Source organism: Ideonella sp. (genome assembly GCF_036277275.1).
Lineage (GTDB): Bacteria > Pseudomonadota > Gammaproteobacteria > Burkholderiales > Burkholderiaceae_C > Ideonella.
The window spans coordinates 1-49,259 of the sequence record NZ_DASUNH010000005.1 but is presented as its reverse complement, the minus strand read 5'-3'; the positions used below and the strand labels follow the sequence as shown (position 1 = coordinate 49,259).

43 protein-coding genes are annotated in these 49,259 nt (G+C 68.6%); 26 read left to right on the top strand and 17 right to left on the bottom strand.

The features are described from left to right. Window positions 1-219 precede the first annotated feature (219 nt). Window positions 220-1,911, top strand: a complete 1,692-nt coding sequence (locus VFY73_RS01265) for a hypothetical protein (protein WP_329716086.1) — start codon at window positions 220-222, stop codon at window positions 1,909-1,911. A gap of 10 nt (window positions 1,912-1,921) precedes the next feature. Here the strand turns inward: VFY73_RS01265 and VFY73_RS01260 are convergent, their stop codons facing one another. From VFY73_RS01260 to VFY73_RS01250, 3 genes are read right to left on the bottom strand one after another with little or no spacing between them, the layout of a single operon-like run. Then, window positions 1,922-2,662: an urease accessory protein UreF gene (locus tag VFY73_RS01260; RefSeq protein ID WP_329716085.1), complete on the bottom strand. Its 741-nt coding sequence runs from the start codon at window positions 2,660-2,662 to the stop codon at window positions 1,922-1,924. Next, window positions 2,622-3,227: an urease accessory protein UreE gene (gene ureE, locus VFY73_RS01255; protein WP_329716084.1), complete on the bottom strand. Its 606-nt coding sequence runs from the start codon at window positions 3,225-3,227 to the stop codon at window positions 2,622-2,624. The genes VFY73_RS01260 and ureE overlap by 41 nt, the downstream gene beginning before the upstream one ends. A 55-nt stretch (window positions 3,228-3,282) precedes the next feature. Further along, the gene (locus VFY73_RS01250) at window positions 3,283-3,720 is read right to left on the bottom strand and encodes a universal stress protein (protein ID WP_329716083.1); all 438 of its coding nucleotides are present in this window, start codon (window positions 3,718-3,720) and stop codon (window positions 3,283-3,285) included. 224 nt (window positions 3,721-3,944) lie between these two features. Here VFY73_RS01250 and VFY73_RS01245 point away from each other — a divergent pair, with 224 nt between their 5' ends. Both VFY73_RS01245 and VFY73_RS01240 read left to right on the top strand, forming a co-directional pair. Continuing rightward, window positions 3,945-5,312, top strand: coding sequence for a cytochrome ubiquinol oxidase subunit I (locus tag VFY73_RS01245; RefSeq protein ID WP_329716082.1), 1,368 nt, complete (start codon window positions 3,945-3,947; stop codon window positions 5,310-5,312). A 70-nt stretch (window positions 5,313-5,382) separates the two neighbouring features. Then, window positions 5,383-6,378, top strand: a complete 996-nt coding sequence (locus VFY73_RS01240; RefSeq protein ID WP_329716081.1) for a cytochrome d ubiquinol oxidase subunit II — start codon at window positions 5,383-5,385, stop codon at window positions 6,376-6,378. 8 nt (window positions 6,379-6,386) lie between these two features. Here the strand turns inward: VFY73_RS01240 and VFY73_RS01235 are convergent, their stop codons facing one another. The 4 genes from VFY73_RS01235 to VFY73_RS01220 form a co-directional block, all read right to left on the bottom strand. Continuing rightward, window positions 6,387-7,730, bottom strand: coding sequence for a hypothetical protein (locus tag VFY73_RS01235; protein ID WP_329716080.1), 1,344 nt, complete (start codon window positions 7,728-7,730; stop codon window positions 6,387-6,389). Between the two features lie 226 nt (window positions 7,731-7,956). Continuing rightward, a complete protein-coding gene (gene ureC / locus VFY73_RS01230; protein WP_329716079.1) occupies window positions 7,957-9,684 on the bottom strand; it encodes an urease subunit alpha in 1,728 nt (575 codons plus the stop codon). Further along, entirely contained in the window at window positions 9,684-9,989 is a 306-nt protein-coding gene (locus tag VFY73_RS01225; RefSeq protein WP_329716078.1) for an urease subunit beta, read from the bottom strand. Before VFY73_RS01225 ends, ureC begins: the two co-directional genes overlap by 1 nt. Window positions 9,990-10,002: 13 nt before the next feature. Next, on the bottom strand, window positions 10,003-10,305 hold the full coding sequence (locus VFY73_RS01220) for an urease subunit gamma (protein WP_329716077.1): 303 nt from the start codon (window positions 10,303-10,305) through the stop codon (window positions 10,003-10,005). 123 nt (window positions 10,306-10,428) lie between these two features. On the opposite strand from VFY73_RS01220, the gene VFY73_RS01215 reads away from it, so the two are divergent. Further along, complete coding sequence (locus VFY73_RS01215) at window positions 10,429-10,989, top strand: DUF2242 domain-containing protein (RefSeq protein ID WP_329716076.1); 561 nt, start codon at window positions 10,429-10,431, stop codon at window positions 10,987-10,989. Here the strand turns inward: VFY73_RS01215 and VFY73_RS01210 are convergent. Both VFY73_RS01210 and VFY73_RS01205 read right to left on the bottom strand, forming a co-directional pair. Next, complete coding sequence (locus tag VFY73_RS01210; RefSeq protein WP_329716075.1) at window positions 10,940-11,299, bottom strand: NIPSNAP family protein; 360 nt, start codon at window positions 11,297-11,299, stop codon at window positions 10,940-10,942. The genes VFY73_RS01215 and VFY73_RS01210 overlap by 50 nt on opposite strands. Window positions 11,300-11,318: 19 nt before the next feature. Then, window positions 11,319-12,212 (bottom strand): DMT family transporter, encoded by an 894-nt coding sequence (locus VFY73_RS01205; RefSeq protein ID WP_329716074.1) that lies wholly within the window; start codon window positions 12,210-12,212, stop codon window positions 11,319-11,321. A gap of 123 nt (window positions 12,213-12,335) precedes the next feature. Between VFY73_RS01205 and VFY73_RS01200 the strand changes: the two genes are divergently transcribed. After that, on the top strand, window positions 12,336-13,226 hold the full coding sequence (locus VFY73_RS01200) for a LysR family transcriptional regulator (protein WP_329716073.1): 891 nt from the start codon (window positions 12,336-12,338) through the stop codon (window positions 13,224-13,226). Between the two features lie 19 nt (window positions 13,227-13,245). Here the strand turns inward: VFY73_RS01200 and VFY73_RS01195 are convergent, their stop codons facing one another. Together VFY73_RS01195 and VFY73_RS01190 are read right to left on the bottom strand one after the other, a co-directional pair. Continuing rightward, a complete protein-coding gene (locus VFY73_RS01195) occupies window positions 13,246-14,967 on the bottom strand; it encodes a SagB/ThcOx family dehydrogenase (RefSeq protein ID WP_329716072.1) in 1,722 nt (573 codons plus the stop codon). A gap of 101 nt (window positions 14,968-15,068) precedes the next feature. Further along, on the bottom strand, window positions 15,069-15,488 hold the full coding sequence (locus VFY73_RS01190) for a response regulator (protein WP_329716071.1): 420 nt from the start codon (window positions 15,486-15,488) through the stop codon (window positions 15,069-15,071). A 372-nt stretch (window positions 15,489-15,860) separates the two neighbouring features. On the opposite strand from VFY73_RS01190, the gene hppD reads away from it, so the two are divergent. The 3 genes from hppD (at window position 15,861) to fahA (ending at window position 18,922) form a co-directional block, all read left to right on the top strand. Further along, window positions 15,861-16,913, top strand: coding sequence for a 4-hydroxyphenylpyruvate dioxygenase (hppD, locus tag VFY73_RS01185; RefSeq protein ID WP_329716088.1), 1,053 nt, complete (start codon window positions 15,861-15,863; stop codon window positions 16,911-16,913). 112 nt (window positions 16,914-17,025) lie between these two features. Continuing rightward, the gene (locus VFY73_RS01180; protein ID WP_329716070.1) at window positions 17,026-17,580 is read left to right on the top strand and encodes a VOC family protein; all 555 of its coding nucleotides are present in this window, start codon (window positions 17,026-17,028) and stop codon (window positions 17,578-17,580) included. A gap of 52 nt (window positions 17,581-17,632) precedes the next feature. Then, complete coding sequence (gene fahA / locus VFY73_RS01175) at window positions 17,633-18,922, top strand: fumarylacetoacetase (protein WP_329716069.1); 1,290 nt, start codon at window positions 17,633-17,635, stop codon at window positions 18,920-18,922. 120 nt (window positions 18,923-19,042) lie between these two features. On the opposite strand, the gene VFY73_RS01170 is transcribed toward fahA, so the two are convergent. Both VFY73_RS01170 and VFY73_RS01165 read right to left on the bottom strand, forming a co-directional pair. After that, window positions 19,043-19,534, bottom strand: coding sequence for a GNAT family N-acetyltransferase (locus VFY73_RS01170; RefSeq protein ID WP_329716068.1), 492 nt, complete (start codon window positions 19,532-19,534; stop codon window positions 19,043-19,045). Further along, window positions 19,531-20,061, bottom strand: coding sequence for a hypothetical protein (locus tag VFY73_RS01165; RefSeq protein WP_329716067.1), 531 nt, complete (start codon window positions 20,059-20,061; stop codon window positions 19,531-19,533). Before VFY73_RS01165 ends, VFY73_RS01170 begins: the two co-directional genes overlap by 4 nt. A 184-nt stretch (window positions 20,062-20,245) precedes the next feature. On the opposite strand from VFY73_RS01165, the gene VFY73_RS01160 reads away from it, so the two are divergent. From VFY73_RS01160 to VFY73_RS01130, 7 genes are all read left to right on the top strand, one after another. Then, a complete protein-coding gene (locus VFY73_RS01160) occupies window positions 20,246-21,184 on the top strand; it encodes a recombination-associated protein RdgC (protein ID WP_329716066.1) in 939 nt (312 codons plus the stop codon). Window positions 21,185-21,281: 97 nt separating this feature from the next. Continuing rightward, window positions 21,282-23,930, top strand: coding sequence for a PAS domain-containing protein (locus VFY73_RS01155; protein WP_329716065.1), 2,649 nt, complete (start codon window positions 21,282-21,284; stop codon window positions 23,928-23,930). Window positions 23,931-24,092: 162 nt separating this feature from the next. After that, complete coding sequence (locus VFY73_RS01150) at window positions 24,093-27,581, top strand: hybrid sensor histidine kinase/response regulator (protein ID WP_329716064.1); 3,489 nt, start codon at window positions 24,093-24,095, stop codon at window positions 27,579-27,581. Between the two features lie 121 nt (window positions 27,582-27,702). Continuing rightward, the gene (locus VFY73_RS01145) at window positions 27,703-28,608 is read left to right on the top strand and encodes a response regulator (protein WP_414654356.1); all 906 of its coding nucleotides are present in this window, start codon (window positions 27,703-27,705) and stop codon (window positions 28,606-28,608) included. Between the two features lie 191 nt (window positions 28,609-28,799). After that, window positions 28,800-30,242, top strand: a complete 1,443-nt coding sequence (locus VFY73_RS01140) for a peptide MFS transporter (RefSeq protein WP_329716063.1) — start codon at window positions 28,800-28,802, stop codon at window positions 30,240-30,242. Window positions 30,243-30,264: 22 nt separating this feature from the next. Next, window positions 30,265-31,203: a LysR family transcriptional regulator gene (locus VFY73_RS01135; RefSeq protein WP_329716062.1), complete on the top strand. Its 939-nt coding sequence runs from the start codon at window positions 30,265-30,267 to the stop codon at window positions 31,201-31,203. Window positions 31,204-31,305: 102 nt separating this feature from the next. Continuing rightward, window positions 31,306-32,745 (top strand): NAD-dependent succinate-semialdehyde dehydrogenase, encoded by a 1,440-nt coding sequence (locus VFY73_RS01130; RefSeq protein ID WP_329716061.1) that lies wholly within the window; start codon window positions 31,306-31,308, stop codon window positions 32,743-32,745. Between the two features lie 24 nt (window positions 32,746-32,769). On the opposite strand, the gene VFY73_RS01125 is transcribed toward VFY73_RS01130, so the two are convergent. Further along, window positions 32,770-33,741, bottom strand: a complete 972-nt coding sequence (locus VFY73_RS01125; RefSeq protein ID WP_329716060.1) for an NAD-dependent epimerase/dehydratase family protein — start codon at window positions 33,739-33,741, stop codon at window positions 32,770-32,772. Between the two features lie 135 nt (window positions 33,742-33,876). Between VFY73_RS01125 and VFY73_RS01120 the strand changes: the two genes are divergently transcribed. From VFY73_RS01120 to VFY73_RS01105, 4 genes are all read left to right on the top strand, one after another. Then, complete coding sequence (locus VFY73_RS01120) at window positions 33,877-34,278, top strand: hypothetical protein (protein WP_329716059.1); 402 nt, start codon at window positions 33,877-33,879, stop codon at window positions 34,276-34,278. A 43-nt stretch (window positions 34,279-34,321) separates the two neighbouring features. Next, entirely contained in the window at window positions 34,322-34,735 is a 414-nt protein-coding gene (locus tag VFY73_RS01115; protein WP_329716058.1) for a DUF2946 family protein, read from the top strand. A 93-nt stretch (window positions 34,736-34,828) separates the two neighbouring features. Then, a complete protein-coding gene (locus VFY73_RS01110; protein ID WP_329716057.1) occupies window positions 34,829-37,177 on the top strand; it encodes a TonB-dependent receptor in 2,349 nt (782 codons plus the stop codon). 19 nt (window positions 37,178-37,196) lie between these two features. Next, window positions 37,197-38,654 carry a PepSY domain-containing protein gene (locus VFY73_RS01105; protein WP_329716056.1) on the top strand — a complete coding sequence of 486 codons (1,458 nt, stop codon included), beginning with the start codon at window positions 37,197-37,199 and terminating at the stop codon, window positions 38,652-38,654. Here the strand turns inward: VFY73_RS01105 and VFY73_RS01100 are convergent. Continuing rightward, entirely contained in the window at window positions 38,551-39,486 is a 936-nt protein-coding gene (locus tag VFY73_RS01100) for a hypothetical protein (RefSeq protein WP_329716055.1), read from the bottom strand. The two genes, VFY73_RS01105 and VFY73_RS01100, sit on opposite strands and share 104 nt — an antisense overlap. A gap of 48 nt (window positions 39,487-39,534) precedes the next feature. Beyond that, window positions 39,535-40,446 (bottom strand): response regulator, encoded by a 912-nt coding sequence (locus tag VFY73_RS01095; RefSeq protein WP_329716054.1) that lies wholly within the window; start codon window positions 40,444-40,446, stop codon window positions 39,535-39,537. A 286-nt stretch (window positions 40,447-40,732) separates the two neighbouring features. Between VFY73_RS01095 and urtA the strand changes: the two genes are divergently transcribed. The 7 genes from urtA to VFY73_RS01060 all read left to right on the top strand — a co-directional run bounded on the left by urtA (window position 40,733) and on the right by VFY73_RS01060 (window position 47,426). Beyond that, window positions 40,733-42,031, top strand: a complete 1,299-nt coding sequence (gene urtA, locus VFY73_RS01090) for an urea ABC transporter substrate-binding protein (RefSeq protein ID WP_329716053.1) — start codon at window positions 40,733-40,735, stop codon at window positions 42,029-42,031. A gap of 10 nt (window positions 42,032-42,041) precedes the next feature. After that, window positions 42,042-43,628 (top strand): urea ABC transporter permease subunit UrtB, encoded by a 1,587-nt coding sequence (gene urtB / locus VFY73_RS01085; protein WP_329716052.1) that lies wholly within the window; start codon window positions 42,042-42,044, stop codon window positions 43,626-43,628. Further along, window positions 43,625-44,734, top strand: a complete 1,110-nt coding sequence (gene urtC, locus VFY73_RS01080; protein WP_329716051.1) for an urea ABC transporter permease subunit UrtC — start codon at window positions 43,625-43,627, stop codon at window positions 44,732-44,734. The genes urtB and urtC overlap by 4 nt, the downstream gene beginning before the upstream one ends. Next, window positions 44,731-45,612, top strand: a complete 882-nt coding sequence (urtD, locus tag VFY73_RS01075; RefSeq protein WP_329716050.1) for an urea ABC transporter ATP-binding protein UrtD — start codon at window positions 44,731-44,733, stop codon at window positions 45,610-45,612. Before urtC ends, urtD begins: the two co-directional genes overlap by 4 nt. Window positions 45,613-45,924: 312 nt before the next feature. Continuing rightward, window positions 45,925-46,617, top strand: coding sequence for an urea ABC transporter ATP-binding subunit UrtE (urtE, locus tag VFY73_RS01070; protein ID WP_329716049.1), 693 nt, complete (start codon window positions 45,925-45,927; stop codon window positions 46,615-46,617). A gap of 78 nt (window positions 46,618-46,695) precedes the next feature. After that, window positions 46,696-47,190 (top strand): MarR family winged helix-turn-helix transcriptional regulator, encoded by a 495-nt coding sequence (locus VFY73_RS01065; protein ID WP_329716048.1) that lies wholly within the window; start codon window positions 46,696-46,698, stop codon window positions 47,188-47,190. Next, a complete protein-coding gene (locus tag VFY73_RS01060; RefSeq protein ID WP_329716047.1) occupies window positions 47,187-47,426 on the top strand; it encodes a hypothetical protein in 240 nt (79 codons plus the stop codon). The genes VFY73_RS01065 and VFY73_RS01060 overlap by 4 nt, the downstream gene beginning before the upstream one ends. 54 nt (window positions 47,427-47,480) lie before the next feature. Here the strand turns inward: VFY73_RS01060 and VFY73_RS01055 are convergent, their stop codons facing one another. Further along, window positions 47,481-49,049 (bottom strand): S8 family serine peptidase, encoded by a 1,569-nt coding sequence (locus VFY73_RS01055; protein ID WP_329716046.1) that lies wholly within the window; start codon window positions 49,047-49,049, stop codon window positions 47,481-47,483. Window positions 49,050-49,259: the final 210 nt, after the last annotated feature.

Below are 49,259 nucleotides of genomic sequence, written 5' to 3'. Positions count from 1 at the left end.
GAATGGCGGCGGATTGCCGCGCCATCATGGCATGCACGTCGCGTGCCCGGAGACCAGGGCGGGTGTGCGGCGGCGGGCCACTCCCGGGTGAGGGAGGGGGCACCGGAGGCGGCCATGCCGTCCGCACGAGAAGCATCGTCCGGCGCCGGTGTTTCGCCCTTGTTGCTGCCGTGTGCCCTCTGTCTTGCTGTGCGCCACCAGCCCGGCGACACTCCGGCCATGCTTGATCAGAGCGCGCCAACGGCCACCGGGCCAGCGCCAGCCAAGCTTGCCGGGCCCGCTGTGCAGCATTTGCGGCAGGTGCTGCTGTGGCCGCTGCGCCTGATGCCCGACCGTGACGAAGGCGACGCCCGCGCCCCGTGGCAACGCCTGCGTGATCTCGGCGCCGCGTCGCCGTGGCGAGAACAGGTCGACGAATACACCGGCGACCCCGCGCAGTTCCACGAGCGCCACTACAACGAGTTCGTCACGTTCCTGCCCTACGTGCAGCGCTTCTTGTACGGCGAAGGCCGCGCGGCGCGCCTGCAACGTGATGCCGACGAACAGGGCGCGCCGATGCGGGTGTTCCGCCGGCGCGACGTGGCGCGGGCGCGTGTCTGGCCGCACGCCGGGGCCGACCCGATCGAGCTGCGGGTCGTGCACGTCGACCTGTACTTTTTCTTCGATGTCGACGTCGCGCTGTTGAACGTGGAGTTCGCAGCCGAGCAGCTGCCGCTGCGCGTGGCGCAAGAGCTGCTCTACCGCAATGGCCGCGCATACCCGCCGGGCTGGGATGCCGGCGGCCTGCCTCAGCATTGTCACTTCGGGGTCGAGTGGTTGTCGCCGGACGGGCGGGTGCTGGCGAAATCCGATGCGGCTGCGCGCGAGGTCTTCCTGGCCCATGTGGCCGAGCACCGTTCGCCGCGTATCTCGTCTCACTGGGCCTGGCTGCTCGAACCGCTGGTGCCCGACCATTCCGGCGCGACCGGTCAACTGCGCTACCGGCAGATCGAGTACTACCGCATGCCGACGATGGCCTACCTGGCGATCGACGATCCGCGGCTGCTGACAAGGTCGGACTTCGTCCGGCTGGGCCTGGTGACCGGCGCTGGCGGTGAGGGCGAGCTGCCGTACGCCGAATGCCACCTGGCTGACTTCGAAGCGCGGCACTGCTACGACCGGTTCTGGTCGTCCCACGGTGCGGCGCCGGATACGCGTTACCTGTGCAGCGGCCGTTCGCTGGTGGTGGTGGGACGGGCCGACGCGCCGTTCTTTTGTTGCGGCGAGCGCGGCGTGCTGGCGCAGTTCCGCCACCCGCACTTCATGATCTTCCTGATCGCGCATTTCCAGAAGGCTGCGCTGCTGATGTTCAGCGACCGGCTGGCCGAGGCGCTCAGGCGGCTGAACGTGCGTGACGCCAACAGCGTGAAGCGTTTCAAGCGCGAGATACGCAGCTGCTTCGAGAGCTTCTTGCGCTTCACGCACCGCTACTGGTTCCACGAGCTGGCCGAGCAGGCCCAGGCGCGGGCACTGTTCCAGCTGACCGCCAGCCACCTGGGGCTCGACACGCTCTATGCCGAGGTGAAGGAGCGCATCGCCGACATGAACGCGTACCTCGACGCCGACAGCCTGCGCCGCCAGGCCAACACGGTGGTGCGGTTGACGGTGGTGACGATGTTCGGCCTGATCGGCACGGTGACCACCGGCTTCCTCGGCATGAACCTGCTGGCCGAGGCCGATGCGCCGCTGTCGCGCCGCATGCTGCTTTTCGCGGCGGTGTTCGTGCTGATGACGGTGCTGACCTTCTACACGATCGCCAAGTCCAAGCGCCTGTCGGACTTTCTCGACGTGCTGTCCGACGAGCGGTTGTCAGTCTGGCAGAAAACCAAGGTCTTGTTCGCTGTCTGGAAGTCGGGTGATGGCGAGCGCTGACCTGCGCAGGCTATGAACGGAACAGGCGCGAGTACTGGGCCTCGTGCTGGGCCGACAGGATGGCCAGCATCGGCGTGAAGGCCTGGCGCTCGTCGTCCGGCGTGACGAGCGCGGTGTCGACGATCGGGCCAATGGCGTTGACGGCTTGGTCCAGCATGCGCTGGCCGGCGCTCTGGCCCAGCGGCACCGCCTTCAGCGCTGCCTGCACCATGTTCTCGGCCCAGCCGAAGGCGCAGGCCACCAGCGCCTCGCGGGCCGGCGCGCCGGTATGCAGTGTCGCGAGCGCGAAGGCCACCGGCCAGGTGGGGGCGGGCGTGAGCCGGCCGAGAAAGGCCACGCGCTCGTCGTCCGGGGTGCGCTGGCGCAGCCAGTCGCGCAGCGAGCGCCCCATCTGTTCGGTCTGCTGGCGGAACTCGCTGCTTTCGCGGGTGCAGCGCACCCAGTCGTTCAACGTGGCCACGCGCGGCAGGTCACCGGCGTTCCAGGCGCCCCAGGCCTGCGCCACCAGCGGCAGGTCGGCGCGGCCCAGGCCCAGTGCCAGCTGATCCAGCACCCAGCGGCAGGCGCTGGCCTCGTCATGGACGAGGCGGGCCTCGATGGCGGCCTCGAGGCCCTCGGAGTAGCTGAAGCCGCCGACCGGCAGGGCCGGCGAGGCCAGCCACATCAGCCGCATCAGCGTCGATGCGGCCAGCGGGCCGGCGGTGGGCGGCTCAGTGCCGGTGGCCGCCGCCATGCCCGTGGCCGTGGTCATGGCCGCAGTCCGGGCCGTGCTGGTGGCCATGGTCGTGGCTGTGATCGTGGGTCTTGGCAGGGGCGTGGCCATGCTCGTGCCCATGGTCGTGGGCATGTCCATGCCCGCCCGTCGCGGCATAGGCGCCGCTCTCGGGCTCGAAGGCGCCCTGGGTTTCGGTCACGATCAGGTGGCGCTGGCGCAGCATGTCGGCCAGCACATGGTCGGGCTCGAGCTTCAGGTGGTCGGGCTGCACCTCCAGCGTCACGTGCCGGTTGCCGAGGTGGTAGGCGGCGCGCAGCAGGTCGAGCGGGCTGCCGTGCTCGGCGCAGGCGCGCACTTCGAGCACGGGCTGCGTCGCGGCCTTGACGACGATCAGGCTGCCGTCTTCGGCCACCAGCACGTCGCCGCCGCGCACCACCTGGCCGCGCGGCAGGAACACGCCGAGCGCGCGTCCCTGGCTGTCGGTGGCGTCGAAACGGCTTTTCTGCCGCACGTCCCAGTCGAGCTCGACGCTGGCGGCGCGCTTGAGCAGCGCCGCAGCCAGGCCGCGACCTTGCGGCATCAGTTTGGTGACATTCAACATGCGGCTGTCTCGGGGATCTTGGGATGCCCCGATGGTAGCCGCCCGAGATCAGCGATCAGCGGTAGACGAGCACCGGCCGCTTCGAATTCGCGAGCACCGCCTGCATCTGGCTGCGCTTCCACAGCGTCGACCAGATGCTGCGGGCGCGGGTGGCCATCACGATCAGGTCGCAGTCCTCTTCCTCGGCGGCCTCGACGATGCCTTCCCACGGCGTGTCCGTCTCCTTGGTCAGCACGTCGCAGTCGATGTGCGCGTTCTCGGCCGCGGCGCGCAGGTCGTGCAGGCACTCTTCGGCCTGGATGCGCTGGCGGGCGAAGTGGCTGTCGCTGGCCTCGCTCTGGCGGCCGGCCATGCCGGCGTAGGGGTCGGGCCGGACCACGGTGACGGCAACCAGCTTGGCGCCTGATTCCTGGGCCAGCTCGATGGCCGCCTGGATGGCCTTGTTCGACAACGCCGATCGGTCGGTGGAGACCAGGATCTTCTTGAACGACATCGCACTCTCCTCGGGCCGGACCACCACGGCCCGTTCTCGACCTATCGACGGATCCGCGTCTGGATTGAGCGCCGCGGCCCGCGCGGCCGGCGCCAAGGTGTGATGCATATCTCACCGGCGCATCCTTGGGGTGGCGCCGGTCACCCGTCCCCAACCCCGGCAAGGGCGGGGGATGCGCCCGGCGCCCAAGCTGGGCACACTGCGGGGCACAGCCGAAGGACACCATGGACACGAGCACCTGGGACCCGTTGCTGCTGGCGCGCATCCAGTTCGCCGCCAACATCACCTTCCACATCCTGTTCCCGACCATCAGCATCGGCCTGGGCTGGTGGCTGCTGTTCTTCCGTGCGCGCTGGCTGTCCACACGCGACGAGCGCTGGCTGGTCGCCTGGCGCTACTGGACCAAGATCTTCGCGCTGACCTTCGCGCTCGGCGTGGTCAGCGGCATCACGATGAGCTTCCAGTTCGGCACCAACTGGCCGGGCTTCATGGAAAAGGTCGGCAACATAGCCGGGCCGTTGCTGGGCTACGAGGTGCTGACGGCGTTCTTCCTCGAAGCCACCTTTCTCGGCGTGATGCTGTTCGGCGCCGACCGGGTGTCCGAGCGCATGCACCTGATCGCGACCTTGTTGGTGGCCTTCGGCACCACCGTCAGCGCGTTCTGGATCCTGAGTCTGAACTCGTGGATGCAGACACCGGCCGGCCACGTCATCGTCGACGGCGAGTTTCATGTCGACAGCTGGCTGGGGGTGCTGTTCAACCCGTCGTTCCCGTACCGGCTGACGCACATGCTGCTGGCATCGGGGCTGACGACGAGCTTCCTGATCGCCGGCGCCACCGCGCTGCGCTACCTGCAGGGCACCGCGAGCCCGGCAGCGGCGCCGGTGATGCGGGCGGCGGTCATGGTGGCGGCGGTGCTGATCCCGCTGCAAATCGTCGTTGGCGACCAGCATGGCTTGAATACGCTGGAGCACCAGCCGCAGAAGGTCGCCGCGATGGAGGCGCTGTGGCACAGCGAGCGCGGTGCGCCGCTGGTGCTGTTCGCCTGGCCGGACGAGGCGACGCGCAGCAACCGCCTTTCGATCGAAGTGCCGCGCGGTGCGGCGTTGATCCTGACCCATCACGCCGACGGTGCCCTGCGCGGGCTCAACGAGTTCGAAGGCCAGCACCCGCCGGTGGCACCGGTGTTCTTCGCCTTTCGCATCATGGTCGGCATGGGGATCGCGATGCTCGCGGTCAGCTGGCTGAGCTGGTGGTGGCTGCGGCATCTGCAGTGGCAGCCGCAGCGCCTGCCGCGTGCGTGGTTGCAGGTGCTGCGCTTCATGAGCTTCTCGGGCTGGGTGGCGACGGTGGCCGGCTGGTACGTCACCGAGATCGGCCGCCAGCCGTTCGTCGTCTATGGCCTGGTGCGCACGGCAGATGTCGCGTCGTCGACACCGCCGGCCCACATCGCGCTGACGCTGGCCGGCTACCTGGTGCTGTACGCGGTGCTGATCGTGGCCTATGTGACGGTGCTGCGCTACATGAGCGAGAAACCGCCGGTCCCGCCTTCTGCGGCGGTCAAGAACGCACCGCAGGGAGAGCCGACATGAGCCTCGCCCGGCCGCCCATAGAAGCTCATTCCCTCTCGGAGGGACGGTCCGCAGGACCCAGGGAGTACCAATGAACGCTGCCGCATGGATGCCGGTGGTCTTTCTCGGCCTGATGGGCGTGGCGATGCTGGTCTACGTGATCCTCGACGGCTACGACCTCGGCGTCGGCATGCTGATGCAACGCGCCGACGGCGAGGAGCGCGACCTGATGATCGCGGCCATCGGCCCGTTCTGGGACGCCAACGAAACCTGGCTGGTGCTGGGCGTCGGCATCCTGTTGATCGCGTTTCCGAAGGCGCATGGCATGGTGCTGACGGCCCTGTACCTGCCGGTGGCGTTGATGCTGCTGGGCCTGACGCTGCGCGGCGTGGCGTTCGACTTCCGCGTGAAGGCGCGTGATGTGCACCAGCCGCTGTGGAACAAGGCCTTCATCGCCGGCTCCGCCCTGGCCTCGCTGGCGCAGGGCTGGATGCTGGGCCGCTACATCACCGGCTTCGCCGATGGTGTCTGGCCGCAGGTCTTCGCCGGCCTGATCGCGCTCGCGTTGCCGGCGGCCTATGTGCTGATGGGCGCGTGCTGGCTGATCATCAAGACCGAGGGGCCGCTGCAGCACAAGGCGGTGCAATGGGCGCGCGTCGCCTGGGCGCCGGTGGTCGTCGGCATGGGGCTGATCTCGATCGCGACGCCGCTGGTCAGCCAGACGGTGCGTGAGCGCTGGTTCCGCATGCCCGAGTTCATCGCGCTGTTGCCGATCCCGCTGGTCACGCTGGTGGCCCTGGTGGTCGCGCTGGCCTTTCTGCGGTCGCGGCACGCCACCGGCAAGCTCTGCTGGGTGCCCTTCGTGTCTTTGATCGGCGTGTTCCTGATGGGCGGCCTCGGCCTGGCTTTCAGCCTGTTCCCCTATGTGGTGATGGACAAGCTGACGGTCTGGCAAGCAGCCAGCGCACCGGAGTCGCTGGCCGTCATCCTCATCGGCTGCGCGATCACGGTGCCGGCGATCGGCGGCTACACGATCTATTCCTACCGTGTCTTCCGCGGCAAGGCCAAGGCCCTGAGCTACGGGTAGCGATGCGGCTACGGGATGCTCGTGCTCGGGATCTGCACCATGTAGGTGTCCACGTCGGTATCGGTGTCCAGGTCCCAGTTGGAGGTCCAGACGATCTTGGTCAGGTCGCGGTTGACGCTGGCCATCGGCTCGGTCCAGTAGCCGTTGGATTTCACGTGGGTGTGTGCGATGTTGTAGATCTTCGGGTTCGCGGCCATCTGCACCACGGAGATCTTTCGATGCAGCCACTGCTGGCTGTCGCCGTATTCCGCGTAGGTCGACATCACGAACCAGCCTGGCTTGCGGAACGACTTGGCCGAGATGTGCAGGGCCGTCGCGGTGCCGTCCAGATAGGTCGGGAACAGATTGACGCGGGCGCCGGTGCGCAGGTTGACCATGAACACCGCGCCGCGGTCGCTGCCATAGTCGACCGAGACGAACTGGTCTTCGCCGTTCGCGTCAAGGCCGATGTCCGAGTGCTCACCGATGCGCGCGATGGTCTTGCTGCTGGAGAAGTCGCGCTTGTAGGCGATCACGCCTGGCCCCCCATACCAGCTGGCGACGCAGTACCGGCCGGTCGGGCTCATGCTGACATGGTCGGGCCGGTCGCCATGGAGGTCCATCATGCCGGTGATCGTGTCGGTGTTCTTGTCCCAGGTGACCAGGCCCAGCCCCTCGAAGTTGGCGTCGTCCACCAGGAAGCACCAGAAGCGACCGTCGGCCGACGGTGATCCTTCGGAGCGGGTCCAGGCGCCTTGCGCAGCAGGCCAGCGGGCCTTCAGCCGCGAGGCCAGGTCACCCACCGTCACGGTCTGGTTGGTGGTCACGTCGAGCTTGTAGACCTTCATGCCCCGGCCGTTGGTGGGCAGGTAGAAGAGCTGGCTCGGGCTCTTGGCCGACCACTGTGGTTCGGCATCGCCCGCGGGGCCGTTCAGCACCTTGATGTGCTGGTAGGTCTTGGCGTCGTACAGATGCCAATGACCGTCGAGGGCGTACACGAGTTGTCTGGTGTTGTCGGTATTGAAGGCCTGTCGGCGCGAATAGTCGTTGCGCGTGAAGCCATTGATGCCATCGGCCCGGTGATCGGTCGAACGAACCGTGCAGGTGCCGAAGGCGGATTCACGCACTGCCGTGCCGCGTGCGGGCTTGGCAGAAGGCTGGAAGGGCTTGGTGACCTTGCCTTTGACCAAGGCGAAGTCATCGGCGTAGAACGAGGCGCAGGCACCGTCGGGCTCCTGGTTCGAGCCCGTGCCGAGCGCCTCGGCTTCGTTGGCGGCCGAGACGGTGCCCAGGGTGAGCAGCCAACCGGCCACGGCCCATTGAATGCCGATTCGAATGCGGATCCGGCAACCCAACTTGACAACAGCGTTCATGGAGATTCCTTTGCGTTGTTAAGCCGTGAACGAAGCCAGGCCTGCCATCGACGGTGCTGATCGGCGACGATGAAAACGTTTACACGGCGGCGGGTTTATAGAGGGGATGCTGAAGCCCCGGTGATCCCTAACCGCAGCGGATTCGTTTCGTGACGCAACGCCGGTGATGCGCTGCAACAAGCGCGCGATCGACGCGGCGAACGCCGCCCACGGCGACCAGGTCAGGTCAGAACAGGAAGTAGCGCTGCGCCATCGGCAGCACCTTGGCTGGCTCGCAGGTCAACAGCACCCCGTCGGCGCGCACCTCATAGGTCTGCGGGTCGATCTGCATCGCCGGCAGGTAGGCGTTGTGGACCATGTCGCGCTTGGTGACGCTGCGACAACCTTTGACGGCGGCCAGGTGCTTGTGCAGGCCGTACTGCCCGGCCACGCTACCGGCCAGCGCGGCCTGGCTGACGAAGGTGAGTGAGCCACGCGCCAGCGCGCCGCCGAAAGCGCCGAACATCGGCCGCATGTGCACCGGCTGCGGTGTCGGGATCGACGCGTTCGGGTCGCCCATCGCGGCCAGCGCGATGAAGCCGCCTTTCAGCACCAGGCTGGGCTTGACGCCGAAGAAGCCGGGCCGCCAGAAGACCAGGTCGGCCCATTTGCCGACCTCGATCGACCCGACCTCGTGCGCGATGCCGTTGGCCAGCGCCGGGTTGATCGTGTATTTGGCGATGTAGCGCTTGGCGCGGGTGTTGTCGTTGCGCTCCGAGTCCCCGGGCAACGGCCCGCGCTGCGCCTTCATCTTGTGCGCTGTCTGCCAGGTGCGGATGATCACTTCGCCGACACGGCCCATGGCCTGGCTGTCGGACGACATCATGCTGATCGCGCCCAGGTCGTGCAGCACGTCTTCGGCCGCGATCGTCTCGCGCCGGATGCGGCTTTCGGCGAAGGCCAGGTCTTCGGCGATGCCGGCATCGAGGTGATGGCACACCATCAGCATGTCCAGGTGTTCGTCGACCGTGTTGACGGTGTAGGGCATCGTCGGGTTGGTCGACGACGGCAGGAAGTTCGCTTCGCCGACGACCTTCAGGATGTCCGGCGCATGGCCGCCACCGGCGCCCTCGGTGTGGAAGGCACACAGCGTGCGGCCTTTCGTCGCGGCGACCGTGTCCTCGACGAAGCCCGATTCGTTCAACGTGTCGCTGTGGATCGAGACCTGGGTGTCGGTCTCTTCGGCCACGCCCAGGCAGCAGTCGATCGCCGATGGCGTGGTGCCCCAGTCCTCGTGCAGCTTCAGGCCGATCGCGCCAGCGTCGATTTGCTGGCGCAGCGCCTCCGGCCGGCTCGCATTGCCTTTGCCGAGAAAGCCCAGGTTCATCGGGAAGGCGTCGGCCGCCAGCAGCATGCGCTGGATGTTTTCCGGCCCCGGCGTGCAGGTGGTGGCAAAGGTACCGGTGGCCGGGCCGGTGCCGCCGCCGAGCATCGTCGTCACGCCGCTCGCCAAGGCCTCGTCGATCTGCTGCGGGCAGATGAAATGGATGTGGCTGTCGATGCCGCCGGCGGTGACGATCAGCCCTTCGCCGGCGATGATCTCGGTGCCCGGGCCGATGACGATGTCGACGCCCGGCTGCACGTCGGGGTTGCCGGCCTTGCCGATGGCCGCGATGCGCGAGCCTTTGAGGCCGATGTCGGCCTTGACGATGCCCCAGTGGTCGAGGATCAGCGCGTTGGTGACGACGCAGTCCATCGCCTCGTGCGGGCCGGGCCCGTTGGGCACCTGGCTCTGGCCCATGCCGTCGCGGATGGTCTTGCCGCCGCCGAATTTGACCTCTTCGCCGTAGCCGCCGGCCTTCAACGTCAGGTCCTGCTCGACCTCGATCACCAGCCCGGTGTCGGCCAGGCGGACACGGTCGCCGACCGTGGGGCCGTACATCTCGGCATAGGCGCGTCGCCCGATGGTCGCCATCACAAAGTCCCTTGCACGAGGCCACGAAAGCCGAAGATCACGCGGCCGCCGGCAAAGTCGACCAGGTCGACGGTGCGCTGCTGGCCCGGCTCGAAGCGCACGGCGGTGCCCGAGGCGATGTTCAGCCGCATGCCGTGGGCGGCGGCGCGGTCGAAACGCAGGCCGGCGTTGGTCTCGGCGAAGTGGTAGTGCGAGCCGACCTGGATCGGCCGGTCGCTGGCGTTCTCGACCACCAGCGTGGTGCATCGGCGGCCAGGGTTCAGCACCAGCTCACCGGGAGCGGTCAGCAGTTCGCCGGGGTTCATCGGGCGCACCTCGTCATGCCACGGGTTGGTGCACAGTCACCAATTTGGTGCCGTCGGGGAAGGTCGCCTCGACCTGGATCTCCGGGATCAGCTCGGCCACGCCGTCCAACACGTCATGCCGCGTCAGCACCGTCTTGCCTTCGCTCATCAGCTGGGCCACGGTCTTGCCGTCGCGCGCGCCTTCCATGATCGCGGCGCTGATCAGCGCCACCGCCTCGGGGTGATTCAGCTTCAGGCCGCGGGCGCGCCGACGCTCGGCCAGCAAGGCGGCGGTGAAGATCAACAGCTTGTCTTTTTCGCGCGGGGTCAGGTCCATCCGGGTCTCGGCTGCGGCGGTGCGGGCCCACCGGCGTGGCCAGTCCCGAGCAAGGCCGATGCCAACACCACGGAACCGTTGGTCACGGGCGCGGTCCACACAGCCCGGATAATCCAACACGTGATGCACCCACGAATCTCTTTGCCGCTGTTTCGCTGGGCCCTGGCGGCGGCCACGCTGGCGTTGGCTGGTGGATGCACCTCCACCGCGCCCAAGCTCAAGGTCTACCAGGACGAGGGTTTCGAATCGAGCGAGACCTTCTCGCGCCTGTTCGACGCACCGGTCGACCTGACCTGCGAGGCTGCGCGCCGTGCGCTGCTGAGCCAGGGCTACGTCGTTTCGGTGCTCAAGCCCGATGCGATCAACGGCACCAAGAGCTTCCAGCCCGAGGGCGACGTGCATGTGCAGATCGAGTTCCACGTCGTCTGCGCCGCTGATGGCAGCAACGGCAAGCTGGCGACCGCTTACGTCAGCGCGCTGCAGGACCGTTACGCACTGAAGAAGAGCCCGAACTCGGCGAGCCTGGGCGTCGCGGCGATCGGCTCGTTGTCGATCCCGTTCACCGCGAGTGACGACTCGCTGGTCAAGGTGGCCAGCGAGACGATCCCCGCCGGCCCGTTCTACGACCGCTTCTTCACGCTGATGCACCGCTACCTGCGCGAGCAGGCGGTGTCGACGGAGTAGGGGACTGGCCGAACACCGGGCGGAAGAAGCTCCGCTCGTAGCTGAGGATGCAGCGCGTCTGCTCGGCGTAGCCAAAGGCGGCCTGGCAATCGGCGTCTTCGAACGATGCCAATCGGTAGCGCTCGTACTCGGCCAGGCTGGGGAAGGTGAACAAGGCCAGTGCGACGTTGTTCGCCCCTTCCGACGGCATGAAGTAGCCGTGGTGCTGGCCGCCGAAGCGGGCCACCAGCGGGATCCAGAGCCGGCCGTAGTGCTCGAATTCCTTCAGCTTGAATGGGTCGATGACGTAGCGCAGGTAGATCGTGACCATGAGGTGAAGTGGTGGTGTGTCAGGCCGCGCGAACGCCGTGCGACCGGTGGTTGAACAGGTCCCAGCCGAGTCGGTGGGCGATGACGGCGACAACGATCAGCACCATGCCCAGCCATTGCCCGGTGGTGGGCACGGCCTGGTACCAGGCCAGGTCGACCAGCAACGCGACGGCAGGGTAGGTGAACGACAACGCCGCGATCGCCTGCGACGACAGGCGCTGGAAGGCCGCGTACATCAGTGTGTACATGAACGCCGTGTGCACGACGCCCAGCACGGCCACGGCGGCGAGGCCACGCGCGCCGAGCGGCGCGTTCAGCGGCAACGCCAGCGGCGCCAGCATCAGCACGCCGACGCCCATCTGCACGGCCGCGATCTGGGCCGAGGGCAGGTGCTTCAGGCGTTGCGTGGCGAGCGTGACGATGGCATAGAGCACCGCCGCGGTGCATGCCAGCGCGACGCCCTGCCAGGCGGGCGTGGCAGAGCCGCTGCCCCACTCGAGGCCGCTGCTGAGCACGACGCCCACCATGGCCAGCACCAGCCACGGCAGCCGGCCCGCGGCGATGCGCTCGCCCTGGAACAGCGCGGCCAATGCGACCAGCATGAACGGTTGGGTGTGGTAGACGACCGTGGCGACCGAGATGCTCGTGTATCGGTAGGCCGAGAACAGGCACAGCCAGTTCACCACCAGCGCGGCCCCGCCCAGCACCAGCCAGCCCAGGTCGCGCCGGTTCATCGGAAGCCAGCCGTGCGTCCAGGCCAGCCAGGTCAGCAGCCCGGCGCCGCCGATCAGGCAACGGAAGAACACCACCACCTCGGGCGGCTGGCCGCTCTCGACCACCAGCAGGCCGATCGTGCCGGACAGGGCCATCGCGACCAGCATGCGCCAGGTGCCGGAACGGGAGTCGGTGTTCATCGTGGTCAAGGCCCGGGAAACGGAGGGCACACGATGACACGCGGCTTCCTGGATCACAATCTGGCATCCAGGAACCAGATTGATTCCCAAGTCTCAACAATGGCCGCTGAACTGCTCTCTGAAATGCTGGTTTTCGCCAAGGTGGTCGACCTGCGCGGCTTCGCGCCGGCCGCACGCCAATTGGGGTTGACGACCTCGGCGGTCAGCCGTGCCGTGGCGCGTCTCGAAAGCCACCTGGGCGTCAAGCTGCTGAACCGCACGACGCGCTCGGTGTCGCTGACCGAGTTGGGCGCGGAGGTTTACCCCGGCTGCGCCCGCATTGCGCAGACCGCGCGCGAGGTGTCCGCACTGGCCGGGCGTTATGCCATGGTGCCGCAGGGGCGGGTGCGGGTCAGCGCGCCCACCGTGTTCGGCGAGGTCTGGCTCGCGCGCCAGTTGCCGGCCTTCCTGGCCCGCTGGCCCGAGGTGGAGGTCGACTTGACGCTGATCGACCGCATGGTTGACCTGGCGGACGAGGGTTACGACCTGGCAATCCGCATCGCGACGCCTGGTTCGCTGTCGCCCGGGCTGGTCGCGCGGGCGCTGTTCGAGATGTCGTACCGCCTTGTCGCCGCGCCGGCCTACCTGGCCGCGCACGGCGAGCCCCAGTCGCCTCCAGAGCTGGCCACGCACCGCTGCATCTACCTCGGCTACGGCCCGTTCCAGGATCGGCTGGATTTCGAGCGCGACGGGCACGAGCCGGTGTCGGTGCGCGTGCGTGGCCCGCTGACGATCAACAACAGCAAGGGCATCCTGTCGACGGTCGAGGCGGGCCTGGGCATCGGCATCGTGCCGGACTTCACCTCCGCCGAGGCGCTGGATGGCCAACGGCTGCGCAGCCTGTTTCCCGATTGGCGGCTGGTCGGCGGCTACGGGGTTCGCACCGTCCATGCGGTTTACTCGCCGTCGCGCTTCCTGCCGCAGAAGGTGCGGGTGCTGATCGACCACCTGGCGGCGGCCGGGTCGGCGCATTGAACGACCCTGGTGCCGTCGTTCAGGGCGGCCGGGTGCTGGCGTCATACGGTGCCAGCGTGGTCAGGCGCGGGTCGTCGACCGCGCCGCCGACCGTGAAGTGGTAGATCGACTGATAGGCCAGGCCCTCGAGCCCGAACACCTGGTGCACCGGGTCGTCGAAGAAGCAGCCGATGCCGGTGGCGCGCACGCCGGCCGCTTCGGCCTCCAGGTACAAGACCTGCCCGATCAAGCCCGCTTCCCAGAACAGCCGCCGATAGAACCAGGGTCCACGCGTGAACAGCGCTTCTTGGTAGTCGGCCAGCATGGCCAGCGAGAAAGCGCCGTCGCCCGCGATGTCCTGGTGGCAGCTGACCTGGGTCGCAAGCCGCCGCGCGTCGCCGGCTTCGAGCAGGCGAAGCGGCAGGTCGGCAGGGCAGCCGGGCGGCGTCGACCAGCTGAACCGTGCGTGCATCGCGCGCTTGAGCCCACCCATCCTGGCTGGGTCGCGAGCCAGCAGATACAGCCCCGGCGTGATGCCATCGACGCGGTGGACGAACAAGCCGAGGTGGATGGTGGGAGCCCACGCCAGCGTGTCCCAGGGCATCGGGCGCCGGCTCGGGAGCAGGTCGCCGTGCGGCATCAGCCGCGCGAGCATCTGGTAGAAGCGTTCGGCGGCGATCGACGTTCGACCGTCACACGCTTGCAGGCTGCGTCGCTGCAAGATGAGCTGGCTGGCGGGAAGACCCGCTGCGCTGCCGGCGATGGCGCTGCCGTGGGTCGCGTCCACCGGCGTGTCGAACAGGTCGGCCGCCGGCGCTTCGTCGAGCGGCTTGCGCGTGGCGTCGGCCACTTCGTCGATGACCGCCCAGTGCACCGGCTCGTCGCGGCTGAGCCGGTTCGCGGCCCCGTGCCAACGCTCGGCCATGGCTGGATCGACATGCACGGGCGCCGCGCACGGCTCGTCTTCCCGCCAGCGCCCGGCCCCTCCGGTTGGCCAGACCGCGAGCAAGGCATCCGGGTGCTCGCGCTCGGCGTGGGCAAAGTCCTGGGCCCGGTTCAGCCCGAGCAGGTTGTCGATCGTCTCGTCGGCCAGGCCATCCAGCAACACCACGCGCCAGCCCAGGGTGGCGGCTGCGATCCGCAGCGCACCGATCGCATGCCCCACATCATGCTGGCAGTAGCGGAAGGCACGCTCGCCGTACTTCCACGCTTCGCGCCAGTGGACCGACGACAGCCCGACCAGGAATGCCTGGGCCGGGAACCCACGCATCAACGCCGCGAACAACGGGGCGCTGCAGTCTGCGCGCCGTTCGAGCGCGTGCTCGCGCGGGGCGTAGTGGTACAGGCCCGGCGCATCGCCGAGGCCGGGCAGCGCACCGAGCAGCAGGTAACCCTCGGTCGGGTGCAGATTGCCGCTCGACGGGTTGCAGCGCAGCGCCCAGCGCGTTGCGCCGGCCTGCTTCCAGGCGGAGATGGCCAGCGTGTGCTGCAACAGGCGCGACAGCGCATGGATCGTGACGCCGGCACCCGGCACCGACCCGCGACGGAAGAGATCGCCGTAGCGCGGTGAGGGTGGGGCTTCGTGCGCACGGAGTGGGCCCGGCAGCGGCAGCTGGACCAGCGGCGCGCCTTCGTACCGGCGGAACGGATCCGGCTGGTTCGCCCAGTCGAGCCGGCCGGGCCCGGGCGCATAGCGGTTGAAGTGATGCTTGGTGCGCTCGTGGTAGCGCATCACCGCTTCGATCTTGTCGGCGTCGTGCATGGCGGCAGGCGGCTCGTCTGGCCGGGATGATCACCGAGGTGGGCCGCACGGGCGGTGGGCGTGGCGCCGGCAGGCGTCCATCGACGGCCGGCCCTGTTGCCCTATTGCAGCGAGGGGCGCCTTCCGTCGAGCACGTCGACCAGCGGTCCTCGCCTGATCACCGCGCGCAGGACATGCGCGAGCCGGTGGCAATCGATGCGGTCTTGCAAGATGAACTGCCGGGCGCCGAACGCCAGCTCGTCCGTGTGGCCGGATTGGCGGCTGGTTCCCCCGACGACCAGAACCGGAACCTGCGGTGCGGCGGATTGCAGCGTGGTGAGCGTGCCGCTGCCTTCGCTGTCCGGTAGCGACAGGTCCAGCAGCACGACGTCGATGCCGCCCCGCGCGAGTCGGTCGACCCCGTCGGCAAGCGATGTCACGTATTCGACATGAAAGGAGCCGGCGCTGGTGATGGCAAGCGTCTGTTGGATCACGACCACGTCGGCTCGCTCGTCTTCGATCACAAGGGCATTGATGTTCATGTCCGGCATCTTCGAATCGATGGAGCGTCCTTGTCGGTGCCATGGCGCACATAGGCTGCCGGGCAAGAAGGAGACGCAAGTCACGAGCCGCATCCGGCTGGATTGACAGCGGCGCTAGGCGGCGCCACGCTTGGCATACCGGGAATTCGACCGTACACTGACGGTTTCGCCGCCGCCCCACCCCCACTGCCTTCAACGCCATGACCACCCCAGTTTTTCAAGGTGTCGTCGGTGACCATTTGGCGCGCAGTGTTCGGGGCGTGCCGGGTGCTCCGCCGCGTGCGGTTCTTGACTCTTCTGCCGTCAATGACCGTCACCGTTTCAAGGAGCATCCCTGTGAGCAACACCACCGCCGATCTGTTTGACAACCCGATGGGGTTGATGGGCTTCGAATTCGTCGAGTTCGCATCGCCCACCCCCGGCCAGCTGGAACCGCTGTTCGAGAAGCTGGGCTTCTCGCTCGTCGCCAAGCACCGTTCGAAGAACGTGCTGCTGTTCCGCCAGGGCGACATCAACTTCATCGTCAACAACGAGCCCAAGAGCCAGGCCGCGTACTTCGCCGCCGAGCACGGCCCGAGCGCCTGCGGCATGGCCTTTCGCGTGAAGGACGCGCACAAGGCCTATGCCCGCGCGCTGGAGCTGGGCGCGCAGCCGATCGAGATCCCGACCGGCCCGATGGAGCTGCGGTTGCCGGCGATCAAGGGCATCGGCGGTGCGCCGCTGTACCTGATCGATCGCTTCGAAGACGGCAAATCGATCTACGACATCGACTTCGAATTCATCGACGGTGCTCCGCGCCACCCAGTCGGCGTCGGTCTGAAGCTGATCGACCACCTGACCCACAACGTCTACCGCGGCCGCATGGCCTTCTGGGCCGGCTTCTACGAGAAGCTGTTCAACTTCCGCGAGATCCGCTACTTCGACATCCAGGGCGAATACACCGGTCTGACCAGCAAGGCGATGACCGCGCCGGACGGCAAGATCCGCATCCCGCTGAACGAAGAGTCGTCCAAGGGCTCGGGCCAGATCGAAGAATTCCTGATGCAGTTCAACGGCGAAGGCATCCAACACGTCGCGCTGCTGACCGAAGACCTGAAGGCCACGATCGACCAGCTGGCCATGGCCGGCGTGCCGCTGATGACGGCACCCAACGACGTCTACTACGAGATGCTCAACGAGCGCCTGCCTGGCCACGGTGAGGACGTGCCGGCGCTGCAGACGCGTGGCATCCTGCTCGACGGCTCGACCAGCGGCGAGCGCCCGCGGCTGCTGCTTCAGATCTTCTCGCAGACGCTGCTGGGCCCGGTGTTCTTCGAATTCATCCAGCGCAAGGGCGACGACGGCTTCGGCGAAGGCAACTTCAAGGCGCTGTTCCAGTCGATCGAGCGCGACCAGATCCGCCGCGGCGTGCTGCAAACCGCATAAGCATGGGCTGCGACATCTCAACGAAGCGACGGTCCGAGCGCCGGGCCGCTCCCAAGCCGGACCGCGTCCCCTCGGGGGACCGGCCGATGTACCCATCGGACGAGGGGCTCACATGAAAATCGACAGGATCCACCACGTCGCGTACCGCTGCAAGGACGCCAAAGAGACGGTGCTCTGGTACCAGAAGATGTTGAAGATGGATTTCGTGCTCGCGATCGCCGAGGACTTCGTGCCGTCGACGAAAGCGCCGGATCCGTACATGCACGTCTTCCTCGATGCCGGCATGGGCAACGTGCTGGCCTTCTTCGAGCTGCCGACGCAGCCGCCGATGGGGCGCGACCCCAACACGCCCGAGTGGGTGCAGCACATCGCCTTCCGCGTGAAGGACCGCGCCGAGCTGCTCGAGTTCAAGGCCCACCTGGAAGCCAACGATGTCGACGTGCTCGGGGTCACCGACCACGGCATCTTCCACTCGATCTACTTCTTCGACCCGAATGGCCACCGTGTCGAGCTGGCCTGCCCGGACCCGGCCGAAGAGGCCCAGCTGAAGGAGCTGGACAAGGTCAAGTGGGACATGCTCGAGGAATGGTCGAAGACCAAGCGCGCGCCCAAGCACGCGGCCTTCCTGCATGCGAAGGAATTCGACGGTTCGGAGACGGCAGCATGAGCGCCAGAGGGCAGCGCCCAAGGCGCTCGCTCCCCCTTAGGGAGCAAACATCATGATCGGCCTGAACGACACGCTGGACCCGGCGTTGCAAAGCTGGGTCGAATCGGCCAACGACACGCACACCGACTTCCCGATCCAGAACCTGCCGTTCGGGCGGTTTCGCACCGCTCGTGATGGCGACTGGCGCATCGGTGTCGCGATCGGCGACCAGATCCTGGACCTGCAGGCGGCCGGCCTGATCGATTCGTCCGACATGAACCGGCTGATGCGCCTGGCGCCCGAGCCACGCCGCGCACTGCGCACGGCTTTGTCCGAAGGGCTGCGTGCCGGCTCGGCGCTGGCCACGCGCTGGAAGGAAGCGCTGGTGCGGCAATCGGCGGTCGAGATGGGCTTGCCCTGCGCGATCGGCGACTACACCGATTTCTACACGTCGATCCACCACGCGACGACGGTTGGCAAGCAGTTCCGCCCCGATAACCCGCTGCTGCCGAACTACAAGTGGGTGCCGATCGGCTACCACGGCCGGGCGTCGTCGATCGGCGTCAGTGGCCAATCGTTCCACCGGCCCTGGGGCCAGACACGGCCGGCGACGGCACCCGAAGGCAGCCCGCCGAATTTCGGCCCCAGCCGCCGGCTCGACTACGAGCTGGAGCTGGGCATCTTCATCGCCCGGCCGAACGCGCTGGGCGAGCCGATCGGCATGGAGCTGGCCGAGGAGCACGTGTTCGGCCTGACGCTGTTCAACGACTGGAGTGCGCGCGACGTGCAGGGTTGGGAATACCAGCCGCTCGGCCCCTTCCTGGCCAAGAACTTCGCCAGCACCGTGTCGCCGTGGATGGTGACGTTGGAAGCGCTGGCGCCTTTCCGCCAGCCATTTCGCCGGCCGGAGGGCGACCCGGCGCCGCTGCCCTACCTGGACTCGGCCGCGAACCGCGACCAGGGTGCGATCGGCATCATGCTCGAAGTCTGGCTGCAGACCGCGGCCATGCGCGAAGCCGGCCACCCCGGTGACCGCGTGTCCACGTCGAACTACGCCGACGCGTACTGGACGATCGCGCAGCTGGTGGCGCACCACACGGTCAACGGCTGCAACCTGCAGGCCGGCGACCTGCTGGGCAGTGGCACCTTGTCTGGCCCGGCGCCCGAGCACGCCGGCTCGCTGCTCGAGCTCAGCAACGGCGGCAAGCAGCCGCTGACGCTGTCGAACGGCGAGCAGCGCAGCTTCCTCGAAGACGGTGACACGGTGATCCTGAAGGCGCACTGCGAACGCCCAGGCGCTCGCCGCATCGGCTTTGGCGAGTGCCGCGGCACGGTGCTGCCGGCGCGCGAACGTAAGGGCTGACAGCGCCGTTGCGCGCGGCGGGCGCTTGGCGCTCGTCGCGTGTCCCCTAACGAGGGGACAGCAAGGACGGCGCTTGCCGCTCTAACGGACGTGCTGGTGGCGTCATCCGCCGCCAGCGAACTACAGCGCCAGGCTGTAGACGCGGAAGACCGCGTCCATCTGCCAGCCGCGCGCCTCGTACAGGCCCTGTGCGCGCAGGTTGTCGTGGGCAGTCTGCAGGTCCAGGCGGGCGCAGCCGGCCTGGCGCGAGTCGTCTTCGGCGGCCTGCATCAGCGCGCTGGCCAGGCCACGGTCACGGGCCTCGGGGCGGACGAACAGGTCGTTGAACCAGCGGAACGGCCGCGCCACCACCGAACAGAAGGTCGGGTAGAGCAGGCAGAAGCCGTCCAGGCCTTGACCATCGACACCGGGCGCGACAAAGACGATGGCTTCGCCGCGCTCGAGCCGCTCGGCGAGGAACTGCCGCGCCAAGGCCGGATCGGACGGCTGCTCGTAATAGCCGCGGTAGGCGTCGAACAGCACGGCCAGCGCTTCCAGGTCACCTGGCAACGCGCGGCGCACGACAGGCACCGCGCCCGCCGGGGGCGCGGTGGTCAGGTCAAGCGTGGTCAACGCAAGTTGGCGCGCAGCTCGCGGCCGGCAGCGCGCATCGCCCTTGTGGTGGCCGTTTCATAGGCCGCCACTGCGCGCTCGCGCATCTCGACCGCCTTGGACAAGGCTTCCTGGAAACGTTCCACCGTGTAGGTGTTCTCGGTGCCGATGTAGACGTTGACGCGGCGCGCCGGTTCGCCATAACGCGGCAGCAACACGGCGAGGCTGCAGTCGCGCACCCGGCCACCACGGCGCTGGCGCACGATCGGCCCCGAAATGCCGACCGGAAGGTCGCTCGTCTTGTTGTGGTTGGGCTTTTGCTGCAGACGCGAGGGCGCCGGCAGCTTGGCGATGCGTTTGAGCAGTTCCTTGGTCGCGGCTTCCAACGACGCGGCAGCACCGCTGCCATCGTTCGTGTGGTCCGAGAACAGTTTGGTTCCGCCATAGCGCAACTGCCAGCCGTGTGTGGCCAGATGGTCGATGCGCTGGATGTTTTGCGGCACCGTGTAGGTGTCGCCGTTGAAGATCACTACTTCGCGGTATTTCATTGAGATTCCCCGGTACAGCTGTTGAACCCCCCAGTGTTCTGAAGTGTAGCCCAGCCTAACAGGCAAGTTCTGAGGCAGTTCATGCCCATGACGGGATGACAGACAATTGGCACGGCGGGCTGATGCGCATGCGCAACGGCCCGTTCGCTTTCTGAAACGATGTGATGCATGAGAAGGGGGCCAAGTGGCCTTGTTGATGTTCAAGAATCTGGTGGTCTACCGGCTCAGCGGCCTGGGTGGCGAGCCGTGGGGGGCCACGTTGACCGAGGTTGAAGATGGCCTGTCCAAGGCGCGCTTCGTACCGTGCATGGCCACCCAGCCGTTGTCGGCCGGTTGGGTCTCGCCCCGCCACGGTGAAGGCGGTGAGGGCGGTACTGCGCCGCTGGTCGAGTCGATCGGTGGTCAATGGCTGATGCGCTTGATGGTCGAACAGAAAGTTTTGCCGTCAGCAGTGGTCAAACGGCGTGTGGAAGAGTTGGCAAAAAAGTCCGAACAGGCCACTGGGCGCAAGCCTGGCAAACGGCATGCCAAGGAGCTGAAGGAAGAGGCCGTGCTGGCGTTGCTGCCGCAGGCCTTCACCAAGCAGGCCTCGGTGAATGTGTGGATGGACACCAAGGCTCAGCTGCTGATGATCGATGCCAGCAGCGCCAAGCGCGCCGAAGAGGCCGCGACGATGCTGGTGCAGTCGCTGGAAGGCCTGGCTTTGCGCCTGGTCCAGACCACGCTGTCGCCGGCCGCTGCGATGACGGCCTGGCTGGCCGGTGGCGAGCCACCGTCAGCCTTCAGCGTGGACCGCGAATGCGAGCTGAAGTCAGCCGATGAAATGAAATCCGTGGTGAGGTACGCGCGCCACCCGCTGGACACCGAAGAAGTGCGGGCCCATGTGCTGAGCGGCGGCAAGCAGCCGACCCGGTTGGCGCTGACCTGGAAAGGCAGGGTGTCGTTCGTGCTGACCGACACGCTGCAGATCAAGAAGCTCAGCGTCGACGACGGCCTGTTCGATGCCGGCAGCTCTCGCGCCGACGAAGGATTCGACGCCGATGCCGCCATCGCCACGGGTGAGCTGCGGCAGCTGATCCCGGATCTGGTGGCGGCGCTGGACGGCGAGCTGGCGACGGCCTGACCGCAGCGCAGCGACCACCGATGGCGCGGGGCCTGCGGCCCCGCTATGCTTGGGTCACCCACGCACCTTGGTGTGCCGGGCCACGGCGCGTACCTGCATGAACCTGTCGCTGAAGACCAAGGCTGCGCTGGTGACCACGTTGGCGGTGCTGGCCACCGTCTCGCTTGCCGGGGGCTGGCTCTATCATCAGCAGGCGCGGGACCACGTTGCGTTGCTGCGCAGCCAGCAGGACACGCTGGCCAGCGCGATGGCCGCCGACGTCGACTACAGGTTGGCGGCCAACCTGGCCGTGCTCAAGCTGGCGGCGCGCCGTGTCGACGAGGCGGTGCTGGCCAGCCCACGGGCGCAGGCCCGCTTCTTCGAGGTCAGCGCCTTGCGCCCGCCGTTCAACGGCGTCGCGATCGTCGCGGCCGACGGCATGGTCGTGCTGAACGATCCGCCCAACCCGGGGCCGGTCAACATCGGCGACCGCGACTACTTCCGTCAGGCGCGGGTGACGGGCCAGTCGACGATTTCGGCGCCGCTGGCGGCGCGCTCGATCGGTCATCCGTCGGTACTGATGACGGTGCCCTTGTTCGACGCCGACCACCGCTTCATCGGCGCGCTGGCCGGCGGGCTGGACCTGCTCAGCGACAACGTGCTGGGCGAGCTGGGCCGCACCCGCATCGGGGCCACCGGACGCTACGAGATCGTCACCCGCGATCCGTCGCCGGTCTACGTGGTGCATCCCGATCCATCGCTGTTGCTGAAGCCCGCCACCAACCTGGCGACGCTGGACGACTTCGACACCCGGCGCGACTTCATCACCCGCCGCACGTTGCGCAACGCGCCGTGGGAGCTGCGCATCGTGATTCCGGCGCGTGAGGCGCACGGGCCCCTGCTGCGGGCGCGGCACACGCTGCTGCTGTCGTTGCTGTTGACGGGCCTGGGCACCGTGCTGGCGGTCAGCGCCGGGCTGGGCTGGCTGATGCGGCCGCTGGAAACGCTATGGCGCGCGATGCGCGAGCAGCGCCGCACGCCCGACGTGGTGGTCCCGATCGACACCCGCGCCGATGACGAGCGCGGCCGCCTGGCCCGCGAATTCGAAGGCCTGATGCGCGAGCTGCGGGCCCAGCGTGCCGAGATGGCGGCGGTCAGCGACACCTCGCCGCTCGGCCTGTTCCGCGCCGGGCTGGACGGGCGCCTGAGCTACGTCAACGATGCCTACTTGCGCATCCACGGCTTTGCCAAGCGGGAAGAGGCGGCCGAGGGCTGGATCGGCATGCTGCCCCCGTCCGACCAGGACGAGGCGCGCCAGGCCTGGCGCAGGATCGTCACCGAACCGGTGGGCATGCACGTGACCCGGCGCCTGCGGCGCGCCGACGGCCGCGAGATCGTCGTCGTGCTGCGCAGCGCGCCGATCGTCATCGACGGCAAGGTGCAGGGTCATGTGGGCACCGTCGCCGACGTGACCGAGCGGATCGAGGGCGAACGGGCCCTGCGCACCCAGGCAGCAATCTTCGAAGCCACCACCGACTACGTGGTGCAGACCGATCGCAAGGGGCGGCTGCTCTACGTCAACCCGGCCGCGCGGCGCGTGCTGGGGCTGGCACCTGATGCGCCGATCAGGCACCTGACCGCGCTGTCGTTCAACCCGCCGGCAACGGTGGCGCGCCACGCGGTCGAGATCGTGCCGACGGCGATCGAAAAAGGTGTCTGGGCCGGCGAAACCCTGCAGTGGGACGCCCAACACCGCGAGCTGCTGGTCAGCCACCTGCTGCTGGCCCACAAGGACCGGCACGGCCAGGTCGAGGCCTTCTCGGCGATCCTGCGCGACATCACCGCGCAGAAGTCGGCCCAGCAGGCGCTGCACCGCAGCGAGGCCGTGCTGCGCTCCCTGACCGAGGTGGTGCCGATGGCGATTTCGGTGGTCGACAAGACCCAGCGCTGCGTCTTCGCCAACCAGGGGTTCGAAGCGTGGATCGGTCGCCCGCGCGACCAGCTGCTGGGGCACACCGCGCAAGAGGTGCTGGGCGACGCGGAATATGCACTGCGCCGGCCCTGGATCGAGCGGGTGCTGGCCGGTGAACGGGTCACGTTCGAGCGCGACGACCCGTCGCGCGAGCAGCACCGGCATGTGCGTGTCGACTACATCCCGCTGTACGACGAGGCGGGCGAGGTCGAGGGCTTCGTGGCCGTCACCACCGACATCTCCGCCGCCCGCGCCGAGGAACGCCGCCTGCGCGACCTGGCGCTGACCGACCCGCTCACGCAAGTGCTCAACCGCATCGGCTTCGAGCAGGCGCTGGACGACCGGGTCGCGTGGACCACCGAAGGCGGGCCCGATGCGCTGGTGGCCTTGCTCTACATCGACCTTGACCGCTTCAAGCCGGTCAACGACCTGTATGGCCATGCCGTGGGCGACCAGCTGCTGCAAATTTTCGCCACGCGCCTGCGCCACCTGGTGCGGCCGACGGACCTGATCGCGCGCCTGGGCGGCGACGAGTTCGCGATCGTGCTCAATGGCTTGCACGAGGAAGCCAACGCAATGATCGTCGCCGACAAGGTGGTCGCCGCGGCCGAGCAGCCGTTCGAATTGCCATCGACGCCGCCGCTGCAGGTCAGTGCCAGTGTTGGCGTCGCCTTCTGGTGGCCGGGCCAGAACGGCGCCGGCGGTGGCTGGCCGCAGGCGCTGGAGCGTGCCGACGCGATGCTCTACCGCGCCAAGGCCGCGGGCCGGGGCCGCGCGGTCGCCAACGCGCCCTGAGCCAACGCGCACTGCAGCAGTGCAGTCGCGCACGCATCTGGTGAGGCCTCGGCCCACGGAGGGCGGCTTGCGGCGCCGCCCGTGGGCCGCGCTGGTGCGTCGCCATGGCGCTGGCTGGTGCGGATCTTGAATGGTCGGAAGGGGCCCCGTCGGCCCGCCACCATGTCGATCCCGTCCGCTGCTGCCGCCCCATCGCCCGACGCACCGCTGCGGGAGGCGGTGCCGTGCCCGCAGCGCGTGATCAAGATCCGGCGCGACTACAACGCCTGGGTCGCCAGCGAGACGATCGAGGACTACGCGCTGCGCTTCACGCCGCGGGCGTTTCGCAAATGGTCGGCATGGCGGGTCGCCAACACCGCGTTCGGCGCGGCGTCGTTCCTGGTGCTCGAAGCGGTCGGCGCCACGCTGCTGGTGCGGTACGGCTTCGTCAACGCCTTCTGGGCCATCCTGGCGACCGGGTTGATCATCTTCGCGGCCGGCTGGCCGATCAGCGTCTACGCCGCGCGCCACGGCGTCGACATGGACCTGCTGACGCGCGGCGCCGGCTTCGGCTACCTCGGCTCGACGCTGACCTCGCTGATCTACGCCAGCTTCACCTTCATCTTCTTCGCGCTCGAAGCGGCGGTGATGGCCTATGCGCTGGAGCTGGCGTTCGACATCACGCCGGCCTGGGGCTACCTGCTGTGCGCGCTGGCGGTGATCCCGCTCGTGACCTACGGCGTGACCTGGATCAGCCGACTGCAGGTGTGGACGCAGCCTTTGTGGCTGGCGCTGCTGCTGATCCCGTATGCGGCGGTGCTGTGGCTGAATCCAGGGCTGCCTGCGCAGCTGGCAGGCTACGCCGGTGAGCAGGGCATGGCGGGCTTCACGCTGGCCGGTTTCGGCGCCGCGTTGACCGTGGGCATCGCGTTGATCACCCAGATGGGCGAGCAGGTCGACTACCTGCGTTTCATGCCGGAGCGGGTGGCCACCAACCGCAAGCGCTGGTGGTTCGCCGTCATCATCGGCGGACCGGGCTGGGTGCTGCTGGGCGTCGCGAAGATGCTGGGCGGTGCGCTGCTGGCCTACCTGGCGCTGACGCACATGGTCTCGCCCGATCGCGCGGTCGATCCGAACCAGATGTACCTCGCGGCCTGGGAGTTGCTGTTGCCGCACTACGGCTGGGCGATCGGAATCACCGCTCTGTTCGTCGTCGTCTCGCAGCTGAAGATCAACGTCACCAATGCGTACGCCGGCTCGCTGGCCTGGTCGAATTTCTTCTCGCGCCTGACCCACAGCCACCCGGGCCGCGTGGTGTGGATGGTGTTCAACCTGCTGATCGCGCTGATGCTGATGGAGCTGGACGTGTTCCAGGCGCTCGGAGGCGTGCTTGGCCTGTTCGCCAACATCGCGATCAGCTGGATCATGGCGGTGGTGGCCGACCTGGTGGTCAACAAGCCGCTGGGCCTGAGCCCGCCGGGCATCGAGTTCCGCCGCGCCTACCTGCACGATGTGAACCCGGTCGGTGTCGGCGCGACGGCGCTGGCCTCGCTGCTGTCGGTGGCGGCGCACCTGGGCGCGTTCGGCCCGTTGGCGCAGGCCTTCTCGGCGATGATCGCGCTGGTCACTGCGTTCATCGCTGCGCCGCTGATCGCGTGGGCCACGCAGGGCCGCTACTACCTGGCCCGGCCTGTCGACGAAGGCACCTATGCGCGCTTGACCCCCCAGCGGTGCGTGGTCTGCGAGCAGCACTACGAAGCCGACGACATGGCCGGCTGCCCGGCCTACGGCGGGCCGATCTGCTCGTTGTGCTGTACGCTCGACGCGCGTTGCGGCGACCGCTGCAAGCCCGTGCCCCGCTTCATCGACGAGGTCTGGTCGCGCTGGGCCTCGCTGCTGCGGCGCATGTTGCCGCACCGCTTCAAACCGCAGGTCGACTCGGGCCTCGGTCAGTACCTGCTGCTGATGGCCTTCATCGTGCCGCTGTTGGCGGCGTTGTTCGGCCTGCTGTACCACCAGGAGCTGCGTGCGATGCAGCTGCGCGGCAGCGAGGTGGCCGGCTGGCTGGAGCCGGCGCTGCGTGCGGGCTTTCTCAAGGCCTATGCCGCGTTGCTGCTGGTGGCCGGCATCGTGGCCTGGTGGCTGGTGCTGGCCCAGCAAAGCCGCCGCGTCGCGCAGGAAGAAAGCCTGCGCCAGACCGAGGCCCTGCAGCGCGAGATCGATTCACACCGCCAGACCGACCTGGCGCTGCAGCAGGCCAAGCGCCGCGCCGATGCGGCCAACCGCGCGAAGACCCGCTACATCACGACCGTCAGCCACGAGCTGCGCACGCCGCTGAACAGCATGCTCGGCTACGCACAGCTGCTGGAGGATGACCCGGCGATGCCGGCCCACCGGCGCCATGCAGTGAGCGTCATCCGCCGCGGCGGCGACCACCTGCTGGGCTTGATCGAAGGCACGCTGGACCTGGCGCGCATCGAGGCCGGCAAGCTACGGCTGGAGCCGAAGCCGATGCGCTTTCGCGACAGCATCGAAGAGATCGCCGGCCTGTTCGAGCTGCAGGCCTTGTCCAAGGGCATCGCGTTCTCGTTCGAGCCCGAAGGCGCGTTGCCCGACGTGGTGCGTGCCGACGAGAAGCGCCTGCGCCAGATCCTGATCAACTTGCTCGGCAATGCGGTGAAGTTCACTGCGCAAGGCCGGGTGCGTTTTCGGTTGCGCTACGCGCGCGAAATGGCCTTGGTCGAGATCATCGACTCCGGCCCGGGCATGGGTGAAGACGAGCTGGAGCGCGTGTTCGAGCCGTTTGCCCGCGGCTCTGCGGCCGGCAGCGCGGCCGGCTCGGCAGTGGTGGGCGGCACCGGTCTGGGCCTGACGATCAGCAAGATGCTGACCGACCTGATGGGCGGCGAGATGCGCGTGGCCAGCGTGCCGGGCGCCGGTAGCACCTTCACGCTGCGCCTGTTCTTGCCCGAGCTGCGCATCGAGGCGGTCGAGCACCAACTGGCGCCGCGCCGGCGCAGCGGCTACGCCGGGCCACGCCGCACGATCCTGGTGGTCGACAACGAAGAGGCAGACCGCCGGCTGCTGGCCGATTTGCTGCAGCCGCTGGGCTTCGTGATCGAGGGCGCGGCGAACGGCGAAGACGGCCTGACCCGCGCCGCGGCGCTGCGGCCTGATGCGGTGTTCATGGACCTGGCGATGCCCGGCATCGACGGTTGGGAAGCCATCCGCCGCCTGCGCGGCAGTGATGACACGCTGCTGTCACAGGTGCCGGTGGCGGTGGTCTCGGCCAACGCTTTCGACCAGGGCCTGGACAACGACGTCGGCCTGCCGCCCGCCGACTTCCTGGTCAAGCCGGTGCGCCTGCCCACGCTGCTGGACTGGCTGGGCCGGCGCTTGGAGATCGATTGGCTCGAAGACGAAGCCGCGCCGGTTCCGCCGCCATCAGAAGATGCCGGCGCCGTGCCGGCGGGCGACCACCTGCGCGCACTGCGCGAGCTGGTCGGGTTGGGCTACCTGCGTGGCATCGGCCACAAGCTCGACGAGATCGAAGCGGCCGAACCCGCCTGTGCGCGCTACGTGGCGCGCCTGCGCGCGATGGCACGCGAAATCCAACTGGACGCGATGAACCGGCTGCTGAGCCAGACCCTCGATGAACAACAGCGCGCCTGAAATATCAACTCCCGGCAGCGGGGTACCGCGGCCGCCCCCCGAGGGGGCGCCCAGGCCGCTTGGGAGCGGCCCGACACGGCCTGGGCTGCCCTCGCTGCCGTTGAGCGATGGAGTGGAAGTCGTGCTGATCGTCGACGACGTGCCCGACAACCTGGCGGTGCTGCACGACGCGCTCGATGAATCGGGCTACACGGTGCTGGTCGCCACCTCGGGTGAGGCCGCGCTCACGCTGGCGGCCAAGGCGCCGCCCGACATCGTGTTGCTCGATGCGGTGATGCCGGGGCTGAGCGGTTTCGAGGTCGCGCGCCGGCTGAAGGCGCAGCCGGCGACGGCCGCGGTGCCGATCATCTTCATGACCGGCCTGACCGAGACCGAGCATGTGCTCGAAGGCTTCGGCGCTGGCGGTGCCGACTACGTGACCAAGCCGATCCGCCCGCGCGAGGTGCTGGCGCGCATCGCCGCCCACCTGGGCAACGCACGCAGCCAGCGCCAGGCCCGCCAGGCGCTCGACGCGTTCGGCCACGCGACGCTGGTGGTGCGTGAGCGCGACGGTCGCCGCATCTGGCAGACCGCGCTGGCGCGTGACCTGCTGTCGCGTTACTTCAGTGAATTGCCCGATCACCAGGCGCCGGCCGAGCTGATGGCCTGGGTCGGCCGCCAGGCCATCCGCCAGCGCGCCGGTGCCGATGCGCAGACCATCACGCTGAGCCGCGGCGCCGGCCGGCTGACCTGTTCGTTGCACCCGCTCGAAGACGCAGCCCCGAGCGAAGGCCAGTGGTTGATCGTGCTGCGCGAGGCCTCTGAAGCCGCGATGCTTGCCGCCTGGGTTCAGGCCTTTGGCCTGACCACGCGCGAAGCCGAGGTGCTGTACTGGGTGATCCAGGGCAAGACCAACCGCGACATCGGCGACATCCTCGGTGCCAGCCCGGCGACGGTGAAAAAGCACCTCGAAAGGGTGTTCAGCAAGCTGGAGGTCGAAACGAGGACGGCGGCGGCGAGCCTGGCGATGAGCCGGGCGCGCGGCTGACACCCGCGCCGGCTGTGGCCAGGACGCCGCGGTTCGCGACATGCCACGCCCTGCCATGCAACGGGTCGCAGTGGCCCTGGCGGCAGTCGGGGTGAGGGTCGTTGCGAGTTGTGATGGCCGCCGGTTTCGACGACAGTCGCGCCCTCTTTGTCATTTCGCCGGCCACCGTCCGTGGCCCCTCGCGTCCCGCCATGTCCACCCTCGATGCCGGCGTTCCCGGCAACCCCCGCTCCGACCGTGCCTTCCTCGGCCATCCGGCCGGCCTCGGCTGGCTCGCCTTCTGCGAGCTCTGGGAACGTTTCTCGTACTACGGCATGCAGGCCCTGCTGGTGCTGTACCTCAGCAACTACCTGTTCCTGCCGCAGAACATCGGCCAAGTCACCGGCATGGACGGGTTGCGTGGCCTGATCGAAGGCGTCACCGGCCCACGCTCGCCGCAACAGCTGGCCTCGATCGTCTTCGGCCTGTACGCCGGTCTCGTCTACCTGACGCCGCTGTTCGGTGGCCTGGTGGCCGATCGCTGGCTCGGCCGCACCAAGACGGTCGTGATCGGTGCCAGCCTGATGGCCTTCGGCCACTTCCTGATGGCCTTCGAAGCCAGCCTGCTGTCTGCACTGGCTTGCCTGCTGCTGGGTGTCGGTTGCTTCAAGGGCAACATCGCGGCCCAGGTCGGTGATCTCTATGCACCGGGTGACAAGCGGCGTGCGAGCGCCTTCCAGATCTTCATGCTCGCGGTGCAGATCGCGGTGATCCTGGCGCCCATCGTCTGCGGCACGCTCGGCGAGAAAGTGGCCTGGCATTGGGGCTTCGGTGCCGCCGGCGTGGGCATGCTGATCGGCCTGGTGGTCTACCTGGCCGGGCGGCGCTGGTTGCCGCCCGAGACCGGGCGTCCGGCAGCCGGTGCCGCCTCGACCCCCAGCGCCAGTGTCCGCATGAGCGGCAGCGAGAAGGCGCGGTTCGCGCTGCTGTTGTTGCTGATCCCCGTGCTGACGCTGTCGATCATCGGCAACCAGCAGTACAACAATGCCTTCCCGCTGTGGTCGCAGAAGTACATGGACCTGGTGCTCTTCGGGTGGTCGGTGCCGGTGACCTGGCTGCAGGCGATCGACGCTTTCATCAGCACCGCGGCCATGATCGCCTCGATCGCATTCTGGCGCTGGTGGGCCACGCGGCGGCCCGAGCCGGACGACCTGATGAAGATGGCGCTGGGTTCGCTGATCGCCGCGGGCGGCCCGGCCCTCATCGCGTTGGCCGCGGGCATGGTCGAAGGCACGGGCGAGAAGGTCGGTCTGGCCTGGACCCTGGCCTACACCATCGTCAACAACCTCGGTTTCGCCAACATCCTGCCGGTGGGCCTGGCGCTGTATTCGCGTGCGGCGCCGCGCAACCTCGAAGGCCTGGTGATCGGTGTCTACTACCTGCACCTTTTCATCGGCAACACCGTCGTCGGCTGGTTGGCGGGCTTCCTCGACACCATGCCCGGTCGCGAGTTCTGGGGCCTGCACGCGATGCTGGTGGCGGGTGCCGGCGTGTTGCTGCTGGTGTGCCGATTCTTCTTCGGCAAGCTGCTGACCGGGGACGATGTCGGGGCTGGACAGCGACCGGCCTTGAGCGGGGTGCCGGCCGCGCAGTGAGGCCCGGGGGCATGGGCGTCGCATGACCTTGCAGCAACTGCGTGACTTCGTCGCTGTCGTTGCCCATGGCGGCTACCGGCCGGCCGCGCGTGTGCTCGGGGTCGCGCAGGCGGGACTGACCAAGAGCGTGGCGCGGCTCGAGCAGGAGCATGGCGTGGTGCTGCTCGAGCGCACCGCCAAAGGTGTGGCGCTGTCGGCCGACGGGGTCGAGTTCTTGCAGCATGCGCAAGGCTTGTTGCTGGAGGCCGACCGCGCCGAAGCCTGGCTGCTGGCCGCCGCGCAGCCGCGCGGGCCGCGGGCCCGGCACATCGAGCTCGGTGTGTCGATCGAGCCCTCGCTGCAGCTCGTGCCGGCGGTGCTGGCCGACTTCCACCGCATGCTGCCCGAGGTCACGCTGCGGCTGACCGAAGGCGTGGCCAGCGCACTGCTCGCGGGTGTGCGCGAGAACCGGATCGAACTGGCGGTCACGCGGCTGCCGGCCGACTTCGAAGAGGGTGACCTGACGGTGGTGCCCTTGTTCGAGTCCGAGTCGATCGTGGCCGCGCGCGTCGGGCACCCGCTGGCGGCCGCAGGCCCGGTGGCGGCGCGTGCGTTGTCCGGGGTCGGCTGGGTGGTCGTCGGCGATCCAACCCGCCCCGCGTTCGACGACCCGAGCATGCGCGAGCTGTTCACGGCGCGCGGGCTGCCGCTGCCGGCCATCGCGGCGGTGACCGATTCGCTGTTCGCTGCCGTGTCGATGCTGGTTCAATCCGACGACCTGGCGCGCTTGCCGCACGTGGTGCTCGAACACCCGCTGGTGGTCGGCCGCCTGTGTGCGCTGCCGCTGCGCGAGCCGGCGTCGCCGCGCTACACCGTGGCCATCGTGCACAAGACCGCACGGCCGCTGTCGCGCGAGGCGCACACGCTGGCGGCGATGCTGGCGTCGTTCGTGCGCAGCCGGCCGGGTCCGCTGGCGCGCTGATCGCCTTTCGTGATCGCGATACCGCGCCGGCACCTCGACAAGGGGTGATGCGGCCGCCCATCATCCGCGCCTTCGTCGACTTCTCCTGCAATGACCGCGCGCATGACCGACTACGCAACCGACCTGTCCCTGCTCATCGATGGCGAGTGGCTCGCTGCGGGCCCCCGCCGCACCACCCCGGTGATCGATCCCGCCACCGGCCAGATGCTGGCACAACTGCCGCTGGCCGACGCGGCTGACCTGGAGCGCGCGCTCGACGCCGCCGCGCGTGCGTTCACGCGCTGGCGCGACAGCGCCGTCGAAGAGCGCGCACGCGTGCTGAAGGACGCGGCGGCGTTGCTGCGCGAGCGCGCGCCGCTGATCGCTCGGCACGCGACGATGGAGCAGGGCAAGCCGCTGGCTGAAGCGCACGGTGAAGTGCTGGCGTCGGCAGGCTTGCTCGAGTTCCATGCCGAGGAATGCCGGCGCGCCTACGGCCGCGTGCTGGTGCGACCCACCGGGCGGCGCTCGCTGGTCACCAAAGAGCCTGTCGGGCCGGTGGCGGCTTTCGCGCCGTGGAACTTCCCGCTGCACAACCCGGCCCGCAAACTGGGCCCGGCGGTGGCCACCGGCTGCTCGGTGATCCTGAAGCCGGCTGAGGAGTCGCCGGCGTCGGCGCTGCATGTCGCGCGGGCGCTGGTCGACGCCGGCCTGCCTGCGGGTGTGGTGCAGATCGTGTTCGGCGTGCCCGACGAGGTCTCGCGCCACCTGTTGGCTTCGCCGGTGATCCGCAAGCTCTCGTTCACCGGCTCGACGGTCGTCGGCAAGCAGTTGATGCGGCTCGCGGTGGACCAGGCGCTGCGCACGACGATGGAGATGGGTGGCCACGCGCCGGTGCTGGTGTTCGACGATGCCGACGTCGACGCGGCCGCTGCGATGCTGGCGCGCACCAAGTACCGCAATGCCGGGCAGGTGTGCATCTCGCCGACCCGCTTCTACGTGCAGCGCCGCGCCTGCGACCGCTTTGTCACGGCGTTCGTGCGGCATGCATCCGCGCTGGTCGTCGGCAACGGGCTGGACGAGGGAGTGCAGATGGGGCCGCTGGCCCATTCACGGCGCCCGGCGGCGATCGACGCGCTGGTCGGCGACGCCCGCGCACAGGGTGCCGAGTTGCTGCTGGGCGGGCGCCGCGCCGATGGCGACGCCGGTTTCCACTACCTGCCGACGGTGTTGGCCGATGTGCCGGAGACCGCGCGGGCGATGAGCGAGGAGCCGTTCGGCCCGGTGGCTTTGTTCGCGCCGTTCGACGAGCCCGACGAGGCGATCGCGCGGGCGAACCGGCTGCCGTATGGGCTCGCGGCCTACGTCTTCACGCAGTCGCAGCGCACGGCGATGCACGTCGGCGCGGCGGTCGAGAGCGGCATGGTGGGCATCAACACCACCTTGATCGCCGGCGCCGATTCACCCTTCGGCGGCGTCAAGCACAGCGGCCACGGCGCGGAAGATGGCCTCGAAGGGCTGGAGGCCTGCCTGGTGACGAAGACGATCCACGAGGCCGTCTGATCTGTCGCCGTCGGCGACGCGGCTTTAGGCGCTCACCAGCCCGGCTTCCCGTTCGCGCGAAACGACGTTCGGGAACACGGCGCGGTCGGGCTCGGCGCGCAGCACCGCCAGCGTGCCGGCCACGGTGTCGGCCAACGGACGGCAGCGCAGCCCCGCGGCCAGCGCCTTGTCGTTGCGCGCCAGCAGCATGCCGCCGAAATCGGCGTCGGCTTCGGGCAGCCACAGCGGCAGGCCGGTCCACGGCGCGACGTCGGCGGCGAGCAGTTCGGCGTCCGTGCGCCAGACGAAGCGGGCGTCACTGCCGCTGACTGCGCGGCATGTGTCGAGCAAGGCCTGCATCGGCAGGCTGGGGCCGACGGCGTTGAACGTGCCGGCCACGCGTGCCTCGGCCAGGTGCACGCACCAGGCGGCCAGATCGCGTGCGTCGATCAGCTGCACCGGCCGCTCGGGCCGGCCGGGCGCCAGCACGTCACCGCCTTGCGCGACACGCCAGGGCCAGTAGGCGAAACGGCCGGTCGGGTCGTGCGGGCCGACGATCAGGCCGGGGCGCACGATCGCGTGGCGGCCGGGGCAAAGCGCCTGCAGGGCCTCTTCGGCGCGTGCCTTCTCGCCGCCGTAGCCGGTGGTGTCGGTCGTCACCGGTGCTGTCTCGTCGTACGGCAGGCCGGGGGCGAAGCGGGCCATCACCGAGATGGTGGACACAAACACCCAGAACGGCAGTTCGGGGCCCAGCGCGTCGGCGATCGAGGCGATCTGCGCCGGTTTGTAGCCGCTGCAGTCGATCACCGCATCGAACGCCTGGCCGCGCAGCGCCGAGGTGTCGCCGTCGCGGTCGCCGACCAGCGCCTGCACGCTGCCGGGCCATGCGATGGCGCGGCGACCGCGGTTGAACACCGTCACGCGGTGCCCGGCTGCCAAGGCGGCTTCGACCACGTGGCGACCCAGGAAGACCGTGCCGCCGAGCACGAGCAGGTTCAGCGAAGAGGGGTGGGGCATGTGTGCATCGTGGCACAGCCGATGCACGGCGGGTGCTGATGCGTGAACGGCGGGTCTTCCTACAGCCGGTGGACGCTGGGCGGCGCAGTCTGGTCCGATCTGCGGCGAATGCCGCATCGGCATGAAGGAGGCCCCATGCAAAGCCCCAGACCGCTTGTCTCGCTCGCGCTGGCTGTTGTCACGACGTTGGCACAGGCGCAGGCCGTGGCACCGGTGGCGGCATCCGGTGCTTCGGCACCGGCACCGGCACCGACCAAGCCCGTCCGCCGGGCGCTGACGCCCGAAGAGTTGCGCAACACGGCGACCTTCCCTGACGAGTTGCGGCCCGACGGGCCGATCAAGCCGCAGGTCGTCGTGCCACTCGGCAGGAAGCCACCCCCGCCGACCGGCGCGGCAGCCAGTGCCGCCGCCCAGGCCGGTACCACGCCGGCGGGCAAGATCAACGACGAGGTGGCGCGCTGCAAGGCCCGCTCGTCGCCGCAGATGCAGGCGGCGTGCGGGCACGAGGCCGCGGCCAGTGCGGCACCGGGACGTTGACCTCGCTCGCGGTTGAGGCGGGCACGGATAATCCGCGCTCGCCATGAACCGCACCGTGCACCGCCGCCCCTCGCTGCCCACTCGCGTGTGGGCGTGGGCGGTGGCGGCCATGTTCCTGTTGCAGGTGGCCGTGCCATTGCTGGCGGCCACCGCGGCCAGCCAGCGCGGCGTCAGCGTGGTCGAGGTTTGCTCGGCCTATGGCGTGCGGACGGTGCAGCTCGATTCGGCGCCGACGGGCGACCCGTCGGCGCCAATGGCGGGTCACCATGCCGGTGCTTTCGACTGCGCATTGACGCCGCTGATGGGCGGCGCCGCGCTGGCCAACCCGCCGCCGGTGGCGCTGCATGCACCGGCGGTCGCGCTGGCCACGCCGCTGGCGACGCCGGGGCCGTCGCCTGTCGATGCGAGTCGGCGTTGGCTGGCCGGGCGACTGCACGCGCCCCCGTTCCCGATCTGATCTTCACAGCCTGAACTGGCCTCGGGGCTCGCCGCCCCGAGGCTGCTGTGCCTGCGTGCCGAAGCGGCCGCGGGCGATCCGATCCGGACCACCATGCCCCCCGTATTCTTCCGACTGGGTGCGCTTGCATGCACCTGCTTGCTGGCCTGCGCCGGCACCCTCCTGCACGCCCAGGGCGTGGCCACCGAGGCCGAACTGGCGCCCATCGTCGTCACCGCCGCGGCGATTCGCAGCGGCCTGCCGGCCAACCTGCCCGGCAGCACCGCCAGCAAGACGGCCGATCAGTTGCGCGAGCAGAACCTGTTCAACCCCGAAGACGCGCTGCAGTACGCGCCCAACACGACGATCCGCAAGCGCTACCTGGGCGACCGCAACGCGCTGATCGCCGGCCGCAGCTTCGGCACCTTGCAGCCGTCTCGCGCGCTGGTCTACCTCGACGGCTACCTGATCAGCAACTTCCTCGGCCGCTTCGACGCACCGCGCTGGAACATGATTTCGCCCGAGGCGATCGAGCGGGTCGACGTGCTGTACGGCCCGTACTCGGCGCTGCTCCCCGGCAACTCGATCGGCACCACGGTCGCGGTGACGCAGCGCGCGCCGAAAGGCTTCGAGCTGAGCGGCCGGGCCAGCGGCTACAGCCAGCACTTCGAGCAATACGGCCATGCGGACGATTTCGCGGGCCACCAGCTGTCGTTGCGCCTGGGCCACCGGTTCGATTCGGGCCTGTGGTTCGCGGCCGACGTGAACCACCAGGACTCGACCTCGCAGCCGATGCAGTACTTCACCGTGTCGGCCGACGCGACGGGTGCGTTCCCGCCGGTCACCGGGACGCCGACGAGGGTCAGCGGCATCGTTCACGACATCGACCCGAAAGGCCTCCGCCGCGCAGTCCTCGGCGCCGGCGCAGGCGCGATCGACCACACCGTGCAGGACACGCTGAACCTGCGCGGCGGCCACCGTTTCACGCCCGAGCTGGAGGCCAGCGGTATGGCGTCCCGGTGGCACAACGACACGACCACCCGCAACCAGAGCTTTCTGCGCGACGCGGCCGGCGCCACCGTCTGGGCAGGCGTCGTGACCGATGGTGCGCACAGCTTCCACGTCCCCGATGCGGCGTTCGCCCCCTCCAGGCGCAAAGAGACACACCAGCAGCTCGGCGCCACGCTGAAGACCCGCCGGGCCAGCGGCTGGAATGCCTCGCTGGTCGTGTCCGATTACCGCATCGTCGACGACACCGGCCGCCAGGCGAACAATCCCGATCCCCTGGCGGCCACTGGCGGTGCCGGCAGCGTGACGCGGCGCGATGGCACCGGCTGGCACACCGCCGAGCTGCAAGCCACGTGGACACCGACCGAAGGCGACTGGACCGCCGGCCGCCACACCGTGTCGGTCGGTGCCCACCGCAACGGCTACGCGCTCGACAACCGGGTGACCAGCGTCGATGCCTCGGCCGACTGGCGCAGGAACGGCGGCACGCTGACGCAGTTCCACCACGGCCAGACGGTGGTGACCGCGCTCTACGCGCAAGACGCGTGGCGCCTGGCCGACGATTGGCGGTTGACGCTGGGGTGGCGCGAAGAGTGGTACCGGGCATTCGACGGTCAGCAGCTCGGCAACGGCGTGACGGTGGCCTACGACAGGCGCCAGCTGCGCGGTCAATCGCCGAAGGCCGCCGTGGCCTTCAGCGCCAGCGACAGCCTGCTGCTCAAACTCAGCGCTGGTCGCGGCGTGCGCTTTCCCAACGTCGAGGAGCTCTACAACGGCACGGTCACATCCAGCAGCGTGACGCTGTCGGACCCGGACCTGGAAGCCGAGACCTCGGACGCGATCGAGCTGAGCGCCGAACACGAGCGGGGCCGCCAGCGCCTGCGCGTGGCGCTGTTCCACGATGACGTCAAAGACGCGATCCTGCGCCAATCGACCACCCGTCCGGCTGCCTGCAACACCACCGCCAGCGGCGCCGCCACCTACACCTGCGTGCAGAACGTCGACCGCGTCAAGACGAGCGGCATCGAGCTGGCCTGGTCGGCGCAGGGCCTGGGGCTCAAGGGCTTCGCCCTCGATGCCAGCGTGGCCTACACGTTCAACAGCGAGGTCGTCGCGAACAAGAACGACCCGGCGATGGTGGGCCGATGGTGGTTGCGGGTGCCCCGCACGCGGGCGACGTTGCAGGCCAGTTGGCGGCCTGACGCCCACTGGCTGCTGGCGGCAGGCTTTCGTCACCAGGGCCGTGCCTACAACGACACCTACAACCTGGACACGAATCCCGACGTCTACGGCGGCGTCTCGACCGTCAACCAGCTCGATCTGCGGGGCGCCTACCGATTCACCCGCCAGCTCGAACTGGCACTGGGCGCCAACAACGTAACGGGTCAGCGTGCCTACCAATCGCACCCGTACCCAGGCCGCACGCTGTCGGCCGAGCTGCGCTTCACGCTGTAAAGCGGTGACAAGGCCAACGATGACAATGACCCATCTCGAAGCCCCGCTGCGCAAGGCTGCCCTGCACCGGTTGTTCTGGCGGGTGCATTTCTGGGCCGGTCTGGTCGGCGCGCCGATCGTGCTGTTCGCCGCCTTGACGGGGCTGGTCTACGTCTTCACGCCGCAGATCGAGGCCAGGTGCCATGCCGATCTCGACCGGGTCGCGGTCGGCGCGGCGGTGCGGCCGCTCGACCAGCAGGTCGCGGCCGCGCAGGCCGCCCATCCCGACGAGGCTCTGCGCTTCGTGGTGCCGGCGCACCGCCCCGGCGACAGCACGCAGGTCTACCTGCGCGCGGCCCACGAGCATCATGCCCATGCCGGCCGAGGTGAACACGACCATGGCTTGCCCACCGGCAGCATCGTCTACGTGAACCCCCACACCGGCCAGGTGCTGGGCCGGTTGCAGGAGATGCAGCGCTTCAAGACCTGGGCCAGGAAGCTGCACGCCAACGCGCTGCAAGGCAACGGCTGGCGCTGGCTGTTGGAGCTGGGCGCGAGCTGGCTGCTGGTGCTGTTTGCCACCGGCTTGACGCTGTGGTGGCCTCGTTCGAGGGCGCGCGGCGGCCCGGGCTGGCGTGCGCTTCTGCCGGCACCGGGCCGCGGGCGACGCCGCTGGCGCGATCTGCATGCCACGGTGGCCATCGTGCTCGGGCTCGTGCTGTCGATCGTGCTGGTCACCGGTCTGACCTGGGCCCGCCACAGCGGCCACAACTTCAGGCTCGCGCAGGATGCGCTGGGCCAGTCGGCACCGAAGCCCGGCAAGGATTTGCGGTCCACCGTGATCGAAGGCCAGGCGCCAATCGGCTGGCAGCGTGCCCATGAACTGGCCAGCGCCGTGGCACCTGACGTTTCAATTCAGCTGACACCACCCGACGGCCCCGACGGCACGTGGCGGGCCGAAAACTTCGACCGCAGCCAGCCGACGAACCGTTTCACCCAGGTGATCGACGCTTACTCGGGCCGGCTGCTGTTCAACAGCGGCTGGGACCAGCTGCCGCTGTTGTCGCAGGCGACGGCGGTCGGCATCCCGTTCCACCGCGGCGAATTCGGGCTGTGGAACCAACTTCTGCTGGTGCTCGCGGCGCTGGCGGTGGTGTTCTCGGTCGTGTCCGGCTTCGTGATGTGGTGGCTGCGGCGGCCGCCGGGCCAATGGGCCGTGCCGAGGCTGGTGGCCGACGATGTGCGCCTGGCCCCGAGATGGGTCTGGCCTGTCGCTGCCCTGTTGGGCTGGGCGTTGCCGGTGTTCGGCTGGAGCTTGATGGTGCTGACGGCGCTGGAGGCCTGCCGGTTGCTGGCGATGCGGCGCACAGCCGCCGCGGGGGGTGAGGGGGTGCTCAGTCCGGCAGCACCACCAGCGTCTGGTCTTCGGCCGCCGCGGAGGCAGCCGCGGCGTCGCTGGAACGATCGGCATCGAGCTGCAGGAAGCGGTCCTCGATGAATTCCTTCTCGGTCAGCGTGCGCTTCAGGTTGTCCTGGATCTGCTCGAGCTGGCGCCGCAGGCGCTGGCGGTCCGCCTCGGCTTCGGCCAACTGGGCGGCCAGCTCCTTCAATTGCGGTGATGGAGCGGCCGACGCTTCGGTGTGCGCGCTGCGGCCGCCACCCACGGCCTGCGCGGCCCCGGCGAGTTGCTCGGCGGCTTGTGCACGCGCCTGGGCCTGCTGGAGCTGCAGGCGCATCTCGCCGAGCTCGCCGCGCAGCGTGCCGGCTTCGGCGGTGGCCTTCTGGTACTGGCGTGCGCGCAGCTCATGCTCGCGCAGCTTGTGCACGGCCTCGTCATGGGCCTGGCGCAGGCGCTGGAACTCCTGCTGCACATGCTGCTTCTGCTGCAGCAGGCGATCGAGTTCGACCTGCTTGGCGCGACGCCATTCCTCGAACTGCTTGGCGTCGACCTTCGAGACCTCGTCGAGCAGGTTGCCTTGCTGGTCGATCAGGCGGTTCAATGCCTTCGGGTCGCGCTGCGCCCACTGCTGGTAAGGGTCGCCGGTGCGACCGTTCGCGTTCGGCTGGGTACGGCCGCCGCCGAGGCCGCCGCGGGCGGTCTCGATCAGCCTGGCCAGTTCACGCTTGATGTCACCGAAGGTGTCGAGCGTGTTGTCGGCGGTGCGGTTCAGCCGGCCGGCATGGGCCTTCAGGCTGTTCGCGAAGGCCGACAGGTCGGCCTGGGTGTCGCGCATGTGGGTCATCATCCGGTAGGCCATGTAGGTGCACAGTGCCAGGAACAGCACATTGCACACGACCACCGCCAGGATGCCCAGGTCGGCGAGGCTCATGCGCGCCCCCGCAAGGCGCCGGCCGGAAGGGAGCGTGGGCGCTTCATCTCATGCCCGGATGAAGATCAGCCGGCCGTCACCGTAGCCCGGCACCGACAGGCGGTAGTCCGCGCGAGCAACCGAGTCGTCGACGGCGGCCCGCAGCTTCGCGAAATCTCGCGCCACCAGGTTGGCACCTTTGAAGCGCGCGTCGGAGACACCGATCTGGCTCAGCAGCAAGGGAGTCATGTCGCGGAAGAACGCGATGCCGCTGTCGACCACGTCCTGGCTCGGCGTGCCGTCCTGGATCGCGCGGCGGATGTCTTTCGGGTCGGCCTGGATCGCGCCGCCGCCCAGCATGCACAGCGCCGGCAGGTTGGCCGCGGCGAGCGCACACAGGTTGCCGCCTTCCTCCGGCGCGTACACCGCCAGCAGGTTTTGCGAAGTCAGGTGCGTGCTGTCGAACTTTTCGCCCTCGACGACCCGGAAGGGCACGCCGGGCATCCAGGCCTGGATGAAGCGGCGCAGCGCGCGCACGCCTTGCACCGGCTCGGTCGAGACCGCGCCGGGTTCGGCCACGGCCGGCCGGCTCAGCACATTGCCCACCGCGGCCAGCAGCTCGTGGTCGTGAAAGGGCTTATGAACGATGAAGGCTGCGCCGTTGGTCAGCGCCTGCTGCAGCAGCGAAGGGGTGGTCTCGGTGGTCACGAAGCCCACGGCGAGGTCGCTGTGGCCCAGCTGGCGCACGGTCTGCAACAGCTCGATGCCGCTCATGCCGGGCATGTGCCAGTCGGACACGATGAGGTTCGGCAAGCCTCGCTCCAGCGCGTCGAGCGCGGCTTCGCCGGAGGCGACAGTCTCCACCTCGGTGCGGCCGAGGGCCTGGCTCTCCAGCACGCGCCGGATGATGGCCTGCATGGCCCGGCTGTCGTCGACCACGAGCACGCGACGGATCCCCACGGGGGTGGCGACCGAGCTCACGATCGGCCCTCCAGGGTGCCAGCGCGGCGGGAATACAAGCAGCAGCGTGACATTTTTTGCATTTGGGAAGGCCCTTCACAACCAGGCCATGTCGCGGTATCGGCGCGGCGGCGGCCGGGCTTGAGGACGAACTGCGTCTGGTGTGACGGGTAGCGTTGACAAGGCCCGTCGACGCTCATTTCCGGGTGGGTGAGACGCGGCGTGTACGCCATCCGGCGTATTTCGCTGCCGCGGGCGGCTGCCTACCCTGCAGGGCGTCTGTTCAACCCCGCAGGAGTCCCGCCCCATGAGCACGTCTCGCCCATCAGCACGCCCCCGCCGCCAGTTCGCCCGGCAGTTCGGCGCCGTGGCCTTGGCCGCCGCCGCCCTTAGCCTGCCGACGTGGGCGCAGGCCGCCGACACGATCAAGGTCGGCGTGCTGCACAGCCTGTCCGGCACGATGGCCATCTCGGAGACCGTGCTGAAAGACACCGTGCTGATGGCGATCGACGAGATCAACGCCAAGGGGGGTGTGCTCGGCAAGAAGCTGGAGCCGGTGGTCGTCGACCCCGCGTCGAACTGGCCGCTGTTCGCCGAGAAGGCCAAGCAGCTGATCACGCAGGACAAGGTGGCCGTCGTGTTCGGCTGCTGGACGAGCGTGAGCCGCAAGTCGGTGCTGCCGGTGTTCGAAGAGACCAACTCGCTGTTGTTCTACCCGGTGCAGTACGAAGGCGAAGAGCTCAGCAAGAACGTCTTCTACACCGGTGCCGCGCCGAACCAGCAGGCCATTCCGGCGGTCGAGTACCTGATGAGCAAGGACGGCGGCGGCGCCAAGCGCTTCGTGCTGCTGGGCACCGACTACGTCTACCCGCGCACGACCAACAAGATCCTGCGTGCGTTCCTGAAGAGCAAGGGCGTGGCCGAAGCCGACATCATCGAGGAGTACACGCCGTTCGGCCACGCCGACTACCAGAGCATCATCGCCAAGATCAAGAAGTTCTCGGCCGAAGGCAAGAAGACCGCGGTGGTGTCGACCATCAACGGCGACTCCAACGTGCCGTTCTACAAGGAGTTGGGCAACCAGGGCCTGAAGGCGACCGACGTGCCGGTGGTGGCCTTCTCGGTTGGCGAAGAAGAGCTGCGCGGGGTCGACACCAAGCCGCTGGTCGGCCACCTCGCGGCGTGGAACTACTTCATGTCGATCAAGAGCCCGGCCAACACCGAGTTCGTCAAGAAGTGGAGCGACTACGCCAAGGCCAAGGGCGTGGCGGGCCACAAGGACAAGCCGCTGACCAACGACCCGATGGAGGCCACCTACATCGGCGTGCACATGTGGGCCGACGCGGTGGCCAAGGCCAAGTCGACCGAGACCGACAAGGTGATCGCCGCGATGGCTGGCGAGACCTTCAAGGCACCCGGCGGCTTCACCAGCACCATGGACAAGGAAAACCACCACCTGTGGAAGCCGGTGTTCATCGGCGAGGTCAAGGCTGATGGCCAGTTCAACGTGGTGTGGAAGACGCCGGGGCCGGTGCAGGCTGACCCGTGGAGCGACTACATCCCCGAGAACAAGGGCAAAAAGAATACCCCGGAAAAGAAAAGCTGAGCGCGTCGCGATGCGGGGGCTGCGTCATCTGCTGCTGATCGGCGTCTTGTGCGCGGTCTCGTCGGCTCACGCACTGACGGCACCGCAGACACGGGCCATCGCCGAAGGCGACACCGATGCGCGGGTGGCGGCCCTCGGCGCTGCTGCGGCAGCCGCCGAGCCGGGCCTGGCGACGTTTGTGCAGGCCCTGCTCGACGATGCGGTAAAGCTGACGCCGACGCAGGTGCTGGTCGTGGAAGGGGACAAGGTGGTGGAGGCCGCCACCGGCGCGCCCGCCACCTTGTCCACTGACGCCGAGGACGTCGTCAACAACAACCGCATGCGCGGCGCGTTGCAGGCGACGCTGGCTTCGTTGCGTCTACAGTCGTCCGAACGCAGCGCGCGCGCCGCGGCGATTGACGAGCTGGGCAAGCAGGCGGCGGACGAAGCACAGCTGCCGTTGATCGAACAGGCCTGGGCCGCCGAGAGTGACGCGGCGTTGAAGGCGCAGCTGGGGCGCATGCGTGCGGGCGTGCTGGTCGCCGCCGGCGACCCGCTCAAGCGCCTGGAGGCGGCACAGGCGTTGGGCGACAGCGGGGAGCCGGCGGTGAAGGCCCTGTTGCTGGAACGCCTGGCAGAAGGCGTGGAACCCGACGCGCAGGTGCGCGCGGCGCTGCGCCAGTCGTTGGAGCAGGTATCGCGCCGCATGGCCTGGGGCGAACGCCTGGGCGTGGTCTTCACCGGCATCAGCCTGGGCAGCATCCTGCTGCTGGTGGCGCTGGGCCTGGCGATCACCTATGGGCTGATGGGCGTGATCAACATGGCCCACGGCGAGCTGATGATGATCGGCGCCTACGCGACCTATGTGGTACAGAACCTGTTCCGGGCCCATGCGCCGGCAGCGTTCGACTACTACCTGTGGGCCGCCGTGCCGGCGTCGTTCGCCGTGGCGGCGTTGGTCGGTGCGCTGCTGGAGCGCAGCGTGATCCGCTGGCTCTATGGCCGGCCGCTCGAAACCTTGCTGGCCACGTGGGGCATCAGCCTGGTGCTGATGCAGTCGGTACGGTCGCTGTTCGGGGCGCAGAACGTGCCGGTCGAGAACCCCGCCTGGCTGTCTGGAGGCGTCGCGGTGATGAGCAACCTGACGCTGCCGTTCAACCGCATCGCCATCATCGCCTTCGCCTTGCTGGTGCTGGCGGGCGTGGCGCTGCTGATCGCACGCACCCGGCTCGGCTTGTTCGTGCGCAGCGTGACGCAGAACCGGCGCATGGCCGCCTGCGTGGGCGTCAACACCGCGCGCGTCGACACCTGTGCGTTCTCGCTCGGCGCCGGCATCGCCGGGCTGGCTGGTTGCGCGCTGGCGCAGGTCGGCAACGTCGGGCCGGACCTGGGGCAGAACTACATCGTCGACTCGTTCATGGTCGTCGTGCTTGGCGGCGTGGGCCAGCTGGCCGGCACGGTGCTCGCGGCATTGGGTCTCGGCGTGCTGAACAAGGTGCTCGAAGGCTGGGCCGGCGCGGTGCTGGCCAAGATCATGGTGCTGGTGGTGATCGTCGTGTTCATCCAGAAACGGCCTCAAGGTCTGTTTGCGATGAAGGGCCGGAGCGCGGAAGCATGAGTCCAATCGACGCGCGGCCGAGGCTGCTGTCACCCGCCGGCTGGGTTGCCGTGGCCGCGGCGCTGGCCGTGGTGGCGGTGGTGGTGCCACTGGCGAACCTGGCGCTGCCGGCGGGCAGTGTCTTCCACCTCAGCGACTACGCCGTCGGCCTGACCGCCAAGATCATGTGCTACGCGATCTGCGCGCTGGCGATGGACCTGATCTGGGGCTACACCGGCATCCTGTCGCTCGGCCACGGGCTGTTCTTCGCGCTCGGAGGCTACGCGATGGGCATGTACCTGATGCGCCAGATCGGCCGCGACGGCAACTACGCGAGCGAGCTGCCGGACTTCATGGTCTTCCTCGACTGGAAGGCGCTGCCGTGGCACTGGGCCGGCTCGGGCAGCTTCGCCTTCCAGATGCTGATGGTGTTGCTGGTGCCGGGGCTGCTGGCGCTGGTGTTCGGCTTCTTCGCCTTCCGCTCACGCATCAAGGGCGTGTACTTTTCGATCATCACGCAGGCGCTGACCTTCGCCGCGATGCTGCTGTTCTTTCGCAACGAGACGGGCTTCGGCGGCAACAACGGCTTCACCGACTTCAAGCGCATCCTCGATACGCCGATCGCGACACCGTCGACGCGCATGGTCTTGTTCGTGCTGACCGGGCTGGCGCTGATCGGCTTTTTCCTGATGGCGCGGGCCATCGTCACCAGCAAGTTCGGCCGCGTGCTGCAGGCCATCCGTGACGCCGAAAGCCGGGTGATGTTCACCGGCTACGACCCGCTGGCCTACAAGCTGGCGATCTGGACGCTGTCGGCGGTGATGTGCGGCGTGGCCGGCGCGCTGTACGTGCCGCAGGTCGGCATCATCAACCCGAGCGAGATGAGCCCGGCCGCGTCGATCGAGATGGCGATCTGGGCTGCGGTTGGTGGCCGTGCGACGCTGATCGGCCCGATCGTCGGCGCCTTCTTCGTCAACGGTGCGAAGAGCTGGTTCACGCAGGTCGTGCCGGAGTTCTGGCTGTACTTCCTGGGCGCGCTGTTCATCGCGGTGACGCTGTTCTTGCCGAACGGCATCGTGGGCCTGGCGAGCCAGCTGCGCCGCAAGAAGAAAGACACGGCCGAATGACGCCCGAGCTGCAGCAAGCCGGTGCCGACGCGCTGCAACGCTGGCGCGAGAAGGGGCAGGTGTCGGCAAGCTCGGGTGGCCGCAGCGCGACGTTCGGCCGCGTGGCGCACGCACACGAGCCGGACTTCGCCCACGGCGTGGCGCTGTACCTGGACGACATCACCGTCAGCTTCGACGGCTTCAAGGCGCTGAACGCGCTCAGCCTGGCGATCAACGTCGGCGAGCTGCGCTGCATCATCGGCCCCAACGGTGCCGGCAAGACCACGATGATGGACGTGATCACCGGCAAGACCCGGCCCGACCTGGGCAGCGCCAGCTTTGGCCAGAACATCGACCTGCTGCGATTGCGCGAGAACGCGATCGCGCAGATCGGCATCGGCCGCAAGTTCCAGAAGCCCACGGTCTACGAACAGCTGAGCGTGTTCGAGAACCTGGAGCTGGCGCTGGCCGCCGACCGGCGTGTTCGCGCCAGCCTGTTCTCGCGCTTGAGCGGCGCGCAGCTCGACCGCATCGGCGAGGTCATGGCGCTGATCCACCTGTTGCCCGAAGCAAAACGCACCGCCGGCTTGCTCAGCCACGGCCAGAAGCAGTGGCTGGAGATCGGCATGCTGCTGATGCAGGACCCGAAGCTGCTGCTGCTCGACGAGCCGGTGGCCGGCATGACCGACGAAGAGACCGAGCGCACGGCGGAGTTGTTCCTCTCACTCGAAGGCCGGCACTCGTTGGTGGTGGTGGAGCACGACATGAAGTTCGTCGAGCAGCTGACCGAAGGCTGGAAGAAGGTCACCGTGCTGCACGAGGGGCGCGTGTTGGCTGAAGGCACGCTGTCTGATGTCCAGGCGAATGAGCAGGTGGTTGAGGTGTACCTTGGGCGGTGATGTGAGGTCTTTCCCTTCCGCCTGCAGCGCCTGTGGCGGCAGGGTGTCGGCGGTGCCCCCGGTCGCCGTCCGCTCGCGGGCCACTGGCAGCGGACTGCGAGATTCATCTCCATCAACAACGTGGTGCCCGGCTGTCGTTGGGGCGACCGCGAATGAGGTCCGGCGCCCGGGGACACCACCACCATCCTGCAGGCACCGTCCGTGGCGAGGCGCGCCGTTGCCTGTCATCCGTGGTGCCCCAAGCCGGCGGTCCCGCGCGACTGTCGCAAGCAGCCCGTGTCAACACACCGCCAACCGCAGAGGGAAGCAGCAATGCTGGTGGTCGATTCTCTGAACCAGTATTACGGCGGCTCGCACATCCTGCGGGGCCTGAGCTTCGAAGCCACGTTCGGCGAAGTCACGGCCGTGCTCGGCCGCAACGGGGTCGGCAAGACCACGCTGTTGAAAAGTCTGATGGGTGTGGTGCCGGTCAAGAGCGGCACGGTCAAGCTCGATGGCACCGACATCACCCGCGCCACGCCATACGAGCGGGCGCGGCGCGGCATCGGCTATGTGCCGCAAGGCCGCGAGATCTTTGCTCGCCTGACGGTGGAAGACAACCTGCGCATGGGCCTGGCGACCCAGCCCGGTGGCACGGCGATCCCGCCCGAGTTGTTCGAACTGTTCCCGGTGTTGAAGCAGATGTTGTCGCGCCGCGGCGGCGACCTGTCCGGCGGCCAGCAGCAGCAGCTGGCGATCGCCCGTGCGCTGGCGGCGGGGCCGAAGCTGTTGATCCTCGACGAGCCGACCGAGGGCATCCAGCCCAGCATCATCAAGGACATCGGCCGCGTGATCCGCATGCTGGCCGATCGCAAGACGATGGCCATCGTGCTCGTCGAGCAGTACTACGACTTCGCCGCCGAGCTGGCCGACCAGTACCTGGTGATGGAGCGCGGCGAAATCATCGCCCGGGGGCGCGGCGCCGACATGGCCGCCGATGGCGTGCGGGCACGGATGTCGATCTGACGAACCGGCGGCGCGCGTCGGGGCCGGTGAAGATGCTTCGGTCTGTTCGAAGCATTTCCTGCTCGCGATACTCGCGGCATGGACGAACAAGATGTCGGTTTTGCACGCGAATTCGGCGCGTTGTACCGCGAGCTGTACCGGGTGGCCGTGCGCCGCATCGACGACGGCCGCGACAAGGTGTCGGCCGAGACCACCGCGCTGATGCTGCATCTGGCGCAGGCCGGGCCGATGACGTTGTCCGAGATGGCGCAGCATTTCGGCCGCGCGATGTCGACACTGAGCGCGAAGGTGGCCGCACTCGAAAGCCAGGGTTGGCTGACGCGACAACCCGACCCCGCCGATGCGCGCCGCGCCGAGATCTGGCTCAGCGCTGCCGGCCACGCGGCGCTGGATGAGGCGGTCGACGTGCTCGACACGCGGCGCTTGGCGGTGGCAGCCGAAGTGCTGGATCCCGCTCAGCGGATGGCGCTGCTGCAAAGCCTGCGCCAATTGATAGCTGCGGTGCCGACACCGCGCGTTGCGGCCGCGGCAGCGGCCCCTGTTTCTTCCACCCCCGAGGACCCACGACCATGAGCCATTCGTGTGAAAGCTGCGGCATGTCGATCGAGAGCGGCCGCTATTGCCAGTATTGCGTCGACGCCAGCGGCCAGCTGCAGGACTTCGAGACCCGTTTCGAGCGCATGGTGCAGTGGGCCCTGCGTGAGGACTCGGGCCTGGACCGCGCCACCGCCGAGCAGCGCACGCTTGCCTACCTGGCGCGCATGCCGGCCTGGGCCCAGCACCCGCGGGTCTTGGGCGCGGGTGGCTGACGCGCGTGCAGGCCGGCGCGTGCGTCGGCCTGCGGGGGCGAACGCTTCAGGGGCTCAGTTGCCGCACCCCTTGGCGGTGATGCGGTCGTGGGCCGCCTTGGCCCGCACCAAGCCGAAGCCGAACTTGTTGTCGCGACCGGCCGTGCCCAGGTCTAGTGCCGACTTGTTCAGCGACTGGCGCAACTGCTCGTTGGTGCACGACGGGAAGTAGCTCCACACCAGCGCGGCCACCGCCGACACGTGCGGCGTCGCCATCGAGGTGCCGTCGAAGAAGGCGTAGTGGCTCGCGGTGATCGAGACGGTGGCCGACTGGCCGAGCTGGCCGAGCATCGCCGCGCCCTCGGTGTCGGACGCGGTGACCGACGGGATCGTCGTCTGGGCGCCGCTCAGCGTGCCGGCGAGGCTGCCCGGCACGTTGTTGTAGATCACCGCACCGACACCGCCGCTGGCCTCGCAGTTCTGCACCTTCAGCGCGAAGGTGATGACGCCGCGCTGGATCAGGCAGACCTTGCCGGCCATGTCGGGGTCGATGGTGTCGCCCAGGCCGAAGTCGGCCAGCGGCGCGGTGGCGGTCGCGTTGGGTGAGCCGTCGAGCGCGATCGGCGCGTAGGTGGCGCTGTCGACACTGAGGGCGGCCAGGGTGCCGGTGCCCATCGGTACGGTCGACATGACCAGCACGCCAGGCGCGGCAAGCTCCACGTCCGCATTGCGCTGCGAGAAGGTGGCCCAGGCCTTGTTCTCGTCCACCGCGGCCACCGACACCACGGCCGGGTAGCCGGCGGGGTACGAGGTCAACGTGTTGCCGCCGTTGCCTGCCGCCGCGATCGACAGGATGCCGGCGGCGTGCAGGTTGGCGAAGGTGTTGCGCTCGTTGGTGTTCGGCACCGGGCCGCCGAGCGACATGCTGATGATGTTGGCACCGGCTGCCTGGCACTTCTTGGCCGCGTTGGACAGCGTGGAGGAATAGGCCCAGGCGCCGTCGTCGCCGAAGACACGCACGATGTGCAGGTGGATCTTCTTGTTCGGCAGCACGCCGATCACGCCGACGTCGCGCTGGTTCACTGCGGCGACCGTGCCGGCGACGTGGGTGCCGTGGCCGAACCCGTCGTGGTCCCACGGGCCGGCGCCGCCGATGTCGTCATCGCCGGTCACGCGGTTGTGCGGCAGGTCGACATGGGTGTTGTCGTAGCCGGAGTCGATGATGCAGATCTTGCGGTTGCCGGCGTTGTCGTCGAGTGCGGGCAGCTTGTTGGCCTGGACCATCGCGATGCCGTAGGGCAGCAGCTGGCCTCTGCGGTAGGGCGGGCCCGAGGGCGTGGTCAGCGACATCGGGTAGCGCTTGGCGTCTTCCTCGATCCCTGCGATCGCGGGGTGCTTCTTCAGCGCGGCGATCGCCGCCTGAGACAACTCGACCGCGACGCCTTCGCCACCGATCAGTTCGAGCTTGACGCGGCCGCCGGCCTGGGCGATGGCCGCGCGGGCGGCTTGCGCCGATGGCACACCGGGTTTGAACGAGACGATCACCCGGAGGTCGGCCGCCTGGGCGGCGCCACAGGCCAGCAGGGCCGTCACCAGGCCCAGGCGCGTGCACCAGCGGGCAAACGGGAAGCTAGGCAAGTTCATCGTCAACTCCGAAAAAAGAGGCGAAGCGGCGATATTCCGCCTCGCCTGTCGGGGCCGCAATCGTTTGCCTTAGGGAGTCGGCGGCCGGTCAGGGCGGCCGGCGTGGTCAGGCTGCGCGCGGCAGCGCCTCGTCGCCCACCATCGGCCGCGCCCGTTGCAGCATCCGCCGCGCCAGCTCGCCGACGCGTTGCAAGGCCTGCTGCTCGGCCG

What these genes read in the sequence shown, in the direction of transcription:
- VFY73_RS01065 (WP_329716048.1), top strand. Translation starts at nt 46,696, where the DNA reads ATGGACGAACAAGATGTCGGTTTTGCACGCGAATTCGGCGCGTTGTAC.
- VFY73_RS01135 (WP_329716062.1), top strand. Translation starts at nt 30,265, where the DNA reads ATGACCTTGCAGCAACTGCGTGACTTCGTCGCTGTCGTTGCCCATGGC.
- hppD (WP_329716088.1), top strand. Translation starts at nt 15,861, where the DNA reads ATGGGGTTGATGGGCTTCGAATTCGTCGAGTTCGCATCGCCCACCCCC.
- VFY73_RS01200 (WP_329716073.1), top strand. Translation starts at nt 12,336, where the DNA reads ATGCTGGTTTTCGCCAAGGTGGTCGACCTGCGCGGCTTCGCGCCGGCC.
- VFY73_RS01125 (WP_329716060.1), bottom strand. Translation starts at nt 33,741, where the DNA reads ATGCCCCACCCCTCTTCGCTGAACCTGCTCGTGCTCGGCGGCACGGTC.
- VFY73_RS01220 (WP_329716077.1), bottom strand. Translation starts at nt 10,305, where the DNA reads ATGGACCTGACCCCGCGCGAAAAAGACAAGCTGTTGATCTTCACCGCC.
- VFY73_RS01155 (WP_329716065.1), top strand. Translation starts at nt 21,282, where the DNA reads ATGAACCTGTCGCTGAAGACCAAGGCTGCGCTGGTGACCACGTTGGCG.
- VFY73_RS01265 (WP_329716086.1), top strand. Translation starts at nt 220, where the DNA reads ATGCTTGATCAGAGCGCGCCAACGGCCACCGGGCCAGCGCCAGCCAAG.
- VFY73_RS01210 (WP_329716075.1), bottom strand. Translation starts at nt 11,299, where the DNA reads ATGGTCACGATCTACCTGCGCTACGTCATCGACCCATTCAAGCTGAAG.
- VFY73_RS01100 (WP_329716055.1), bottom strand. Translation starts at nt 39,486, where the DNA reads ATGAGCCTCGCCGACCTGGGCATCCTGGCGGTGGTCGTGTGCAATGTG.
- VFY73_RS01235 (WP_329716080.1), bottom strand. Translation starts at nt 7,730, where the DNA reads ATGAACGCTGTTGTCAAGTTGGGTTGCCGGATCCGCATTCGAATCGGC.
- VFY73_RS01120 (WP_329716059.1), top strand. Translation starts at nt 33,877, where the DNA reads ATGCAAAGCCCCAGACCGCTTGTCTCGCTCGCGCTGGCTGTTGTCACG.
- VFY73_RS01195 (WP_329716072.1), bottom strand. Translation starts at nt 14,967, where the DNA reads ATGCACGACGCCGACAAGATCGAAGCGGTGATGCGCTACCACGAGCGC.
- urtA (WP_329716053.1), top strand. Translation starts at nt 40,733, where the DNA reads ATGAGCACGTCTCGCCCATCAGCACGCCCCCGCCGCCAGTTCGCCCGG.
- VFY73_RS01245 (WP_329716082.1), top strand. Translation starts at nt 3,945, where the DNA reads ATGGACACGAGCACCTGGGACCCGTTGCTGCTGGCGCGCATCCAGTTC.
- urtE (WP_329716049.1), top strand. Translation starts at nt 45,925, where the DNA reads ATGCTGGTGGTCGATTCTCTGAACCAGTATTACGGCGGCTCGCACATC.
- VFY73_RS01190 (WP_329716071.1), bottom strand. Translation starts at nt 15,488, where the DNA reads ATGAACATCAATGCCCTTGTGATCGAAGACGAGCGAGCCGACGTGGTC.
- VFY73_RS01060 (WP_329716047.1), top strand. Translation starts at nt 47,187, where the DNA reads ATGAGCCATTCGTGTGAAAGCTGCGGCATGTCGATCGAGAGCGGCCGC.
- VFY73_RS01260 (WP_329716085.1), bottom strand. Translation starts at nt 2,662, where the DNA reads ATGACCACGGCCACGGGCATGGCGGCGGCCACCGGCACTGAGCCGCCC.
- fahA (WP_329716069.1), top strand. Translation starts at nt 17,633, where the DNA reads ATGATCGGCCTGAACGACACGCTGGACCCGGCGTTGCAAAGCTGGGTC.
- ureC (WP_329716079.1), bottom strand. Translation starts at nt 9,684, where the DNA reads ATGGCGACCATCGGGCGACGCGCCTATGCCGAGATGTACGGCCCCACG.
- VFY73_RS01180 (WP_329716070.1), top strand. Translation starts at nt 17,026, where the DNA reads ATGAAAATCGACAGGATCCACCACGTCGCGTACCGCTGCAAGGACGCC.
- urtC (WP_329716051.1), top strand. Translation starts at nt 43,625, where the DNA reads ATGAGTCCAATCGACGCGCGGCCGAGGCTGCTGTCACCCGCCGGCTGG.
- VFY73_RS01115 (WP_329716058.1), top strand. Translation starts at nt 34,322, where the DNA reads ATGAACCGCACCGTGCACCGCCGCCCCTCGCTGCCCACTCGCGTGTGG.
- VFY73_RS01140 (WP_329716063.1), top strand. Translation starts at nt 28,800, where the DNA reads ATGTCCACCCTCGATGCCGGCGTTCCCGGCAACCCCCGCTCCGACCGT.
- VFY73_RS01130 (WP_329716061.1), top strand. Translation starts at nt 31,306, where the DNA reads ATGACCGACTACGCAACCGACCTGTCCCTGCTCATCGATGGCGAGTGG.
- VFY73_RS01240 (WP_329716081.1), top strand. Translation starts at nt 5,383, where the DNA reads ATGAACGCTGCCGCATGGATGCCGGTGGTCTTTCTCGGCCTGATGGGC.
- ureE (WP_329716084.1), bottom strand. Translation starts at nt 3,227, where the DNA reads ATGTTGAATGTCACCAAACTGATGCCGCAAGGTCGCGGCCTGGCTGCG.
- urtD (WP_329716050.1), top strand. Translation starts at nt 44,731, where the DNA reads ATGACGCCCGAGCTGCAGCAAGCCGGTGCCGACGCGCTGCAACGCTGG.
- VFY73_RS01105 (WP_329716056.1), top strand. Translation starts at nt 37,197, where the DNA reads ATGACAATGACCCATCTCGAAGCCCCGCTGCGCAAGGCTGCCCTGCAC.
- VFY73_RS01055 (WP_329716046.1), bottom strand. Translation starts at nt 49,049, where the DNA reads ATGAACTTGCCTAGCTTCCCGTTTGCCCGCTGGTGCACGCGCCTGGGC.
- VFY73_RS01150 (WP_329716064.1), top strand. Translation starts at nt 24,093, where the DNA reads ATGTCGATCCCGTCCGCTGCTGCCGCCCCATCGCCCGACGCACCGCTG.
- urtB (WP_329716052.1), top strand. Translation starts at nt 42,042, where the DNA reads ATGCGGGGGCTGCGTCATCTGCTGCTGATCGGCGTCTTGTGCGCGGTC.
- VFY73_RS01250 (WP_329716083.1), bottom strand. Translation starts at nt 3,720, where the DNA reads ATGTCGTTCAAGAAGATCCTGGTCTCCACCGACCGATCGGCGTTGTCG.
- VFY73_RS01215 (WP_329716076.1), top strand. Translation starts at nt 10,429, where the DNA reads ATGCACCCACGAATCTCTTTGCCGCTGTTTCGCTGGGCCCTGGCGGCG.
- VFY73_RS01165 (WP_329716067.1), bottom strand. Translation starts at nt 20,061, where the DNA reads ATGAAATACCGCGAAGTAGTGATCTTCAACGGCGACACCTACACGGTG.
- VFY73_RS01225 (WP_329716078.1), bottom strand. Translation starts at nt 9,989, where the DNA reads ATGAACCCCGGCGAACTGCTGACCGCTCCCGGTGAGCTGGTGCTGAAC.
- VFY73_RS01110 (WP_329716057.1), top strand. Translation starts at nt 34,829, where the DNA reads ATGCCCCCCGTATTCTTCCGACTGGGTGCGCTTGCATGCACCTGCTTG.
- VFY73_RS01205 (WP_329716074.1), bottom strand. Translation starts at nt 12,212, where the DNA reads ATGAACACCGACTCCCGTTCCGGCACCTGGCGCATGCTGGTCGCGATG.